Genomic DNA, 55316 nt, shown 5'->3' with positions numbered 1-55316 from the left:
GCGACAGTCCCGGTCTCACCTTCCTCAAGGCCCTGCGCGCCTGCCCGCTCCCGGTCGTGGCCGCCGTGGAGGGCCACGCGGTCGGCATCGGCACGACGCTGCTGCTCCACTGCGACCTCGCCTACGCGGGGGACGGGGCGCGATTCCGCCTGCCCTTCACGGCCCTGGGCCTCAGCCCGGAGGGCGGGTCGAGCTACCTGCTGCCCCTGGTGGCGGGATCGAAGCGCGCCGCCGAGCTGCTGATGCTCGGCGAGCCCTTCACGGCCGCGGACGCCGCCGCGGCCGGCCTGATCAACGCCGCCGTCCCGGCCGGGACGGCCCTGGAGACCGCGCTCGCCAAGGCGCGCGCGCTCGCCGCCCTGCCCCGGGTCTCGATCGCCGCCACCAAGCAGGCGCTGCGGCGCGGCCACGACGACAGCGTCGCCCGCGCGCTCGACGCCGAGGCGGAGGTCTTCCACGCTCTCCGCCGCGGTCCGGCGGCGCAGGCGGCCTTCGCGGCGTTCCTGCGCCGATGAGCGGGCGGATGGAGGTGGAGGCCGGCCCGCGCGCCGGATCCGACATCGGGCTCGACACGGCCGAGCCCGACACGGCCGAGCCCGACGCGGCCGGCGCCGGCGCGAAGGAGGACCGGCACTTCGTCACGGCCCTGGCCCGGGGGCTGTCGGTGCTCGCCTGCTTCGGCCCGGGGCGCACGAGCCTCGCCAACCACGACATCGCGGAGGCCTGCGGCCTGCCGCGCTCCACCGTGTCGCGGCTGACCTACACGCTGACCAAGCTCGGCTACCTGCAGCACATGCCCGAACTCGGCCGCTACCGGCTCGGCACCGCCACCATCGCGCTGAGCTCGGCCGCCCTGGGCGGCCTCGACGTCCGCGCCATCGCCCGGCCGGTGCTGCGCGCGGTCGCGGAGGCGGCCAACGCCTCGGTCGGCCTCGGGGTGCGGGACCGGCTCAGCATGCGCTACGTCGACTGCCAGCGCGGCCCGGCGGCGATCTCGCTCAACCTCGACACCGGCTCGCGCATCTCGCTGGCCCGCAGCGCCATGGGCCGCGCCTACGTGGCGGTCTGCCCGGACCGGGAGCGCGCGGGCATCTACGAGGACCTGAAGGCGCTGGATCCCGTGGCCTGGCCGGTGCTGCGCGCCGGCCTCGACCGCGCGGTGGAGGAGCACCGGGAACTCGGCTGCTGCACCTCGTTCGGCGAGTGGCAGGAGACGGTCTGCGCCATCGCGGTGGGGTTCCATCCCGGCGGCGGACTGCCGCCCATGTCGGTCAATTGCGGTGCCCCCACCGTCATCACCGACGCGCGCTTCCTCCTGGAGGTGGCGCGCCCGAGACTGATCGACGCCGTGCGCAGCCTCGACGGCGTCATGGGAGCCTGAGGACCATCGCGATGGATGCCGTTGCCGACCTGCCGCTCGCCGGAATCCGCGTCCTCGACCTGTCCCGGGTCCTGGCGGGACCCTGGTGCGCGCAGGTGCTGGGCGATCTCGGCGCCGACGTGATCAAGGTGGAGCACCCGGAGCGCGGCGACGACACCCGCGACTGGGGCGTGCCGACGAGCCCCGGCAACACCTCGTATTTCGACAGCGTGAACCGCAACAAGCGCTCGATCGGTGTCGACCTCGCCACGCCGGAGGGGCTGGCGATCGTCAAGGCGCTCGCCCGCGAGAGCGACGTGCTCGTCCAGAACTTCAAGACCGGCGGGGCCGAGAAGCTCGGCCTCGGCTACGCGGACCTGTCGGCGGAGAATTCCGGCCTGATCTACTGCTCGATCGCCGGCTACAGCTCCGACGGCTCCGAGGCCGGCCGGCCCGGCTACGACCTCGTGGTCCAGGGCGAATCCGGCGTGATGGCGCTCAACGGCGAGGCCGGGGGACCGCCCCTCAAGTTCGGGGTCGCGGCGGTCGACCTGTTCACCGGCCAGTTCGCCGCCCAGGCGGTGCTGGCGGCCCTGTACCAGCGGGAGCGGACCGGGCGCGGCCGGACCGTCGACCTCGCCCTGTTCGACTGCGGCGTGGCGCTGACCTCCTATTACGGCCTGGAGGCGCTCGCCCGGGGGATCGATCCGCCCCGCTACGGCAACGCCCACCCGTCGATCGTGCCCTACGGGGTGTTCGAGGCCGGCGACGGGCCGGTGGTGATCACGGTCGGCAACAACGGGCAGTACCGCCGCTTCTGCGAGCAGGTGCTGGAGCGGCCGGACTGGGTCGCGGACCCGCGCTTCGCCACCAACCTCGACCGGTCGCGCAACCGCGCCGCCTTCATCCCCGTGCTCGAGGCCGAGCTCGCCAAGTGGGAGCGCGCGCCGCTGATCGCGCGGCTGAGGGCGGCGGGCATCCCCTGCGGCGAGGTGATGGGCCTGCGCGAGGCGCTCACCTGCGACCGCGCCCGAGAGGCCGGGCTGGTGGTCGCGGCACCGGAGGCGGCCTCCGCGAACGCCCACGTCATCGCCCCGCCCTACCGGCTCGACGGCCGCCGGCTGCCGGTGCGGCGCATGCCGCCCGGCCTCGGGGATTCGAGCGCCGAGATCCTGGCCGAGCACCTGGACTACCCCGAGGCCGCGCGCGACGCCCTGCGGGCCAAGGGCGTGGTCCGCTAGGCGGCCGCCGCCCGCCGGCGCGCGCCCCGGGCTAGCGCAGCACGCCCTCGGCGAGGGCCCGCTGGATGCCCCGGACATCCGCGCCCTTCTTCAGGGTGCGCTGGATCGGCTCCGCCGCCCCCGAGACCCAGATCTTCAACTCGGCGTCGAGGTCGAACGTGCCGGCGGTCTCGACCGAGAAGCGCACGATCGCGCGGTACGGCACCGACAGGAACTCGACCTTGCTGCCGGTCACGCCCTGGACGTCGATCAGGATGACGCGGCGCTCGGTGAACACGAACACGTCCCGGATGATCTTGAAGGCGAGCCGCGCCGTCTCGCCCTCGATCAGGATGCCGTCGAGCCGGCGCTCCAGGGAGGCCGCGTCGACGGCCGAGCCGTGTCCGAGCAATCCGTCCAGTAGGCCCATGGCCGCTCATCTCGTGCTGGTCCGCGTCGATGCCGAGGATGGCGCCTGAGCGTCGCCGCGGCAACCGCCCGCCGTCAGGCGCAGGTCGAGGCGTCCGACGGCCTGTCGGGCCGGCACCGGGCGTCGAAGCTTCGCGCGAGCTCGGCGAGGCTGACGGAACCGAGCCGCGCGACCAGGAGCGCCTCGGCCTCGCGCAGCGTGTCCTCGACCGCCGCGTTGACGACCTGCTCGACCGCGCAGGCCGGGTTCGCGCGATCGCTGCCGATCGCGAAGATGCGGGGGCCGCCGACCGCGCGGTGGACGTCGAGCAGCGAAACCGCGTTCAGGTCCGCCGCGATGGACCATCCGCCGCCGTGCCCCTTCTCGGATTTCACGTAGCCCGCGTTCCGGAGCCCGGCCATCGTCCGCCGGACGACCACCGGGTTCGTCCCGAGCATCCGCCCGATCGCCTCGGACGTCATCGGTCCGTCGTGGCGGGCCATGTGAAGCAGCACATGGAGCGTCCGGGAGAGGCGGCTGTCGGTGCGCACCCGCCGATCCATCACACCGGGCCCGGGATTGGCAACCGTGCCCGATCACGATACTTATCAAGTTACGTGATGGAGCGGAGCCCGAGCGGTGCGCGAGTTCGAGAACCCCGATCGGTGGGACAAGGTCGCCGAGCACTACGCGACGACCGCCCACCCGTTCACCGCGCGCTTCGCGGAGGCGGCGCTCGCGCGGGTGCCGCTGACCGGGCGCAGCCGCGTCCTCGACGTCGCGGCCGGCACCGGTGCCCTGGCGCTGGCCGCGGCGCGGACGGGGGCGCAGGTCCTCGCGGTCGACTTCGCGCCCGGCATGGTCGCGCGCGTCGCCGGGGCGGCCCTGCCCAACGTCGACGCGCGGGTCATGGACGGCCAAGCCCTCGACCTGCCCGACGGCGGCTTCGACGCGGTGTTCTCGATCTTCGGGGTGATCATGTTCCCCGACTGGCGGAAGGGCCTCGCCGAGATGGCGCGCGTGACGCGACCCGGGGGGCGGGGCGTCGTGGCGACCTGGCAGGACCAGGGCGCGGCGACGTTCCTGCTGCTCGGCGAGATCCGCCGCCGGCTGTTCCCCGAACGCGAGAGCCGGGCGATGCCCGACGGGGTGCGGGCGCTCGGCGATCCGGCCGGGTTCACCCGGGAACTGGTCGCGGCCGGGTACGCGGCCCCGCGGATCGACCGGGTGACCTTCGACTACGCGCTCGACGTCGCCCTGCTCGACGACCCCGACACGGTGTTCGGCCTGTCGCCGGACTGGGTCGACCTGAGCGCGGACGACCGGGCCGCGGTGATCGCGGAGGCGCGGCGCATGGCGGCCGGACGACCCGTCCTGCCGATCCCCTCCACTGCCCTGATCGGCGTCGCGGAGCGCTGAGCGCCGCTTCGCGCGGGGCCCGGCGCCTCAGCGGGTCTCGCGCGCGTCCGCGAGCCGCGCCCGCGCGTCGTCCAGAACCCGGGTCAGGGCCGCGTCCCACGAGACCCGCGGCTGCCAGCCGGTGGCGGCGTGGAGGCGGCCGGCATCGCCCGCGGCCAGGGGGATCTCGGTCGGCCGCACCCGCTCCGGGGCGATGCGGATCTCGAACGGCACCCGGGCCCGCGCGCGCAGGTCCTCGAGGACGCTGGCGATCGTCCGCGGTTGGCCCGAGCTGATGTTGAACACGCTCCCGTCTGCGAGGGAGTCCGCGCGGCCGATCAGGTCGGCGTAGGCGCTCGCCACGTCGGCGACGTCGAGGAAGTCGCGGTAGGACGAGAGGTTGCCGACCTCCAGGCAGGGCGGCACGAGGCCGGCCTCGATCCGGGCGATCTGTCCCGCGAAGGAGGCCACGACGAAGCGCTCGTCCTGGCCGGGACCGATATGGTTGAACGGCCGCAGCACGACGAGCTTCACGCCGATGCGGGGCAGCAGGTCGCGGAGCAGCTGCTCGCCGACCCATTTCGACCGGGCGTAGGTGTTGCGCGGCAGCGGCTCGACCGCCTCGCTGAGGGTGTGGCCGGCGAGGAACGCGCTGCCGTAGACCTCGCCGGAACTTACGAAGAAGAAGGTGCAGCCCGGCACCGCCTCCACCGCGGCCACGAGGTTCATCAGGCCGTTGACGTTGACCCGCCACGTTTGGCCCGGGCCGCTCGCGGAATCCGCCACCGAGGCGAGGCCCGCCAGGTGCAGGATCGCGGTCGGCCGGAACCGCGCCACGAAGCCGCCGAGCGCGGCTTCGTCGAGGAGGTCGATCGCCGCGTAAGTGACGCCCTCCGGCAGGCGCGGCGACCGCCCCCGCCCGATCCCGGCCACGCAGTCGCCCGCCCTCGCCGTCGACCCCGCCGTCGCCCCCGCCAGGAGCGGCAGGACGTGGCCGCCCACGAAACCGGCCGCCCCGGTGACGAGGACGCGCCGCGGGGCCGGGCCGCCGGACCCGTGGGGAGAGGGCGCGCTCACGGCGCGATCCGGGCGGGGAGCGTCACCTAGCCCGGGTTCCGGGTTCCCCAGCGCACGCCCATGCTGCCCTGCCCGGCCCCCGGCGAGCTGCCGGCATCGGCGCCGATCGCCGGGCCGGAGGCGGTCTTCGGCCGGTGCTGCGAGCCGGCCGCCAGGGGCTGCGACGCCAGCGTGTCGGGCACCTCGGACAGGACTTCCTCGTCGCGATCGGTGGCGAACTGGCCCGCCTTGCGGAAGGTCCAGAGATAGCCCGGCACCACCGCCTCCGCGGCGGTCGGCGTGATCCCGATCCCCTCGAAGGTCCGGCCCTCGGCCTTGGCGGCCTCCGAGACGACGTTGTCGTTCTGGAGCAGCGTGACCTGATCGCGGGTCAGCTTCAGCGAGTCCGGCAGCAGGCCGAAGGTCAGCGTGTCGGCGATCTCCAGCATGCGGGCCTGGAGCTTGGCCGCCGGCACGGGCAGGTCCACGACGACCCGCTTCCGCCGGATCGTCTTCAGCATGTAGCGCACGAAATGCTCCAGCGTGCCCACCTCCGGGCCGCCGAGCTCGTAGACCTTGCCGGGCGCCAGGGTGCCGTCGACCGCGCGGGCGATCGCCTCGGCGACGTCGCCCACGAAGGCCGGCTGGAAGCGGGACTGGCCGCCGGCCAGCGGCAGGACCGGGAGCGCCCGGGCGAGGCCGGCGAAGCGGTTGAAGAAGCTGTCACCCGGCCCGAAGATCAGCGAGGGCCGGAACACGACCGCGTCCGGGCAGGCGGCGAAGACCCGCGCCTCGCCCTCCGCCTTGGTGCGCGCGTAGAGCGACGGCGAGGCCGGATCGGCGCCGATCGCCGAGACCTGGATCATCCGGGCGCCCTGGCGCGCCGCGGCGCGGGCGATCGCCTCGGCCCCGTCGACCTGCAGCCGCGCGAAGCTCTGGGAGCCGGTCTCCTGCAGGATGCCGACGAGGTTGATCAGCACGTCCGACCGCTCGGCGGCCCGGGCCACCGAGTCCGGGTAGCGCAGGTTCGCCTGGACGGCGACGATCTGGTTGACCTTCCCGAGCGGCTGCAGGAACAGCGCGAGGTCCGGCCGGCGCACCGCGACGCGGATCCGGTAGCCGCGCTTGGCCAGAGCCCGCACCACGTGCCGGCCCAGGAAGCCGGAGCCGCCATAGATGGTCACGAGCTGGTCCTGCGGGCGCAGGGGGCCCGGCGCGGCGGCGGAATGCGTCTGCTCGCTGGTGTGCGCCGTCGCGGACGCCGTCGTGTTGTCTTGGCCGCTCATCGCCGTGGTCTCGAGCTCCTCGCGCGCCTCGGGGCGCCGTCAGGCGGCCTACTTAGCCTAACTTCGGCGCGATGGGAGCCGCCGAATGCGCCGCCGCGCCATTCCGGTGAACAGCGCGGGGCGGATGATCGCGGCCGAGGGACCGCGCGCCGGCTCGCGGGAGGCTGATCACGGGGCTGGAACGGGTGCCGCCGCCGTGCATTCTTCCCCACCATACGGCCCTGCCGAATCGCGCGGATGGGACGCGCCGGGGACTTCGATGATTGTAGGGATGCTCGTTTCCGCGGCGATCGCGGTGCTCGGTCTGCTGGTGGCGCTCGGGTACGTCGGCCACCCGATCGACGCGCAGCTCGTCAGCAACTACGGCTGGAGCATCCTGATTATCGGCGTCGCGCTGTTCGTGCTGTTCACCTGGGCCCGGTACAGCCGGACGCGCCGGCGGCGCTCCGTCTGACGCCCGGCCTCAGGCGACCTTGATCCTGCGGCGCATCTCCCGCGCCACGGCCGGGCGCGCGCTCGGCCGGCCGCTCACCGCCCGTGGGGCGCCGACGATCAGGCTCTGGCGCTCGCGCGCGATGAACGCCGTCGGCATCTCGGCCTGGAGGTCGGCCTCCATGTCGCGCAGCGCCGTGTCGGAATGGGCCGGGTGCAGGTGGATGATCCCGAGCGCCTTGACGCCGGCGTTCCGGGCGAGCTCCACGCCCTTCTGCCAGGTCGAGTGCCCCCAGCCCCGGCAGGTCGGATATTCCCCGTCGGTGAACATGCCGTCGTAGACCATCAGGTCGGCGTCGGCGACGAAGGCGGCGAGCTCCGGATCCGGCCACGGGTCGCTGTGCTCGATGTCGCTGATCAGGCACAGGCGTCGGCCGCCGTGCTCGAACCGATAGCCGACCGATCCCTGCGGATGGTTCAGCAGGATCGTGGCGACGCGCGTGCCATCCGGGAAGGCCAGGGTCTGACCCGCCTCGAAGCCGTGGTGGTGGAAGGTGCAGCACAGCTTGTCGAGCGTAACCGGGAAGAGCGGCGGCGCGAACAGGCGGTCGAGGGTCGGCCCGGCCGATTCGCCGCCGAGGTTGCCGCAATAGGTGTTGATCACCCGGTCGGGATCGAGGACCGCCGGCTTGAAGAAGGGCAGACCCGCGGTGTGGTCGAGATGCAGGTGGCTGAACAGCAGGTCGACTTCCTGGGGCAGATCGGTCCGGTGACCCTGCCCGAGGTTGTAGATGCCCGAGCCCGCGTCGACGATGAACATGCGCTGGCCGCACCGCACCTCGATGCAGGGCGTGCTGCCGCCGAACTCGGCGTATTGCGGGCCGCTGACGGGCGTCGAGCCGCGGACGCCCCAGAAGCGCAGTGCGAGGTCCTGGTCGGCCGCCAGGATGGTCGGCTCGGAACTGTTCGACATGGCGATCACGAATCCGCGGACAGTCGGTCCCGATCACTTATGATCGAAACCCCGTCGCCGTTCCGGGAAGGTAGCTTTGAATACGGCAGGCCGACGGAGCAGGTGTACCGCTCATCCCCTGCCGTATCATGAATTGGTGTGCCGCACGCGGTCGTGATGTGCGTCCGCGCACACGCACGGGCCGCCGCGAAGGGCCTTCGCATGCTCAGAGGGGCTCCGCGGCGGCCAGGAGACCGGCCGGCGACCCGGCCAGAATCGGGCGGCCGGTCGCCGATCCGGCGAGTCCCGCGGCCAGCCAGGACGGGAGTGCGTCGCTGTACCGCGTCGGGAGCGGCGCGACCAGAGCCCCGAGCGGGTCAGGCGCCCGCTCGTAGACCGGCACGAACCCCGCCATCTGCCGCGGCGACAGGCCCGATCCGGGCGCGGCCCAGCCGGCCCAGACCGTCTCGGGCACCGGGCGATGGACGCGATGGCCGGGCACGACCACCACCTCCTGCCCGGCGAAGGCCAGGGCCTCCGGCCGGCTGATGTCCCCTACCGCGCCGCCCCGGGCCGTGTAGGCCGCCCAGAAGGCGTTCTGCCCGCCGTCGGAATAGGTGGTGCGCACGGCCGGCTCGCCCGCCTCGGCGAGCGCGGCCATCCGCGCCTCCTCGACCGCCCGGCGGGTGGTGACGGCCGCCTCGACGGCGGGATCCCGGGCGGGCGCGAAGGCGTACCGGCCCGCGACGACCGAGACCTGCAGCTCCTCCCGGCTGGCCTCGAACCGGTCGGAGCCGGCCTTGAGCTCCCGCCAGAAGGCGATGTTGGGATCGGTCCGGTGGCGGGCCATGTTCTCGGCCGTCATCCGGAACGGGTAGGACTGGAACTGGAAGGCCGCCTGCCCGCCGTTCAGCGCGTCCCGGGCGATGGCGTAGATCTCGCCGACCGTGCCGTTGGTCATGGCGAAGCAGCCCATGGACGAGCAGATCCCGTGCACCATCACGGCGGAGCCGGTGCCGCCATGGGCCCGGTCGTAGGCGTTGGGGTAGCCGACGTCGAAGGACAGATAGTAGTGCGAGTTCGGGTTCATCTGGCGCCGGGGCACGGCGTAGAACCCCTCCGGGGTCTGACGGTCGCCGGTCTTGCGCTTGGGCCCGAGCTGACCGGACCAGCGGCAGATCGGGAAGGTCTTGATGTAGACGTAGCCCGCGGCGCCCTTCTTCCAGACCTCGATCTCCGATTCCTTCTTGTAGGCCCGGAACAGGACCGGCGAGGCGGCCGTCACGCCCTTCTGCGCCATCAGCGCGAGGGTCGCGGCCGGAATCGGCGCCTCGGCCTTGCCCGCCTGCGCGGCGGCCGGGCCTGCGAGGGCCAGCAGAACGAGGCCGGCGGCGAGGGGAAGCGAGGTCGACAGGGGCATGAACCGTCCGCGCTGGATCGGCCGGGATGGCTGCCGGACGGGCGCGGCCTCGCGACCTGACGGAGTATTGCGGCGGCCGTGAGGCTGCGCGTCCGGTCCGCCCGTCGCCCCGCCCGTCGCTCCGCGGAGGCGCCGCCTCCCCCGCGGACGGGCACCGCCGCCGGTTCCCCTCAGGCCGCGGGTTCTGGCTCCCGCTCGGCATCCGCCGGCACGGGCGCGACGACCGCGCTGTTCTCCACGGCGATCACCGCGTCGAACGGCGCGGCGCACTCGGCGAGGCCCGTCTCGGACAGGAAGACGATGAGGCCGCGCCCGGCCCGCGCCTGCCGCAGTTGGGCGAGACGCTCGCGCGCGCCCTCGGCCTTCCGCTCGTCCATCGCGACCGCCACCACGAGGATGTCGGGGTCGCGGGCGAGGCACCGGCTCAGCTCGATCGCCACCCGCTCGCGGGCGTTGATCGCGCCGTCCGCCAGCGCCCCGGTGCTGGGCTGGATCTCGACCTTGCTGTCGAGGCCGAGGCCGTAGACCGAGGCCTCGAGGCCCTCGTCGGCCAGAACCCGGCGCACCAGTTCGCGCACCCGCGGCTCGGCATTGGCCTCGCCGAGGCTGATCCGGCCGAACAGCAGGTTCTCCTCCAGGCTCGCGGCCGGATTGACCCGCGAGGGATCGTGGAACACCACCGCGCCGGCGAGGTGGGCCGGCAGCATCCGGGCGAAGGACCGGCGCGCCTGCACGAGGCGCTCCTCGAACGGGCCGTCGATCAGGCCGAAGCGGTGGCGGGACTCGTTGTAGCGCAGCGCGAGGCCGATCAGCCGCGCGCGGTCGCGCTGGCCCGCCGGTCCCCGCCGCAGGCTCGCCGCTCCGGGCAGGCGCGCCACGAGATCCTCGAAATAGCCCCGCTCGGCCGCCTGGAACAGCGAGTAGGCGTCGAACAGGGGGTGGTCGTTGGGCAGGTCGGCGAAGATCTCCACCGTGCTGCGGGCCACCGACAGGCCGATCTCGGTGAGCGGCCGGACCAGCCCCTCGGCCTCCAGGACCGCCCGCAGGTAGGGGTGGCGGGCGAAGCGCAGGGGCGCGAAGGTGCCGCCCACCGGCTCGCCGAACAGGATGTTCTCGCCGATGCTCGCCTGGTTGTTGTAGCGGTCGGGGTCGAAGGGCTCGACGAGGCGCTCGGCGCCCTTGGCGGCCAGCGCCACCCGCATGGTGCGGCGCGCGGCGACGATCGCGGCGGCGAGCCGCGGCTGGGCGGCCGGGTCGAGCCGCCCGGTCAGCCCGCGGGCGTACACGAAGCCGTCGAGGCCGGTGAGCCGGCTGATCCCGATCAGCGCGATGTCGTCGGGCGCGGTCGCCGGATCGGTGCCGTAGAGCAGGTTCTGCCGGAGGGAGCCCTCCATCAGGATCGCCTCGCCGGACGTGAAGGCGATCCGCCGGGCGCGCTCGGCGGCGTCGAAGTCGCGCAGGTCCGTGCCCGCGTAGGTGACGGCGCCGGCCGTCGGCTCGACCTGGCCGGCCAGCACCGCCGCCAGCGCGCGGGCGCCGCTGCCGCGGCTGCCCGTGATCGCCACGTGCCCCGGCATCGACACGGCCACGTCGACGCCGGTCAGGCGCTCGCCCGTGGCCGGATCGAAGGCGCCGACGCCCTCGGTGGCCAGGATCCCGGACCGGGGCAGCGGCAGGGCGGCGGCGCCGCTGCGGGCGGCCCGGGCCCGCCGCCCCTCGAGGGCCGCGATGGTGCGGGCGAGGTCGCGCAGGCGCGGGCGCACGGACCTGCGGACCATCCAGAGCCGCGCGCAGATCGCCGCGAGCCAGCCGGCGAGGCCGAAGGCGCCCACGGCCGCCACGAGGGCGGCCGGATCCACCGGGGCCGCGGGCGGCTGGCCCGGTCCCGAGCGCCACAGCGCGGTGCCGGCGGCGATCGCCGGAAGGATCACCGCCAGGGCCAGGGCCGGCGCCCGGGCATAGGCCAGCCGCGCCTCGGCCCGCCCGACATTGGCCCGCATCGCGGCGACGCGGGCGGCGATCCGGCGGCGCTCGATGGCCGCCGCGCCGTGGTTGCGCACGGCGGGCAGCCGCCGAACGAGGTCGTTCAGGCTCTCCTCGGCGCGCGCGCTCGAGCGCAGGCGCAGATCGTGCCGGTCGCGCGCGCGCTCGAGCACCAGCCCGTAGGCGAGGCCGATCGCCGCGAGGCCGATCACCGCCGCGGGGACCAGCCTGGGCGCGGCGAGCGCCGCGAAGCCGAGGGCCAGGATCAGGGCCGCGATGGTCATCGCCGGCAGCACGATGCCGGCGGCCAGCAGGCGGTCGGCCCGGGCCAGCACCTCGCCGACGATCCGGGTGAGGCCGCGCGCCTCGTCCCGCGCGCCCGCGGGCGCGTCGAGGATCGCCTGCAGCACGCCCTCGCGGACGGCGTCCCCGGCCCTGTTCTGCGCCTTGAAGCACAGGCGCGCCACGAACCAGCCGACCCCCGCCAGCGCCAGCGCGCAGACCGCGATGCACAGGAAGGCCGTGAGTTCGAGTTCGGCGGGGCGCATCGGGATGCCGGGGACGAGCACCAGTTCCCGGCCCGGGAGCTCCGCCGCCACGCGCAGGAACGGGAGGACCGGCGCCTCGTCGCGCGGCAGGACCGCGATCAGGTCGCGCAGGCACAGGAGCGCGAGCGCGCAGAGCGGCGCGCCGACCCCGACCGCGAGGGCCGCCGCGACGGTGTGCTGAGGCCGCGCGGCGCGCCACGTCAGGAGGAGAGGATCGGATTCCATGCGTCTCCGGACAGCATCGGGCGGGTCCGCCGCGGTCCGCCGCCGTCCGCGGCATAGGCCTTCGGGGCCGCGGCGGAAAGGGCGGCCGGCGCGGCCCGGCCCCATGCGACATGTCGGCCGGACTGATCCAAGTTCTAGCCCTGGTCTGGAAGCGCTCTAGGTTCGATTCCCTGCACGCGGCGCGATCCGGAGCGTGCCGCGAGGTCCGCTCGCCGCGTCCGCCCGGACCGCATCGCGTGGGCGTGCCGGCGCAGCCGATCTCGGGCGGGACCAGAGGATGGGGTGACGCGTGCGGCGAGGGGCTGAGCAGACCGAAGGGCACGGCACGGCCGGCTCGACGTCCGGGACGGCCTGATGGCGCAGCTGTTCACCCCCGGCGCCGACGCGCTCTACCGCCTCGCGCTGATGACCGGCGTGGCCTGCCTAGTGGGCGTCCCGGTCCTGGCGGCCGGGATCGTGCGCTCGAACTACGTCACGGGCGTCGGGATCGCGCCGGCCCAGCCGCTGCCGTTCAGCCACAAGCACCATTCCGGCGAGCTCGGCATCCAGTGCCGCTACTGCCACACCACGGTCGACCGGGAGGCCACCGCCGGCATCCCGCCGACGCACACCTGCATGACCTGCCACTCGCAGATCTGGACCGGCTCCGAGATGCTCAAGCCGGTGCGCGACAGCTACGCGCAGGACAAGCCACTGGAATGGAAGCGGCTGAACAAGCTGCCGCAATACGTCTACTACAACCACTCCGTCCACGTGACGAAGGGGATCGGCTGCTCGACCTGCCACGGCGACGTCACGTCGATGCAGATGACCTACCGGGCCAACGCCTTCGAGATGCAGTTCTGCCTCGATTGCCACCGGGCCCCGGAGAAGTACGTCCGCACGCCGGATCAGGTCTGGAACATGTCCTGGAAGCCGCCGGCCGACCAGGCGAGTCTGGGCCCCAAGCTCGTGGCCCAGTACCACATCCGCGGCGGGGAGCGGCTGACCGAATGCGGGATCTGCCACCGATGACCGGCGCCCCCGACATCGCGGCCCTGCGCGAAAAACTCGCCGGCGGCGACGGACCGCGCTTCTGGCGCAGCCTCGACGCCGTGGCCGACAGCCCCGAGTTCCGCGCCTATCTGGCGGCCGAGTTCCCGTCGGCGTCCCGGCTCGCCGCCGCCCCGGAGCGGCGCGGCTTCCTGAAGCTCATGGCCGCCTCCTTCGCGCTGGGCGGCCTCACCGCCTGCGGTGGGGGCAACGGCCGCGACTACGAGGTGCCCTACGTCAACCAGCCCGAGCGGATCGTGCCCGGCACGGACCTGTCCTACGCCTCCTCGGCGGTGTTCGACGGCTTCGGCAACGGCATCCTGGTCACCACCCGCAACGGCCGCCCCCTGAAGATCGAGGGCAACCCCGAGCATCCCTGGAGCCGCGGCGGCACCGACGTGCTGGCCCAGGCCTCGGTCCTCGGGCTCTACGACCCGTTCCGCTCCCAGGCGGTGCAGCATCTCGGCCGGCCGAGCTCCTGGCCGGCGTTCCGGGCGGATCTCCAGGCGCGGATGCCGGGCTGGCGCGAGAGCCGGGGCGAGGGTCTCGCCCTGCTCACCGGCCCGGTGACGTCGCCCGGCGTGGCGGCCCAGATCGCGCGGCTGCGGGCTGCCTACCCGGCTCTGCGCTGGTACACCGGCGCCGGGGCCGGCCGCGGCGGGATCTACGAGGGCGCCCGCCAGGCCTACGGCCGGCCGCTGGAGACCATCCCGGATTTCGGCCGCGCCCGCACCATCGTGGCGCTGGACGGCGATTTCCTGGACCTCGGGCCGGGCCAGGTCGGCCTGGCGCGGCGCTGGAGCGAGGCGCGGCGCGCGGCCTACGCGGAGGGGCGCCTCCTCACCCTCCACGCGGCGGCGCCGACGCCGACGCTGACCAGCGCCAAGGCGGATTACGGTCTCGCGGTCCCGGCCGGCCGGCTGGAGGACCTCGCCCGGGACCTCCTCGCCCTGGCCGCGGGCGGCGCGGCGCCGATGGGCGACGACCCCGTCGCGCGCTGGACGCGGGGCGCCGGCACGGCGCTCACCGAGGCCCGGGGAAGCGGCATCGTCACCGCCGGCCTGACCGCGAGCCCGGAACTGCACGCGCTGGTCCACCGCCTCAACGGCGTCCTCGGCAACACCGGGGCGACCCTGGTCCACACGGCGCCCGCGGAGGAGACGGGCGCCGGGACCCTGGCAGAGCTCGCGGAGGCCATGGATCAGGGTGCCGTCAAGGCGCTCGTCGTGCTCGGCGCCAACCCGGTCTACGAGGCGCCGGGCGCCCTCGACTTTGCCGCCCGGATGGCGCGCGTCCCGCTCAAGATCCACGCGGGACTCTACTACGACGAGACCGGCGCGCACGCCGACTGGCACCTGCCCGCCGCCCACCCGCTGGAATCCTGGGGCGACATCCGGTCCCTCGACGGGACCGTGGGGCTGATCCAGCCGACCGTCGCGCCCCTCTACAACGGTCGGACGCCCTCGGAGATGCTGGCCTTCCTGGCCGGCGGCGAGGGCGGGGAGAGCGGCCAGGACGCCCTCGACCTCCTCAAGGCGGGCGCGCGCAGCGCCGGCGAGGACGACGCGGCCTTCGAGGCCCGCTTCACCGAGGCCCTGCGCCTCGGCTTCTGGGCGGGCAGCGCGCGCCCGGCCGAGACCGTCGCGCTGACGCAGGCGGCGGCCCCCGCGGCCGCCCCATCCTCCGCGTCCGCCGGCGAGGTCGAAGTGCTGTTCCGGCCCGATCCGACGATCTGGGACGGCACCCACGCCGACCTCGCGTGGCTGCAGGAACTCCCGAAGCCGCTGACCAAGGTGGTCTGGGAGAACGTGGTCGCGGTGAGCCCGCGCCTCGCCGAGCGCTCGGGGATCGCGACCGGCGACATCCTGCGGGTCGAGGCCGGCGGCCGCGCGGTCGAGGGGCCGGCCTGGATCCTGCCCGGCCAGGCCGACGACACCGTCACCCTCACCCTGGGCTACGGCCGCGACGTGCCGGACCACCTCGCCCGCGGCCTCGGCTACGATTCCGCGCCCCTGCGCCCGGCCGGTTCGACCTGGCGCCTCGTCGGCGCACGGCTGACGAAGACCGGCCGCGTGCGCAAGCCGGTGACCACCCAGCACCTCGGCACGATGGAGGGGCAGGACCTCGTGCGCGTCCAGGCGCTCGGCGCCGCGCCCGCGGGCGACCCGAAGGGTGCGCCGACCCCCGCCTCGTTCTACCCGCCCCCGGAGAGCCAGGACCGCTGGGTCGCCGCGCAGTGGGGCATGGCCATCGACCTCGACGCCTGCATCGGCTGCAACGCCTGCGTCACCGCCTGCCAGGCGGAGAACAACATCCCCGTCGTCGGGCGCGAGGAGGTCGCGCTCGGCCGCTGGATGGGCTGGCTGCGGGTCGACCGCTACTACGCGGGCGGCCTCGACGCCCCGACCACGCATTTCCAGCCGGTGCCCTGCATGCATTGCGAGCAGGCGCCCTGCGAGCTCGGCTGCCCCGTCGAGGCGACGCTCCACGACAGCGAGGGCCTGAACCTGCAGGTCTACAACCGCTGCGTCGGCACCCGGACCTGCCAGAGCTACTGCCCCTACAAGGTCCGGCGCTTCAACTACCGCGACTATACCGGCGGCACGACCCCGGTGGAGCAGCAGCAGCGCAACTCCGAGGTCACGGTCCGGTCCCGCGGCGTGATGGAGAAGTGCACATACTGCATCCAGCGGATCACGGCGGCGCGGATCACCTCGGCCAAGGACGCCCACGCGCCGATCCCCGACGGCAGCGTCGAGACCGCCTGCCAGGGCGCCTGCCCGACCCGGGCGATCACCTTCGGCAACGTTGCCGACCCGGGGAGCCAGGTCTCGGCCGCCCGCCGGGACACGCGGGAATACGCGCTCCTCGGGCATCTCAACACGCGGCCGCGCACCACTTACCTCGCCGGGCTCGCCCCGGCCGCCGATCCCAACGGACGGGAGGGCTGAGCATGTCCGGCGCCCTGATCCGGCCCGACGCGACCCTCGAGGACATCGGCGGCGCGGTCGCGGAGATCCCGCTGACGCATCCCGGTAACCGCCGCTGGTGGATCGCCTTCGCGGGGGCGGCCTCGCTCCTCGGCCTGTTCGTCCTCACCCTCGGCTACCTGCTCTACGCCGGCCCCGGCATCTGGGCGAACAACAACGCCGTCGTCTGGGCGCTGGACATCGCGAGCTACGACTGGTGGATCGGCGTCGCCTCCGGCAGCCTGCTGGTCTCGGCGATCCTGCTCCTGCTCGGCGCGGAGTGGCGCGGGGCGGTGAACCGAGTCGCCGAGACCCTGGCGCTGCTCGCCACCGCGGCCGCCGGCCTCTACCCGATCATCCATCTCGGGCGGCCCTGGTTCTTCTTCTGGAACCTGCCCTACCCCAACACCTACGATCTCTGGCCGCAGTTCCGCTCGCCGCTCCTGTGGGACGCGATCGACATCGTGTCGTTCCTGGTGATCTGCGTCAGCCTCTGGTTCATCGGCCTGCTGCCGGACCTCGCGACGCTGCGCGACCGGGCCCACGTCGAGGCGCTCCGCCAGTTCGACGCGAAGGCGCCGACCCGCAAGCTCGCCCTCCTGCGCGCGCAGGTCTACGGCATCCTCGCCTCGGGCTGGCGCGGCTCGGCGGCCCACTGGCAGATCTGGGTCCAGGCCTACCGGACGGTGGCGCTCCTCGGCGTGCTGCTGGTGGTCTCGGTCCAGACCGGGGCCTCGGTCATGCTGGCGGGCTCGCTGATGCCCGGCTGGCACAGCACGCTGCTGCCGGTGAGCTTCCTGGTCAACGCGGTCTATTCGGGCGTCGGCGTCACGGCGGTGACCGTGATGCTGATCCGCCTCGTCTACGGCCTCGACGCCTTGGTGACGGACCGCCATCTCGACGTGCTCGGGCGGCTGCTGCTCTGCCTCGGCTGCGCCAGCGCCTACTGCTACGCGGCCGAGTACTTCGACACCTTCCTCAACGGCGACGCCGAGGGGCGCGGCGTCCTGGTCCGGCGCATGACCGGCGACCACGCCCTGGTGTCCTGGACGGCGGTCCTGTGCCTCGTCCTGCCCGCGCAGATCCTGTGGTCCGCCCGCGCCCGCACGGCGCCGCCGGCGATCGCGGCGGTGGGGCTCCTCGTGGCGATCGGTGCCTACGCCGACCACGTCATGGTCCTGGTCGTCACCCTGACGCAGGACTTCCTGCCCTCCTCGAGGCTGCCCTACACGACCGACATCTGGGGCATTGCCACCTTCGCGGGCTCGATCGGGCTCTTCCTGACCCTGCTGCTCCTGTTCCTGCGCTACCTGCCGGCCGTCTCGATCGTCGAGAGCCGCCGCCTCGCCCTGACGGCGTCGCCGGCCGCGCAGGAGGCCGCCCGCGCGGCCGCGTCCGGGGCCACGGGTCGCCCCGAGGAGAACCCGGTCACCGCGCCCCTGTGGGGCGTGTCCGCGACCTTCGCGAGCCAGGGCGACCTCGCCGCCGCCCTCCAGGCGGTGTCCGGGATCGGCCCGGACCACGTCCATCTCGACGGGCACGGACCGGTGCCGATGCCCCGCACCCTGCGGCCCCTGGGCCTGGAGGGGCGCTCGATCCTGCCCTACGCCCTGGCGGGCGCCCTGCTCGGCGGCTTCGGCTTCTTCGCGCTGTGCATCTACGCCACGGCCTACGACTACGTGTTCCTGATCGGCGGCCGCCCGCGCCTGTCCTGGCCGTCCTTCGTGGTCCCGAGCGTCTCCTTCGCGATGATGGCCGGCTGCGTGGCGATCCACCTCGCGCTCCTCGTGCTCAACCGCCTGCCGCGCCTGAACCATCCGGCCTTCAACATCCCGGGCTTCCTGCGCGCCTCGGAGGACCGGTTCTTCCTCTCCGCGGAGGCGCGGGGCGACCGGTTCGACGCGGCGCGGATCGAGCGGCGGCTCGCCTCCCTGCCGGCCGAGGCCGGGCGCCCCCTCGAGATCCGGCGGATCCCGCGATGAGGCGCGCCGTCCGCCGCACCGCCCGCCGCGCCGGGCCACGCGCCCTCCTCGCCTGCCTGGCCCTCGCGCCGCTCGCCGCCTGCGGCGAGGCCGACATGGCCGATCAGGCCCGGGCCAAGACCAAGACCTGGGACAAGAATCCGTTCTTCCCCCGCGAGATCACGATGCGCCAGCCGGTGGCCGGCACCGTGCCGCGGATCGATCCGGCCCGCGCGGCGCCGCAGCCGCAGGCGATCAGCCGGGCGCTGCTCGACCAGGGCCGCGAGCGCTACGGCGTGTTCTGCACCCCCTGCCACGGGCAGGACGGCCGCGGCGCCGGGATGATCGTGGCCCGGGGCTTCCCGTCCGCCGGCGACCTCACCGCCGGGCCGGTGCGCGCGGCCTCCGCGTCCGACCTCTACGACGCCATCTCGAACGGCCGGAAGGCGATGTTCGGCATGGCCCAGATGATCCCCTCCGCCGACCGCTGGGCGATCGTCGCCTACGTCCGCGCCCTCCAGCTCAGCCAGGACGCCCCGGTGGCGAGCCTGCCCGAGGCGGATCGCGCGCGGCTGGAGGCGGCGCGGTGAGGCGCCCCGCCCTTCTCGGCCTCGCCGGCCTCGTCCTCCTGGCCGTCTGCCTGATCGCGGGCGGCTGGCGCGGAGCCGCGGCCTCGTATCTCGCGGCGTGGCTGGTCCTCCTCGCCCTGCCGGTCGGCGCCCTGCCGGTGGTCATCGTGGCCGAGCGCTTCGGCAAGCGGGTCCGCGAGCGCGGCGGCATCGAGATGCTGGCGGGCCTGCGCCGGCTGACGGCGCTGATGCCGGTCGCGGCCGTGCTGGCGCTGCCGCTGCTGGCCGCCGCGCCCCTGCTCTATCCGTGGGTGAGCGCCCCGGCGCGCACGCCGCTGGCCGCCCTGTGGTTCACGGTGCCGTTCTTCGCGGTCCGGGTCATCGCCTACCTCGCGGCCTGGACCTGGCTGGCGCTGCGCTTCGCCAGACCGTTCGACGCGCCCGGCGAGGGGCGGACCGTGCCGGCGGTGGGGCTGCACGCGGTCATCGGCACGCTGTTCGTCACCGACGTCGTCGCCTCCCTGGATCCGCGGCTCGACTCCACCCTCCTGGGTCTCCTGGTGATGACGGCGTGGAGCGGCCTCGCCTTCGCGGCGGCGATCCTGCTGGCCTGGGAGGAGCCGGAGCCCGTGGGGCGCGGCCGCACGGCCCCCGGCCGGGGCCGGCTCGTCCCCCTCGTCGTGCTGCTCGGCCTCTGGGCCTACATGCACTTCGTGCAGTTCCTGATCGTCTGGTCGGCCAACCTGCCGCCCGAGGTGGCGTGGTACCTCGCCCGCGGCGGCTGGGTCGGGCGGGCGCTGGCGATCGTGGCCGGCGCGGTCGTGGTCCTGGCCGGGCTCGCGACCCTGCGGCCGGGCCGCCCGACCACCCGGATCCTGGCCGGCGCGGCGCTCGCCGTCCACGCCCTGGAGATGTTCTGGCTGGTCACCCCGGCGGTGCGCGACCGCTTCGTCCTCCGGCCGAGCGACGTGCTGGCCGCCGGCGCCGTGGCCTGCCTCGCGGCCGCTTTGCGCCCGCTGATGCGTCCGCGCGCCGACCGCGCGGCCGCGACCGCCCGCCGCGCCGGGAGGCCGGCATGAGCGCGGACGGACCCACCGGCCTGATCCCGGCGATCCTCGCGGGGCTGACCCTGCGCGGCAGCGGCCTCCTGAACGGGCGGCCGCCGCGCCCGGCGGCCAACACCCAGCGCCATCCCGACGATCCCGGGCACGAGACGCGCGACGTCAACGTCCGCAACACCGTGCTGGTGATGGCGGGCCTCGCGCTCGCGGCGCTGGCGGTCGTCGGCGCGATGGTCTGGCTGATGGGCACCTTCGCGGCGAGCCAGCGCCGGGCGCTGCCCGCCCTGACGCCGCAGCAGACGACGCGGCTGGCGCCGCCGCCGCCGAACCTGCAGGCCGACCCCTACGCCGACCTGGACCGCGAGCGGGCCGAGGCCGCGGCGCGCCTCTCCGGCTACGGCTACCGGGACGAGGCCCACACTCGCGCCCGCATCCCGATCGGGCGCGCGATGGACCTGACCGTCGGCCGCTCCCTCGAACCGTCGGAGCCCGCCGCGCGATGACGCCGAGCCACGAATCCCTCCAGCTCTGGCCCGCCGCGGTCTCCGCCACCGCGACCGAGACCGACCTGCTGATCCTGGCCTTCACGGTGCTGACGCTGCTGCTGACCGTGCCGGTCTTCGTGGCGATCACCTACTTCGCCCTGCGCTACCGCGAGGGCTCCGAGGCGGACCGGAGCCCCTCGGGCATCCGGTCGAACCTCATCGAGATCAGCTGGATGCTGATTCCGTTCCTGCTGACGCTGATCTTCTTCGTCTGGGGTGCCCGACTGTTCGTCGAGTCGAAGAACCCGCCCCCCGACGCCATGGTGGTCGAGGTGATCGGCCGGCAGTGGATGTGGAAGTTCCAGCACCCGACGGGCCAGTCCGAGATCAACAACCTGCACCTGCCGATCGGCCAGCCGATCCGGCTGCATATCATCAGCCAGGACGTGATCCACGCCCTCTACCTGCCGGCCGTGCGGATGCAGGTGGCGGCCCTGCCCGACCGCTACACCGACCTGTGGTTCAAGGCCGAGAAGACCGGCACCTACCATCTCTACTGCTCGGAATATTGCGGCACCGACCATTCCGTGATGGGCGGCGAGGTCACCTTCATGAATCCCGGCGACTACCAGGACTGGCTGACCCACGCCGGCGCGCAGCAGGGCAAGGTCGCGGCGGGCCGGGCGCTCTACGAGGCCTATGGCTGCGCCGGCTGCCACGACCCCGGTTCGTCCGTGAAGGCGCCGAGCCTCGCGGGCCTCTACGGCAGCCAAGTCAAGCTCGCGGACGGGCGCACCGTCACCGCCGACGACGCGTGGCTGCGCGAGAAGATCCTGAACCCGAACGGTGACCGGCTCGCCGGCGGTGGCAAGCAGGTGATGCCGAGCTTCGCCGGCCGGATCCCGGCGGACGAGCTCGGCACGCTGATCGATTTCCTGAAATCCTACGCGGGTCCGGCCTCCGGCAAGGCCGCGGACGCGACGCTGCCGGGAGCGACACGATGAGCGCATCGGGCAGCGTCGGCGGCACCGCCCGCCGGGAACCCCACGCCCCCGAATCCACGATCGGGCGAAAATCCGACTACCTGCACGCGGAATCGACCCTGCGCTCGTGGTTCCTCACCACCGATCACAAGCGCATCGCGATCCTCTACCTCGCCTCGATCACCGGCTTCTTCGTGATCGGCGCCCTGGCGGCGGGCGTGGTGCGCCTCGCGCTGATCGTGCCGAACGGCGCGATCATGACCAACGACACCTACAACAAGGCCTTCACCATCCACGGGGTGGTGATGGTCTGGTTCTTCCTGATCCCGTCGATCCCCGCGACCTTCGGCAACTTCCTGATCCCCTTGATGATCGGGGCCAGGGACCTCGCCTTCCCGAAGCTCAATTTGACGAGCTGGTACGTGTTCATGGCTGGTGCCCTGTTCACCCTGGTCTCGGTGGTGCTGGGCGGGGTCGATACCGGCTGGACCTTCTACGCTCCGCTCTCCACCGCCTTCTCGAACACCTGGGTGCTGCCGGCGTTGATCGGCGTCACGATCGTGGGCTTCTCGTCGATCCTGACCGGGCTCAACTTCGTGGTCACGATCCACACCATGCGGGCGCCCGGCATGACGTGGTTCAAGCTGCCGATCTTCGTCTGGGCGCACTACGCCACGAGCCTGATCTTCCTGCTGGCGACGCCCGTGATCACCACCGCGCTGATCCTGCTGATCGCGGAGCGCGCCTTCCATATCGGCGTGTTCGATCCGGCCTATGGCGGCGACCCGGTGCTGTTCCAGCACCTGTTCTGGTTCTACTCGCACCCGGCCGTGTACATCATGGTCCTGCCCGGCATGGGGGTGATCTCCGAGATCGTCCCGGCCTTCGCGCAGAAGAAGCTGTTCGGCTACCGCTTCGTCGCCTACGCGTCGATCGGGCTGGCCTCGGTGACCTTCTTCGTCTGGGGTCACCACATGTTCGTCAACGGCCAGAGCGACCTGGCCTCGCTGGTATTCTCCGCCCTGTCCTTCGCGGTGGCGGTGCCCTCGGCCGTGAAGGTCTACAACTGGACCGCGACGATCCATAAGGGGGCGCTGCGCCTCGACACGCCGATGCTCTACGCGATGGGCTATATCGGCCTGTTCGTGCTCGGCGGGCTCACCGGGCTCTACCTCGCGACGCTCGCCATCAACCAGCACATCCACGCGACCTACTTCGTGGTCGCGCACTTCCACTACATCATGGTCGGCGGCACGGTGCTGGCCTTCCTCGGCGGCCTGCACTTCTGGTGGCCGAAATTCACCGGCCGCATGTACAGCGAGCCCTGGGGGCGGGTCTCGGCGCTGCTGATCTTCCTCGGCTTCAACGTGACCTTCTTCCCGCAGTTCATCCTCGGCTATCTGGGGATGCCGCGGCGCTACGCGACCTACCCGGCCGAGTTCCAGCTCCTGAACGTCCTGTCCTCGGCCGGCGCCACGATCCTGGCGGCGGGCTACCTCTTCCCGATGCTCTACCTCGTCTACTCCCTCTGGTTCGGGCGGAAGGCGCCCGCCAACCCGTGGAACGCGAAGGGGCTCGAGTGGGAGACGTCGTCCCCGCCGCCGACGCACAATTTCCTGTCCCCGCCGGAGGTGCCGCGCATCCCCTACGATTACCCGATCCAGGCCCAGGAAGCCCGGGACCAGCACGGATGAGCGAGCCCCTCGCCGACGGCGTCGGGGTCGCCCGCGCCCACCATTTCGAGAGCGTGGCGCAGCAGCGCGAAGCGGCGACGCTCGGCATCTGGGCGTGGCTGATCACCGAGCTCCTGCTGTTCGCGGCCCTGTTCCTGGTGGCGCTGATCACCCGGATCCAGCACCCCGAGGCGACGGTCGCGGCGGCCAAGCACCTGAAGTTCTGGATCGGGGCCACCAACACCGTGGTGCTGATCTGCTCCAGCCTGACCATGTCGATGGCGATCGAGTTCTCGCGCATGGGCTGGCAGCGCGCCATGGTCCGGGCGATGCTGGCGACCGCGGCTTTGGGCGGCCTGTTCCTCGTGCTCAAGGGCTACGAGTACTACGCCGACTGGGCCGAGCACATGATGCCGTTCCTCAGCGACAGGCCCTTCGCCCTCGCCGAGACGCCGGCGGCGCGGCTGTTCGTGAACCTCTACTACGTCGCCACGCTGCTCCACGCGCTGCACCTGTTCACCGGCATCGCGCTCCTGCTCGGCATGACGTGGATGGCCGCCAGGGCCGGGTTCCTCGCCCGGCACCAGAACTGGATCGAGGTCTACGGCCTGTACTGGCACTTCATCGATCTGGTCTGGATCCTCGCCTTCCCGATCCTCTACGTGGTGAACCGGTAGGATGCGGAACCCCCTCGCGACCCTGAGCGCCGACGACCGCGCCCTGCTCCGGAAGCGCCTGCGCACGCCCGTCCTCACCTTCCTGGCGCTGCTCGCCCTGCTCGCCGTCAACGTGACGCTGGGCGCCACCCTCCCCTTCGCGCAGGTCTGGATCGTGGAGCTCGCGGTCGTCGCCGTGATGGTGGCGCTGATCCTCCTCGTCTCCATGGAGGTGATCCACGAGCCGCCGCTGATCCGGCTGTTCTCGGGGCTCGGCTTCTTCTGGGTCGCCATCATGGTCGGCATGACGCTGACCGACTATCTCGCCCGCTGACCCGCGCGAAAGCCGTTGTCGGGACGGCCGAACGCTCCTAAACGGGGCCGCTTCCCCGCATGGCCCGGCTGAAAGACGATGTGCGAACTGCTCGGCATGAGCGCCAACGTGCCGACCGACATCCGCTTCTCCTTCGCGGGCCTCGCCCGGCGCGGCGGCGAGACCGGGCCGCACGCCGACGGCTGGGGTATCAGCTTCTACGACGGCCGCACCTGCCGCAGCTTCCACGAGCCGGAGCCCAGCGCCCGCTCGCAGCTCGCCCGGCTCCTGCGCGACATGCCGATCAAGAGCCGGATCGTGGTCGCCCATGTCCGCAAGGCCAATCGCGGCCGGGTCAGCCTGGAGAACACCCACCCGTTCTCCCGGGAATTGTGGGGCCGCCGCTGGACCTTCGCGCATAACGGTCAGCTCAAGGGCGTGAAGCGGCTGCCGCTGGGCGGCTTCATGCCGATCGGCTCCACCGACAGCGAGCACGCCTTCTGCTGGATGCTCGGCCGGCTCCAGGCCCGGTTCCGCGCGCTGCCCCGCCCCGAGACCCTCGACCGGGCGGTGGCCGACCTCGCGGGCGAGCTGCACGCGCTCGGCGTGTTCAACATGCTGCTCACCGACAGCCGCACCCTCTACGCCCATTGCGGCAAGCGCCTCTGCTATCTCACCCGCTGCGCGCCCTTCGGGAAGGCCACCCTGATCGACGAGGACTGGCAGGTGGATTTCGCCAAGGAGACCACCGAGCACGACGTGGTGACGGTCATCGCCACGCAGGCGCTGACCCGGGACGAGTGCTGGACCGATCTCGCCCGCGGCGACGTCCTGACCCTGCGCGACGGGGCGATCCGGCTGTTGAGACCGGCCAACTTAGCTTAAGTGTGTTTTGCCCGAGGGTGCATGGCCGCGGCCGATGCGCTAGAATCCCGGTAACAGGAGCGCATCGGCCGGACCTCACCACCGGTTCGAGCCGGCAAGCGCTCCGCCTCGACCCGCTCGGGACCACAGGTCGAGCCACGATGAGTTGACGAGCGCGATACGCATGACCCGCGACGACACCGACACCGTCCTGTCCCAGGAGGACGGGACTCGGGATGGCCGCCCGAACCTGGCGCCCGGCATCCGCACGCATCTCGGGGAGCACCTGCGCACGGTCTACGACCGGATCGGCGAGGAGACGCTGCCGTCCCGCTTCGCCGAGCTGATCGAGAAGCTCGAGGCGGCGCTGCGCGCCCGGGGCGAGGCGATCGAGCCGGAATTCCGCAACGGCCTGCTCGCGGCCGTGCCGTCGCTGCGCGCCTTCGCGCTGTCGCTGACCTCGAACCCGGCCCGCTCGGACGACCTCGTCCAGGACACCCTGCTGAAGGGTTGGCAGCACCGCGCCCGGTTCCAGCCGGGGACGAACCTGAACGCGTGGCTGTTCACGATCCTGCGCAACATCTTCTACTCGGACCACCGCAAGCGTGTCCGCGAGGTCGAGGACCAGGACGGGTCCTACGCGGCCCGGCTCGCCACCGCGCCGCACCAGGGCGACAGGCTCGACGTCGAGGACCTGCAGTCGGCGCTCGCCAAGCTGCCGCCGGACCAGCGCGAGGCGCTGGTGCTGGTCGGCGCCGAGGGCGTCTCCTACGAAGAGGCCGCGACGATCATGGGCTGCAAGGTCGGCACCGTGAAGAGCCGCGTCAGCCGCGCCCGCGGCCGCCTCGCGGAGCTCCTGGGCTACGACGAGGAGGATCTCGGCTCCGACCGGTTCATCCAGTCGGCGATGCCCAAGGACGCGTAGGCGCCCGGGCCGCCGCGGGCCGGCGCTCCACAAAAAAAGATGCATCCGATTCCGGGGATCGGGCGTTACCGGCCCGAGCTTCGCTGCGCCCGCGCGGCGAAACACCACGGAACGGAGACGCACCGCATGACCTTCAAGACCCTCATCGCCGCCTCGGCCCTCGCCCTGTCGCTGCCGCTGGCCGCGCAGGCCCAGGGCACCATCCCGGGCGCCGAGCGCGGCGCCGCCGCGGGTGCCGACGCGGCCGGCCCGATCGGCGGCATCGTCGGCGGCGCGGTCGGCGCGGCCACCGGCACGGTGGGCGGCATCCTCGGCGTCGACATGGCCCCGCGCTTCCGGAGCTACGTCCGCGAGCGCAACGTCCGCTCGTACGACTACGACGGCCGCGTCGCCGTCGGCACGACCCTGCCGAACTCGGGCGTGACCTACTACGACGTCCCGAGCGAGTACCGCGTGCAGCCGGGCTACCGCTACACCGTGGTGAACGACCGCCCGGTGCTGGTCGACCGCGGTCACCGCATCGTCGAAGTCATCGACTAAGACCCTGGGCCGGTCTCGTGCCGGCCCGAACGCCCCCGGAGCTTGGCTCCGGGGGCATTCCCGCAGACGCGGCCGCCGGCGCAACGCTTCATCCGTCCGGCCGTTGACGACGGTTCGACCCGTGAGGCGACCATGAGCGACACTCCCACCGATCCGAAATCCACCCTGCCGGAACCGGTGCGCGACCATCTCGGCCAGCAGCTGCGCAGCGTCCTGCCGGTCGGGACCGACAAGCCGCGCTTCCTGGGCGACGACCCGGTGCCCGACGCGTTCGAGCCGCAGATCCGCAGGCTCGAGACCCGCCTGAAGACCCACGAGGAGGGCACCGGCGCCGTCGGGCAGGCCCTCGACCAGATCCTCGACGCCTTCGGGGTGAAGCCGTCGGACGACGACACGCGCGCGGGCTGAGCCGTCAGACGCGCGGCTTCGTCGCCAGCAGGTCGCGGATCTCGGAGAGCAGCTTCACGTCGGCCGGAACCTCGTCGGGCTTCTTGACCTCGGCGTGCTGCAGACGATTCATCGCGCGGATCACCAGGAACAGCACGAAGGCGACGATGGCGAAGTTGAGCGTCAGCGTCAGGAACTGGCCGTAGCCGAGGACGGCGCCCTGCTTCTTCGCGTCCACGTAGGGCAAGCCGGCCTGCACCTTGGACGAGAGCGGGATGTAGTAGTTCGAGAAATCGAGCCCGCCGGTGATCGCGCCGATCACCGGCATGAAGATGTCCTGCACGGCTGAATTGACGATGGCCCCGAAGGCCGCGCCGATGATCACGCCGACCGCGAGATCGACCACGTTCCCGCGCAGCGCGAATTTCTTGAATTCCTCGAGCATCTCCGGAACCCCCTCCACGAACGCTGCCAAGGTAGGGGAGAATCCCGCGGCGGCCAGCGCCCGGTCCGGCTAGACGGCCGGCGGCCGCGCCTCCGCACCGCTCTCGGGCTGCGCATCCGCCCCGGCCGCGGGCCGCTCCCCGGCCGGGAGCGCCGGCTCCGCCTTGAGCCGCCGGCGATACTGGGCGGCGACGACCGGGATGGTCAGCAGGTAGCCGCCGCTCACCGCCACCAGGGCCTCGAACGGGTAGCTGATCAGGATGCCGAAAGCCGCCACGCCGAACAGGAAGATCGGCAGGACGAGGCTGCGCGGTACCCGCTTGCCCATGGTCTTGCCCGAGTAGGTCGGGACCGTGGAGACCACCAAGAGGGCGATGCACAGCACGTAGATCAGGACCGCCGGCGCCGCCCAGGTCTCGATGCCGAAGCCCAGGAAGTGCAGGTAGAGCGGCAGCATCGCGGTGAGCGCCCCCGCCGGCGCCGGCATGCCGACGAAGAAGTCCTTCTTCCATTCCGGCCGGTTCGGGTCGTCCAGCATCGCGTTGAAGCGGGCGAGGCGCAGCGCCATGGCGATGGCGAAGATCAGCGCCACGATCCAGCCGACCGACTTCAGGTGGAACAGCACGAAGCCGTAGAGGATCAGGGCCGGGGCGCAGCCGAAATTCACGAAGTCGGCGAGCGAGTCGAGCTCCGCGCCGAAGCGCGACGTGCCCTTGAGCAGCCGCGCCACCCGCCCGTCGATGCCGTCGAGCACGCCGGCCACCACCACGGCGATGACGGCGGGCTCGAACTTGCCCTCGAAGGCGAGCCGGATCGCCGTCAGCCCGAGGCAGAGCGCCATCAGGGTGATCATGTTGGGCGCGATCATCCGGAACGGCACCGGCTTGAACCGGCGCGGCCGCGGCTCGTTCGGGTCGGGCGCGAAGGGCGGGAAGAGATCGTCCATGGCCGCCTCAGATCCGCTTGAACAGCCGCTCCGGGCCGCCGCCGAGATCGGCCAGCACCGTCTCGCCGGCCACCGCCTTCTGGCCGAGGCCGACCAGCACGGTCGAGCCGGCCGGCAGGTACACGTCCACCCGCGAGCCGAAGCGGATCAGGCCGAACCGCTCGCCGACGCCGAGCACGTCGCCCGCCGCGACGAAGCCGACGATGCGCCGGGCCACGAGGCCGGCGATCTGCACCACGCCGACCCGCTTCGGCTGGCCGGCATGGGTCGTCTCGATGACCATGCCGTTGCGCTCGTTGTCGTCGCTGGCCTTGTCGAGCTCGGCGTTGAGGAACAGGCCCGGCGTGTAGTGGATCTGGCCGATCCGGCCCGCCACCGGCACCCGGTTCACGTGGCAGTCGAACACGTTCATGAACACGGAGACCCGCAGGGTCGGCACCTGCGGCAGGTCGAGCTCGGGCGGCGGCAGGACGGTGGCGATGAGGTTCACGCGCCCGTCGGCGGGCGAGATCACGAGCCCGTCCGCCACCGGGGTGACGCGCTCCGGATCGCGGAAGAAGTAGCAGACCCAGAGGGTGAGGATCAGGAAGATCCAGCCGAAGAACTGGGAGAAGTAGCCGGCCAGCACCGTCAGCACGATGCCGATCAGGATGAAGGGATAGCCCTCCTTGTGGATCGGCACGAGCGTCCGGCGGATCGTCTCGATCAGGTCGGTCATGGGCTCTTCGGACTCGAGGATGTCGCGGGCGGGCGGACGTGTCGGACGGGCGGATGGCAGTCCGCCGGGCCGCCGTCAACTTTCCAGGGGTCGCGGGTCGCCGCGGGCCTGGGCGCCCGCTCCGGCCGGGGGGCGCTCCTGCGCCGATTCGGGCGCGAAACGCCGAGGCTCGCGGACACGCGTGATCGTCCCCGCGCGCGCGTGGCGCCGGGGGCATGGCCCGGGAGGCGAGCACGAGGGACGCGGGACGCCGCGGGAACCCAGGTGTCGGCCAAGTACGCGCGGGATCCGATCCCCGCGGCGCCCCGCGGCATCGGCCGGGCATGGTCCCCGGCCGGTGCCGTCTGTCTCGTCGCGGCGTCTCCGACGTCCCGGTCCTGCGACTCCCCGTGAGCGGTCTCTGTCGAGGTGCAGGCACGCCGTGCCCGCAACCCCCGGAACCCGCATCGGCGCCGTGGCCTTCCAGCCGTCCCCCGCCTCGTAGTGGGCGGGTCCGCAGGTCGCTCAGGGTCGGCCCAGAGGCGGGTCGGCGCGGGGGCATTTCCTCACCCCGCCGGGCAGAGTGCCGCCCGGTCTCACGCCCGCGTCCGAGGCACGCCCCGCACCGGTCCGCCGCCCGGGGCGATGGCGGCTGAGAGCCACCGACGCGGGCGCCGCCCCGTCCCCGGACCCGGCCGGTCAGCCACCGGGCGGGCCCCCGAAGGACGCCCCGGGATCGCTCCCGGGCCGCCGCGGACAGGTGCGGTCAGGAAGCACAAAATAGGAACATTGTCAAGGGAAACTGAGCCGCGCGCCGCCGACGACGACGCTTCTCCGTCATCGCGAGCGCAGCGAAGCGACCCAGGGTCGCGCAACATCGGCAGGCGGAGCGCCGCTGGCTCGGTTCGCTCCGCTCGCGAGGACGGCGGAATCGATCTCATGACCCGGAAACGATGTGAGAGTCGGGCGCGGGTCCCTCTCCCGTGCGGGAGAGGGATCGCGTCGCGGCGCGGCTGTGCCGACCCGCAGACGCCTGTCTTCCGGACCTTTGCAACACGATCGGGAATGCACCGTCGGCAGGTCCGGGTTCCGGGCTCGCCTGCGGCACCCCACGAAATGATGGGGCCGGGGCGGACCGCCGGCCCGCCTCTAGACAACCCGGTCCGCGTGCCCGGTCAGTCCGCCCGCCGGAGGCGGCTCGCGAAGAAGCCGTCGAGGCCGCCGCGGGCGCCCTCCAACTCCGGCAGGTGGCACGGCAGCGTGCGCAGGTCGCCGCGGTCGTCGATCAGCGCCGCGGCGCCGCCGACCTCCTCGGGCCGGACCGGCACCCGCGCGTAGCGGGGATCGCGGGCCAGGAACGCCGCCACCTGCGCTTCGCCCTCTTCCGGCTCCAGCGAGCAGGTGCAGTAGACGAGGAGGCCGCCCGGCCGCACCAGCCCGGCCGCGTGGTCGAGGAGCTTCGCCTGGAGCGCGGCGAGCCGCCCGATATCGGCCTCGGCCTTCGTCCAGGCCACGTCCGGATGGCGCCGGATCGTCCCGGTGGCCGAGCACGGCGCGTCGAGCAGCACGGCGTCGTGGTCCTGCGGCTCCAGCGCGAGTGCGTCGGCGACCACGACGTCGACGGCGAAGCCGAGCCGCGCGACGTTCTCGCGCAGGCGCTCCAGCCGCGGTGCGGACCGATCGACCGCCGTGACTCGGGCGCCGGTGGCGGCGAGCTGCAGGGTCTTGCCGCCGGGCGCCGCGCAGAGGTCGAGGACGCGGGTGCCGTCCCGCGGCGCCAGGAGCCGGGCCGGCAGCGCCGCGGCGGCGTCCTGGACCCACCACGCTCCCTCCTGGAAGCCCGGCAGCTCGGGAATAGCCGGGCCGTTCTCGGGCAGGCGCAGGGAGCCGGTCGGCAGGGTCACGGCGTCGAGCCGCGCGGCCCAGTCGGCGGGCTCGCCCCGCGGGGTCAGGTCGATGGCGGCCCCCGCGAGGTGGGCGCGAGCGATCGCGGCCGCGCGCTCGGGCCCGTAGGCCGCGACCCAGCGGCGGGCGAGCCAGTCCGGGGTGTTGACCGCCAGGGCGTCGGCGTCCGCGGCCAGGATCGCGTCGCGCTCGCGGGCGACCCGGCGCAGCACCGCGTTGACGAGCCCGGCGAGATGGGCCGTGCGGGTATCCGCCTTGGCGAGCCGCACGGCGAGGTCGACCGCGGCGTGGTCGGGGACCGCGAGGTCGAGGATCTGGGCGGTCGCGGTGGCCAGCAGGGCCGTGAGCTGCGGCTTGGCCGCCGGGAGCCCGCGCTCGAGCCGCGCGGCCAGGGCGGCGCGGATCAGCCCGTAGCGGCGGAAGGTCGCCACCGCGATGGCCCGCGCCAGCCCGGCATCGGCCGGCGCCAGCGCCTCGGCGCGGATCGCCTGGGCGAGGGCGTCGTCTAGGGCGGGGGGGCGCTCCTGGCCGATCAGGGCCGCGACCGCCTGCATCGCCGCGCGGCGCGCCCCCAGTCCCGCAATGTCCGGACCGGTCCCGCCCGGTGCCGCTGCGTTCCGCGTGTTGCGGCCTGTGTCCCGCGATGCCACTTCTGCTCCAGATCCGACGTCTTCCGGACCCACGCCCTCACACCCGAGCGAGCGCGATGCAAGAGCCGACCGCAAGAGACCTGCACCGACAGGACCCGCACCGACAGGACCCGGCCGAGGAGGCCGGAGACGGCGCCGCCCCGCCCCGCATCCTCAGCCCGGCGGCGCAGCGCGCCCTCGCCGAGGCCGCCGAGCGCCGCGCGGCGATCGACGCCCGGGCCGCCGAGATCAGCGTCAAGCCGGAGCGCCAGGGGCGCGGCGGCCTGGAGCCGGTCCGCTACGACGACTGGGAGGTGAAGGGCCTCGCGGTCGACTTCTGAGAGATCCGCCGCGGGGCGCCTACTCGGCCGGGACCGCCAGCGGCGTGCCGGCCTCTTCCTCGGCCCGGGCCTCCGCCACGCCCGCCCCGAAGCGCCGGTACCAGAGCCCGGTCAGGATCGGCACGAGGATCGAGGTGACGATGATGCAGATCGTCACCAGCACGGTGGCGGTCTGCGCCGAGGGGGCGAATTGCGGGGCGACGGCGGCGATCGCCAGCGGGTTGGCGGCCGCCGCCCCGGCGGTGGAGGAGGCGGCCAAGCCGGCCGTGCCGGTCCCGCCCCCGATCGCCCGGTCGGCCAGGATCAGCGGGATGCCGGTCAGGACGATCACCGCGAGCGCCAGCACGATGCCGAGCCCCGCGAGCGGCGAGAGCAGGTTGTTGAGGTCGACCGTGTTCCCCAGCGCGAAGGCGAAGAACGGGATCATCAGCTGGCCGCCGGGCGCGAACAGGGCCCGGAGCTTCGGGTCGAGGTTGCCGAGGGCGAAGCCGACCAGGAAGGGCAGCACCGCGCCCACGAAGATCTGCGGCTCGAAATGCGCCGCCCCGGAGGCGCCGAGGATGATCATGCTCATCAGCGGGCCGGACTCGATCGAGGTCAGGATGAAGGCGCCGGCCTCCTCGCGGCTGCCGTAGGTCTGCATCAGCGAGGCGTAGAGGCCGCCATTGGTCATATCCATCGCGCAGACGATCGCCAGGATCGACAGGCCGGCGAAGAAGCCGGTCTGGATGCCCTCGGGCGGGATGAACAGCCCGGCCACCAGCACGATCGCCCAGGCGGCGACGAGCTTGGTCGCCACCAGCGTCCCGGACTTGCGCAGCACCGTGCCGGTCGCCTTCAGGCTGACCGAGGCGCCCATGCAGAAGAACCAGACCGCCAGGATCGGGATCACGCCGGTCATGATCCCCTGCGTGAAGCCCTTGAAATAGGCCGGGGCGCCCGGCGCGAAGGTCTTGCACAGGGCCCCGAGCAGGAGCGGCACCAGCATCAGGCCGCCGGGAATCCTGTCGATCGCCGCCTTGATCTGCATGGCGCGTCCCTCCCGATCCGGGTCGTCCGCCGACGCGCCGGACCCGGGCGGGATCGCGGACGCCGCGCCGGCCCGCGCCTCTGTCGGGCGCCTCTCGGACCGGTGCGTCATCCTGTCGGGGCGCGGCGCGGGCCGTCAAGCGGCGCGCCGGCGCGGGGCTTGCCGAACGTGTCGCGCTGTCGGGCGCGGAACGTCGGGCGCCGGGCCCCGTTGGCGAGGTTCACCGGAGGGAGGCGACGATGGCGACGACAGTATCGGCCCGGAGCGCGGCCGCGGGCCCGCACGGCGAGATCCACCTCGCCCGCGGCGAGCGGCTCGGCATGCGGATGTGGCGGGCCGAGGAGCCCAACGCCGACAAGCCGATGACCACCTCGGCGCACGAGACGGTCGGCTACGTCATCAGCGGCCGGGCCGAGCTCGTGCTGGAGGGCGAGACCGTGGCGCTCGCGCCGGGCGATTCCTACTGCGTGCCGGCCGGCGCGGCGCACACCTACCGGATCCTGGAGACCTTCACGGCCGTCGAGGCGACCGCCCCGCCGGCCGGGTGAGGCCGGCGGGCCTCAGTGGGTTCAGTGGGTCATGTAGACCTGCGTGCCGACATCGACCCGCGCGTAGAGGTCGACCACGTCCTGATTGTACATCCGGATGCAGCCGTAGGACGCGTAGGTGCCCACCGAGTTCGGCCGGTTGGTGCCGTGGATGGCGTACTCGCCGCCCGCGAGCGTCATCGCCGCCGCCCCCATGGGATTGTGCGGCGAGCCGCCCGCGATGAGGTTCGGCAACCGCGGGTTGTCGCGCTTCACCTCCGCGGGGGGCGACCAGGCGGGGGCGACGTACTTGCCGTCGATCGGCTTGATGCCGAACCACTGCTTGCCGGGACGGCCCACCGCCACGGGATAGCGGATCGCCGTGCCGTCGCCGTTCACCAGGTAGAGCTTGCGCTGCGACACGCTGATCACCACCGAGCCCGGCGCGACGCCGTTGGCGAAGGGGACGATCTCGCGCGCCTGCGCCGCCTGGAAACAACCGGCCAGCATCGCGCCGGCCAAACCGAATAGAGCCGCCACCCGACCCGACATCACCGCGATCCTCGCAAAGCTAGACTAGACGCGGGCAAGTAATCCCCGGCCGAGCTTACCGTTCCGAGAAAAGCTATGGTTGACGCGGGGTCATTCTGCGGATCCGCGGGGCACGGTAAAAGAGCAACCACGAACCAGAGTGTACGGGCCGTTGCCCCGCGGCGGGTCCGCCGCTCCGCGCGCGTCTCAGCGCTCGTGGAGTTCGCTCCCGCGCCGGTCCTCCGACTGCCAGCCGTGGCGCTCCAGTTCCGGGTCGAGATGCTCCTCCACCGGGTAGCCGACGCAGAGATAGGCCACGAGCCGCCACGTCTCCGGCACGGCCAGGATCGCCGTGACCGCCTCCGGCTCCAGGATCGAGACCCAGCCGACGCCGAGGCCGCGGGCCCGGGCGGCGAGCCAGAAACACTGCACCGCCCCCACGACCGAGTAGGCCAGGGTCTCCGGCATGCTGGCCCGGCCGAGGCCGAGGCCGGTCTCGGTGGCCGCGTCGCAGAAGGCGGCCAGATGGACCGGCGCCTCCCGCAGGCCGGCGAGCTTCAGGCCGCGGTACTGCGCGGCCCGATCGGTCGCGTAGCCCGCGGCCGCGGCTTCGTTGCAGCCGGCGAAGTTCTCCGCGACCGCGCGGCGGCGTCCCGGATCCGCGACCCGCACGAAGCGCCAGGGCCGGCTGTTGCCGACCGAGGGGGCCCGGTGGGCCGCCGCGAGGCAGGCGCGCAGGGCGTCCTCGTCGATCGGATCCGTCCGGAAGCGGCGCACGTCGCGGCGCCACGCGAACAGCGCGTCGAGGTCGTGCAGGAAGGCGGCGTCGAAGGCGGGCGGGCCCATGATGCGGCTGGCATAGCCGCAACCCCGGCCCGACGGGAAACGGAAAAAAGGCCGCCCGAGGGGCGGCCTGAAGTCTTGGGTCTCGAAACCTCGGAGTGCCGGATCCTGGGATCCCGAGCGGCGACCGATGGCTGGGGAGCTGGGTGTCGGTCGCCGACCGGGCAGAACCCGGCGAGGTTCGACGCCTGTTGTCGCGCCGCAACGCGGCCTGCAAAAGGCGTGAATCGGGCCAAACCGTGTTTTTTGTCGCTTGGGCGTGTCTCGCGGGACACGGCGTGCGCGACCCTTGCGGGCCGCGGCGGCGAGGCCCATCATCCGGCAAAGCATCGATGCACGGGAGCCGTGATGACCGAGAGGACGAGCGCCGGGTCGAGGCCCGACGAGGCGGCGGGCCATGTCATCCCCTTCCCCGCCCGCGCGGCCCCTCCGCAGATCGCCTTCAACCGGGACGAGCTCCGCACGATCTTCAACCTCTACGGCCGGCAGGTCGCCGCGGGCGAGTGGCGCGACTACGCCCTCGATTTCCGCCGCGACAAGGCGGTGTTCTCGATCTACCGGCGCTCCTCCGAGATGCCGCTCTACCGCATCGAGAAGGATCCCAAGCTCGCCCGGCGCCAGGGGGCCTACGCCGTCGTCGCCGCGAGCGGCCAGATCCTGAAGCGCGGTACCGAGCTCGCCCGGGTGATCGCCGTGCTGGAACCGGCACCGGCGGCGGTCTGACCGCGCCCGCTCAGGACAGGGACAGGCGCCGGACGGTCGCGGCGATCTCGGCCACCGCCTCCGGCGCCAGGGGCCGGATCGGCCGCGGCGGCTCGACGCGGCACAGGCCCGTGAGATCGGCCAGGGCGTAGACCACCCGCAGGCTGGAATGCGTCCGGAACAGCCTCCAGAGGGGCTCCAGCTCGGCGTTGAGGGCGCGGGCCCGCTCGGTCTCGCCCGCCGCCACGGCCCGGACGATCGCCAGGCAGGTCCGGGGAAACAGGCCGCCCGCCACGCTGAACCACGCCGCGCCGCCGGCGATCAGCGCCTCGGTGACGTTCCAGTCGCCGCTGAAGCCGATGGGGAAGCCCGCTGGGACAACCTCCCGCAGGGCCGCGATCCCGGCGGCGGCCCGCGTCGGCTCCGGCGCGGCGCACTTGGCGGCCACGATCCCGGGCTGGCGGGCGATCCGGCCGATCAGCGCCGGCGTGAAGTGGAAATGCGTGGTCGCGGGGTTGTCGTAGAGGACGAGGGGCAGGCCGCCCGCCTCCCCTACGGTCGCGAAATGCGCCTCGACCTCCGCCTCGGTGAGCGGCGTGTACGAGACGGGGGCGAGGAGCCCGGCATCCGCGCCGGCCGCCCGCGCGTCCTGCGCGAGGCGGACGGCCTCGTCGGTGCGCAGGGCGCCGATGCCGACGAGGAGCGGGACCCGTCCGGCCACGGCCTCGGCGGCGATCGCCACCGCCCGGCGCCGCTCCTCGCGGCTCAGGTACGCGTAGGTCCCGGTGCTGCCGAGGAGGCCGATCGAGTCGACCCCGGCGGCCGCCAGGGGCTCCAGCAACCGGCGCAGCGCTTCCGCGTCGACGCGGCCGTCTGCGTCGCTCGGGGTGATCGGGAAAGCGGAGAGGCCGGAGAGCGCGGGCATGGCCCGAGCCTAGCGCATCCGCGCGCGGCGGCCAGGCAAAAAGAAACCCCGGCGGTGTCCCGCCGGGGTTCCCTCGTCCCGTCTTGTTCGGGCTGGCTTATCGGCGGTCGCCGATCAGGCTCAGCAGGAACTGGAACATGTTGATGAAGTCGAGATAGAGCGTCAGGGCGCCGTTCACCGACATCTTGGCCGCCATCTCGCCGTCGAAGCCGCCGTAGAGATACATCTCCTTGAGCTTCTGGGTGTCGTAGGCGGTCAGGCCCGCGAAGATCAGCACGCCCAGCACCGAGATGGCGAACTGGAGGGCCGACGAGGCGAAGAAGATGTTCACCAGCGACGCGAGGATGATGCCGATCAGGCCCATCATCAGGAACGAGCCCATGCCGGAGAGGCTGCGCCGGGTGGTGTAGCCCCACAGGCTGAGCGAGCCGAAGGCCGCCGCCGTGATGAAGAACACCTGCACCACGCTGCCCCCGGTGAACACCAGGAGGAGCGAGGACATCGAGGCGCCCATCACCGCCGCGAAGGCCCAGAACATCGTCCGGGCGGACGAGGCCGACATCCGGTCCATCCGCATGGAGAAGACGAAGATGAACGCCAGCGGGGCGAGCATCAGGACCCACTTCAGCGGGCTGAGGTAGAGGGTCTGACCGAACGGGGTCAGGATCGGGCGGGTGCCCTGGTAGGCCGCCACGGAGGCCATGTTCAGGCCGAGCGCGACGAGACCCGAGATGCCGAGCCCGACGATCATGTTGTTGTAGACGCCGAGCATGAAGGTGCGCAGGCCCTGATCGACCTCGACCTGGGTGCCGGCGTAGCCGGTCGGCTGCTGGGCGCCGTACCGGAAGGGGCTGTTCTCGAATGCCATGGGAGTTTCCTTGCGGAGGCTCTCTCAGCGTGGTGTTCGGTCGAGGCCCACGCAGGACCTCTGGCGCCGGGCTGGCGCCTCGGTTGGGAATATGTTGCGCCCGAAGCCGCGACACAAGTCCCCGGCCACGGTTCCGGGGCCGCTTTTCCGTGTCCGGCGGATGTATTTTTGTCCATCTGGGCCGGGATTAAAATGCATTCCGCTCCGTCGTCGGGTTGTTCGACTGACGGTTGCCGCCGTCCAGGCGTTTCGATGCGCCCGCGCGAAGTCTTAACGGCTTCCTTATGCCACGTGCGTCCGCGTGCGCCCCGGTTTCTCCGGTCCGGACCGCCAAGTCCCGGCGGGTTCGTGCCTGCAAGGCGGGTCCGCAGCCTCGAAGATCCGCTCTCCGGCGCGCGGGATCTGGGCGGCCCGGGAGGGGCGGTTCAGTGCGTCATCCGGCGGGCCAGGGCGCGGCCCAGACCCAGCAGCATCAGGTCGGCGGCCGCCCGCACCTCCGCGGGCATGTCGTCGGTGAGCGTCTCCTTGAGCGCGACGGCGAGGTCGGCCGCCCGCTCCAGCGGGTCGCCGCCCGCCATGGGCCTGCCGACCACGTAGCGGTCGCCGCCGTCGCGGATCTCAGTGATGTCCATCAGGATGCCGTGCGAGCGCTGCGGCTCGCCGTCCTCGTTCCGATGGGTCCGCCCCCGGCTGAGGAGCCAGCGCACGGTGCCGTCCGCCTTGAACACGCGGTACTCGGCAAGGACCAGCCCGCTCGACCGGACGGCCCGGAGCATGTGGTCCATCAACCACGTCATGTCCTCGGGATGCACCGCGGCCAGCGCCGTCGGCCCGTTGATCGGACGGTCGGCGAGGTCGGGATTGCCGGTCAGCAGCCGGGCCGCGCCCGCGTCGTAGACGACCACGCCGCGGACGTGGTCCCACTCCCAGGCTCCCACAACGCACGAGGCTTCGAGAGCCGCCCGGAGACGGTCGGCGTTGTCCGCGTAGCCATCGATGACGTTGATGCGCATGGTGGACGGTCCCCCCGGGCCGCTCGAAGCTCGAATGTCTAGCTCCGTACCAATCTTCCGGCGAAATGACAAAGAGTTCACTTGCGAATACCCCTTCACGGGGGCACCTCTTGTCATGGTTGGGAAATTTTCCCCCGTCGCGAGTGATTCGAGGGGCCGCCATGGATGAGAACGGACTCGAATTCCTGCGGACGATTGCTGACCGGAAGGTGGAATCCTCCGCCGCGCGCGCGCTGAACAGGATTGCGCAGTCCCTCGATTTGCCGATCGAGGCGTTCTACGGTTCCGATCACTGCGGATCTGTGGACCGTCCGGCCATCGAGCGGGAGACGGAGCGGCTGCTGATGCTGGTCGGGGTCCACCTGCGCCGACTCGATCCTGCGGCGCGGAGGCGATTCGGTGAGGCGGTCCAAGCTCTGGTCGGCCCCGAATCGACCGAGGCATGCGCGCGCACCGCGGAGAATGCGGAGCGCGGCGACCCGTGAGCGCGGGGTCCGACGGTTGGAAGCCCCTCCCCCACGGACCGAGGGCTTCGATATCCTGCCGGACCGTCTCCGGCCGGGCGCGGTCCGCCGCTCTCGACGGCCTCGATCGCGGCCTCCGCCGGGGCTGAACCGGATACGGAGCCTGCGGGATCGGCCTCCGTCAGGCCTGCCGGAGATACGGCGCCGGCTTCTGCCCCAGGATCCGCCACGTGCCGACGAGCCCGAGGAGGATCGCCAGCGCCACCGCGGCCACGGCCGCGACCAGCGCGCCCGACAGGTCGAGGCGGAAGTCGAGGTGCATGACCTTGGCGACGATCACCCAGCCGGCGAGCGTCCCGGCCAGGAGGCCGAACAGCGCCGTGGCGAGGCCCAGCGCCGCGTATTCGAGGGCGTAGGCGGTGAGCAGGCGCGCCCGGCTCGCGCCCAGCACCTTGAGCACGACGGCGTCGTAGAGCCGCGCCCGGTGCCCGGCCGCGATGGCGCCGGCCAGCACGAACAGGCTCGCCAGCACCGCCACGGCGCTCGCCCCCCGGATCGCCAGGACCAGCCGGCCGACGAGGTCGCCGATGGCGTCCAGGGCGTCCTTCACCCGCACGGCGCTCACCGACGGGAAGGTCTTGGCGACGTCGCGCAGGATGCGGTTCTCGGCGGAAGCGTCGGTGCCGCCGGGCAGGGTCAGCGTCGCGAGGTCGGAATGCGGCGCCCCCCGGAAGGTGCCCGGCGAGAACACCATCACGAAGTTGATGCCGAGGTTGCGCCACTCCACCCGGCGCAGGTTGAAGATCGTCGCGGTTAGGTCGCGCCCGAGCACGTTCACCGTCACGGTGTCGCCGAGCTTCAGGCCGAGCTGGCGGGCGAGGTCGGCCTCGAAGGAGACCAGCGGCTTCGCGCCCTGCTCCGGGCTCCACCACGCGCCCTCGGTGAGGCTGGAGCCGTCCGGCACCGTGTCGGCGTAGGTGATGCCCCGGTCGCCGTCGAGCACCCAGGCGGCGTCCTCCGGGGGGCGGATCTTGCTCGCCGGCACGCCGTTCAGGGCGACGATCCGGCCGCGCATCATCGGCACATCCTCGATCTTCCCGCTCGGGGCCGAGCGTGCCAGGAACTCGCGGAACTGGGCGGCGTCCCGGGAGGGAATGTCCAGGAAGAAGAGATTCGGCGCCCGGGCCGGCAGGGTCGCGCTGATCGTGCGGCGGACATTGGCGTCGATCAGGCTGAGCGTCACGAGGAGCGTCACGCCGAGGCCGAGCGACAGGACGATGGCGGGCGTCAGGGCGCCGGGCCGGTGCAGGTTGGCGAGCGCCATCCGGGGCGCCGGCCAGCGCGGGTGCGGCAGGCGGCGGGCGAGCGCCATCAGGCCGAGCGCCACCAGATGCAGCAGGCCGAACGCGATGGCTGCGGCCGCGATGAAGATCAGCGCGACGCGCCGGTCGAAGGCGGTCGCCACCGACAGGCCGACCAGGGCCGCGAGGCTGACGGCGAGCCAGATCCGGTAGCGCCAGCGCGGGCTGACGCGGGCCGGGTCGACCGTGTCGCGGAACAGCCCGGAGACCGGCACGTCGTGGGCGCGGCCGAGCGGCGTGATCGCGAAGGCGAAGGCCGTGATCAGCCCGTAGGCGGCCGCGAGCGCCAGCTCCCCGGGGGCGAGCGTCGGGTTCAGCGGCAGCGGCAGGTCGGCGGAGAACAGGGCGTCGAGGAGGAAGGGCAGGCTCGCGCCGATCGCGAGGCCGATCAGGGTGCCGAGGCCGGCGATCAGCATCACCTGCGTCAGGTACAGGGCGACCACCTGCGAGCCCGGCGCGCCGACGCTCTTGAGCGTCGCGATCGAGGGCCGCTTGCGCTCCACGAAGGCGTGGACGGCGTTGCCGACCCCGACGCCGCCGACGATCAGCGCGGTGAGTCCCACCAGGGTCAGGAACTGCGTGAAGCGCTCGATGCTCTTGGCGAAGCGCGGGTCGGCGTTGGTGCGCGAGCGGATCTCCCAGCCGGCCTCGGGGGTGGCGGCGCGGATCCGGGCCTGCGCCGCGTCGAGGTCGGCGTCCGGCGTGCCGGGCGGCAGGACCAGACGGTAGCTCCAGCGGTTGAGGCTGCCGGGCTGGACGAGGCCGGTGGCGCGGAGCGTCGGCTCGGAGACCATCAGCCGCGGACCGAAGCCGATGCCGCCGGCGATCTTGTCGGGCTCGGACACGATGGTGCCGCGGATCGCCACGTCGTGCCCGGCGAGCGCGATCCGGTCGCCGACCTTGACGTCGAGGCGGGTGAGCAGGGCCGGGTCGGCGAGCGCCCCCGGCACCCCGTCGCGCTCCGCCAGCAGGTCGGCGAGGCGGCCCGGCGGGTCGGTCGCGAGGTCGCCGGCGGCCGGATAGGTGGCGGGGTCGACAGCCTTCAGCTCGATCAGGGCCGCGTCGCCGCTGCCCGCCACCGCCATGGCCCGCAGGGAGGCGACGATGTCGAGGCGGCCTTCGCGCGCCAGCGCCTGCCTCTCCGCGTCGGTCGCCTCGCGGTTGATGAGGTTGAAGGCGAGGTCGCCGCCGAGGATGCGCCGGCCTTCCCGGCCCAGCCCGTCGGACAGCGAGCGCGAGATCGACGCCACGCCCGCGATGGCCATGACGCCCAGCGCGATGCAGGCGAGGAACACCGCGAAGCCGTTGAGCCCGGCCCGCAACTCGCGCAGCGCGAGGCGCAGGGTGAGCGGGATCCGGCGGGGGGCGGGGTCGGGGCGGGTGATCGTGCCGTGCATCAGGCGGTCACCGCCTCCTCGATCCGCCCCGAGCGCAGGCGCACGGTGCGGTCGCACAGGCGGGCGAGGCCGTTGTCGTGGGTGACGAGGACCAGCGTCGCGCCGCGGTCCCGTTTCAGCCGGAACAGCAGGTCGACGATCTGGCGGCCGGTGGCCTCGTCGAGGTTGCCGGTGGGCTCGTCGGCGACCAGGATCGCCGGGTCGGGGGCGACCGCCCGGGCGATGGCGACGCGCTGCTGCTCGCCGCCGGAGAGCTGCGCCGGGTAATGGTGCAGCCGGTGCCCGAGGCCGACCGCCTCCAGCTCGGCGCGTGCCCGCTCCAGGGCGCCGGGCCGGTCGGCGAGTTCGAGCGGAAGGGCCACGTTCTCGAGCGCCGTCATGGTCGGCACGAGGTGGAAGGCCTGGAACACGATGCCGATCCGGCGCCCGCGGAACCGCGCCAGCGCGTCCTCGTCGAGGCGGACGAGGTCGGTGTCCTCGATGACGACGCCGCCGGAATCGGGCCGCTCCAGCCCGGCCATCACCATCAGCAGCGTCGACTTGCCGGAGCCGGACGGGCCGACGAGGCCGACCGCCTCGCCGCGGTCGACATTCAGCGAGATGCCGCGCAGGACGTGGACGCGGGCGGCGCCGCGGCCGAGGCTGAGATCGATGTCCGACAGCGCGATCGCGGGCTCGCGCAGCACCTTGCCTTGGCTCACCGGTGAGCCGATCTGTGGGCGATGACGAGCATGGCGCGCGAGGTCCTCACGTGGGGTCGATCCCTTCGGCTTCGATCTTGGCTCTACGGGCCGCGGGTGCACCGCGATATGGGTTCGGCATTGGGGCCGCGCCATGACGCGCGCGCTGTGTTCCGGCGCACGGCCCTGTATGCCGCAGCGCTAGCGCTCCTGATGGTCCCTTTCATGACAGCCGTCGCGCCGGGAGCGCGGGCCGCGCCCGGCGGGCCGGTCAAGCTCGTCGCCCTCGGCGACAGCCTGACCGCGGGCTACAAGCTCCCGGCCGACGCCGCCTTCCCGACCGTGCTGGAGCGCCTGCTCAAGGCCAGGGGCGCGGACGTGACGGTCGCCAATGCCGGCGTCTCCGGCGACACCGCCACGGGCGGCCTCGACCGGGTCGACTGGTCGGTGCCGGACGGGACCGCGGGCGTGATCCTCGAACTCGGCGCCAACGACATGCTGCGCGGCACCGACCCGAAGGTCACCGAGGGCGCGCTGTCGGCGATCATCGAGCGGCTGAAGGCCCGGGGCATCCCGGTCCTGCTCGCCGGCATGCAGGCCGCGCCCAACCTCGGGCCGGACTACAAGGCGCGGTTCGACGCGATCTACCCGGCGCTCGCCAAGCGCTACGGCCTGACCCTCTACCCGTTCTTCCTCGACGGGATCATCGGCGACCGGGCGCAGCACCTCGACGACATGATCCACCCGAACCGGCAGGGCGTGGAGACCATCGCTTCCCGCATGCTGCCGACGGTGGAGGGTTTCCTGGGGGGCCTCCGGCAGGGGGCGTCGCGGTAGTGCCGCGCCTGTTCACCGGCCTCGCCGTGCCGCCCGCGATCGCCGACGCGCTCAGGGCCTGGCAGGGCGGCCTGCCCGGCGCCCGCTGGATCGAGCCCGGCGACTTCCACGTGACCCTGCGGTTCATCGGCGCCGTCGACGCGACCACGGCCGACGACGTGGTGGAGGCGCTGTCCGAGATGCGGGTCCGCCCGGCCCTGACGGTGACGCTCGACGGCCTCGGCATCTTCGGCGGCGACAGGCCGCGGGCGCTCTACGCCTCGGTGGTGCCGGAGGCGGAGCTGACGGATCTCCAGGCCGAGCAGGAGCGGCTCGTGCGCCGGGCCGGGGTCGAGCCGGAGCGGCGGAAATTCACCCCGCACGTGACCCTGGCGCGCCTCCGGCGCGACGCCACGCCGGAGGCGGCGGCGATGTACCTGTCGCAGGCGCCGGTCTTCGCGCCGCTGACTTACACGTCGGACCGGGTGACGCTGTTCTCGGCGCGGGACTCGACCGGCGGCGGTCCGTACGTGGCGGAGGCGGAGTTCCCGTTCGCGTGATGCGCCTGGGCTCGGTCGTTCACGTCCTTGCGAGCGAAGCGAAGCAATCCAGAGCCGGCGACATCGCCCCGAACGTCGCGCTGCCCTGGGTCACTTCGCGTCGCTCGTGATGACGGAGGTTCGGTCTTCATGCGGGCCGATCGCGCGATCGGCCCGAACCGGCCTACAGCCGCCGCAGCGCCACGCTCTCGATCCGGTGGCTCGCGCCCTTGGTGAGGATCAGGCTCGCCCGCTGGCGGGTCGGCACGATGTTCTCGCGCAGGTTCGGCAGGTTGATCGTCGTCCAGAGCCGGTCGGCGATGTCGAGGGCCTCGGTCTCGGCAATCTCGGCGTATTTCCGGAAGTACGAGCGCGGGTCGCGGAACGCCGTCTGCCGCAGCTTCATGAAGCGCGTGACGTACCAGCGGTGCAGGTCGTCCTCGTGGCCGTCGAGATAGATCGAGAAGTCGAAGAAGTCGGACACGAACGGGATCGCGGTCCCGTCCCGCGGCAGGCGGGCGGGCTGGAGCACGTTCAGGCCCTCGACGATCAGGATGTCGGGACTCTCCACCACCCGCTCCTCGCCGGGCACCCGGTCGTAGACGAGGTGCGAGTAGAGCGGCGCGGTCACGCGCTTGTGGCCGGCCTTGACGTCGTGGAGGAAGCGCAGCAGCGCGGCGGTGTCGTAGCTCTCCGGGAAACCCTTGCGCTCCATCAGCCCGTTGGCGGCGAGCTCGGCGTTGGGCAGCAGGAACCCGTCGGTGGTGACGAGGTCGACCTTGGGGGTGTTGGGCCAGCGCGCCAGCAGGGCGGTCAGGATGCGGGCGGTCGTGGACTTGCCCACCGCCACCGACCCGGCGAGCCCGATGATGTAGGGCGCCTTGGTCTCGCGCTCGGCGAGCAGGAAGCGCTGCGTCGCCTTGAACAGGCCCTGCGTCGCCGCGACGTACAGGGCGAGCAGACGGGACAGCGGCAGGTAGATCGCCACCACCTCCTCGACCGAGATCGGGTCGTTGATCGATTGCAGCCGCTCCAGGTCTTCCTGGTTGAGGGTGAGCGGCGTGTCGGCGCGCAGCTGCGCCCATTCCTCGCGGCTGAAGCGGCGATACGGCGAGAGCCGGTCGGACGCTTCGAGGATCGCCTCGACCGAGCCCGGCAGCGCGGCCGCGTTCACGCGTGGCGCCTCGCGGCCTTCTCGGCGATGCCGCTCTGGGCCGTGCGACGCTCCAGCTCGGCCATCACGGCGTCGAGCTCGACCCCGCCCGCCCGGAGCAGCACGACGAGGTGGTAGAGCACGTCGGCGGCCTCGTTCCGCAGGCCGGTCTTGTCGCCCTGCACGGCCGCGATCGCCGCCTCCACCGCCTCCTCGCCGAGCTTCTTGGCCGCCTTGGCGGGGCCCTCGGACAGGAGCTTGGCCGTGTAGGAGGTGGCCGGATCGGTCCCGGCACGGCTCGCCACGAGGGCGGCGAGGTCGGCGAGCGTGTAGGCGGTCATGAAGCGATCTGCATGTTGCGACGGCCCCTTATACAGATCAGGGCCGGATTTCGGCAGGAAACTGCGCCACGGCCGCTCGGCGGGCAAGCGGAGCGGGTGAAGGCCGCCCGGCTTTGTCTGGGGATCACCCGTTGTCTTGGGTTCACCCGTTCGGCAGGTGCCGCGCCAGCGCCTCCAGCACGGCCATGCGGACGGCCACGCCCATCTCGACCTGCTCGCGGATCAGCGACTGCGCCCCGTCGGCGATCTCGGAGGAGATCTCGACGCCGCGGTTCATCGGCCCCGGATGCATCACCAGCGCGTCGGGCTTGGCGAGCGCCAGCTTCTCGCCGTCGAGGCCGAAGTAGCGGAAATACTCCTTCACGGACGGGACGAACGAGCCGTTCATGCGCTCCCGCTGGAGGCGCAGCATCATCACGATGTCGCAGCCGACGAGGCCCTTGCGCATGTCCGTGAAGGTCTCGACGCCGAAGCGCTCGATCCCGGAGGGCAGCAGCGTCGAGGGCGCGATCAGGCGGACCCGCGCGCCCATGGCCTGGAGCAGGATGATGTTGGAGCGCGCCACCCGCGAGTGCAGGACGTCGCCGCAGATCGCCACCTGCAGGCCCTCGATCCGGCCCTTGTTGCGGCGGATGGTGAGCGCGTCGAGGAGGGCCTGGGTCGGGTGCTCGTGGGCGCCGTCGCCGGCATTGACCACCGCGCAGTCGACCTTGCGGGCGAGCAGGTGAACGGCGCCCGCCGATTCGTGACGGACCACGATGATGTCGGGCCGCATGGCATTGAGCGTCGCGGCGGTGTCGATCAGGGTCTCGCCCTTCTTCACCGAGGACGAGGCCACCGACATGTTCATCACGTCGGCGCCGAGCCGCTTGCCGGCGAGCTCGAAGGACGATTGCGTCCGCGTCGAGGGCTCGAAGAACAGGTTGATCTGCGTGCGGCCCCGCAGGGTCGTGCGCTTCTTCTCCACCTGCCGCGAGATGTCGACGGCGGATTCGGCGGCGTCGAGCAGCCCCTCGATGTCGGGCCGGGTCAGGCCCTCGATGCCGAGGAGGTGCCGGTGCGGGAAGGCCGGGGTCGGAGGCGTCGTCATGATGAGGCCCGGGTGTAGGTGCGGCGCGCCCGGGGGGCAAGGCTGTTCGGCGCTCATCCCGGTTCAGTCATGACGCTCGCTCCGTCAGGGGCTGCCGGCGTCACGGGTTCGAGGCCCAGGCTGTCCGTCCGGCGGCAGGAGGGGGCGCGTCGCGCTCCGTCATCGACGGCGCGCGCCCATCGGCGCAGTCGCACTTCGAGAGGCGGCTGCGGCCTTTTTCCCGGCGGATGGTAACCGCCCGCCACCGCGCCACGTATCTGCCCGAACGGTCGGGATTCGTACGCTCCCGACCCCGCGCCGCTTGCCCGGGATCCAGACGCTTGGCCGCCTCCCCTGCCCTCGAAGCCCCCGAGACCGTCGACCGGCAGGGGCGCCGCTGGTTCTACCGCCACCCGCTGGTCATCCGGCTGGCGCACTGGATCAACGCCGCGGTGCTGCTGGTGCTGCTGATGAGCGGCCTGCAGATCTTCAACGCCCACCCGGCGCTCTACTGGGGTTCGGTCTCGACCTTCGACAATCCGTCGCTCGCCATCACCAGCGAGCCCGGCCGCGACGGCACGACCCGCGGCGTCGTGACGGTCGGTTCCCACACCCTCGACACGACCGGCGTGCTCGGCCTGTCGAGGGAGGGCGGCACCGAGGTGGAGCGCGCCTTCCCGTCCTGGGCGACGCTGCCGGCCAACCAGGACCTCGCGACCGGGCGGCGCTGGCACTTCCTGTTCGCGTGGCTCCTCGTGATCAACGGGGCGGTCTACCTGCTCTACGGCCTGGTCTCGGGCCAGCTCCGCCGCCGCCTGATCCCCGACGGCGACCAGATCCGCGACCTCGGCGGCTCCGTGAAGGAGCACCTGCTCCTGCGCTTCCCCGAGGGCACCGAGGCCAAGCGCTACAACGTCATCCAGAAGCTCACCTACCTCGTCCTCGTGCTCGGCCTGCTGCCCGCGATGGTGCTCGCCGGCCTCGCCATGTCGCCCGGGATGGACGCCGCGTGGCCCTGGCTGACCGAGCTGTTCGGCGGCCGGCAATCGGCGCGCAGCGTCCACTTCATCGCCGCCGGGCTGATCGTGCTGTTCGTGGTGGTCCACGTGCTGCTCGTGGTCGTCTCCGGGCTCGTCAACAACATGCGCGGCATGATCACCGGCTGGTTCAGCCTCGGCCGCGACCGGGAGACCGCGCGATGATCCTCCACCGCCGCAAGCTCCTCACCGCGGGCGCCGGCCTGATGGGCACCGCGCTGCTGGCCGGCTGCGACAAGTTCGCCGGGACCGAGACGGGGCAGCGCACCCTCAAGGTCGGCGAGGACGCCAATGAATACGTCCAGCGCCTGCTGATGTCGCCGACGACCCTGGCCCGGGAATTCCCGGCCTCGATGATCTCGCCCTGGTTCAAGCCGAACGGCACGATCGACCCGCCGGACCGCGCCTACCGGGCGCTGGCGGCGCGGAACTTCTCGGACTTCAAGCTCTCCGTCGACGGGCTGGTCCAGACGCCGCTGTCGCTGAGCCTCGCGGACCTGCGCGCCCTACCCGCCCGCACCCAGATCACGCGGCACGATTGCGTGGAGGGCTGGAGCTGCATCGGGCAATGGGGCGGCGTGCCGCTCGCCGAGGTGCTCAAGAAGGCCGGGCTGAAGCCGCAGGCGCGCTACGCGGTATTCCACTGCGCCGACACGCTGGAGTTCGAGGCCGGTCCCAAGGGCGGTGGCAGAGGGCGCTACCAGGGCGCGTCCCTCTGGCGCCCGACCCATCCGGGCGCGGTGCGCGAGGCTTACGTGCAGCTCGCCGCCGCCGACGATTGGGGCGGCCCAGCCACCGCTACCGACGCGCCCAAGGACGATTGGGGCCAGGGCAGCCCGGCTCCGGAGCCCGAGCCGGCGGGGATCCCGATCCGCTACTACGAGAGCATCGACCTCTACGACGCCTTCAACCCGCAGACGATCCTGGCCTACGACCTCAACGGCAAGCCGCTGCCCGTCTCGAACGGCGCGCCCCTGCGGCTGCGGGTCGAGCGCCAGCTCGGCTACAAGCAGGCCAAGTACGTGATGCGGGTCGAGATGGTGGAGTCGCTCGCCGGGATCGGCCAGGGCAGCGGCGGCTACTGGGAAGACCGCGGCTACGAGTGGTACGCGGGGATCTGACCGCTCAGCGCGGTGTCTCTCCGCGCTCGCGTTCGACCGCCTCCAACAGCAGGGCATTGACGCGCGCCTGCCAGCCGGGCCCCTGCGCGCGGAAATGCGCGGCCACGTCCGGAAGGAGACGGATCGTGTCCGGTCCGTCAGTCATTCCAGGGGCCATGTCGGGTGGCCCGCGCCGCACGAACCGGTCGCCGGAATAGAAGTCGACGCGCTCGAGCATCGAATCCGTTAGCTCGGGGATCTCGTCGTACTCCTCCGACGTGATCGCGTGCGCGTCCATCTTGACGAGGTCGCTCTTCACCGGGGCCTCAGCGGATGAGCGGTGCGTAGCGCTTCTGCTCCCTGGCATTGGCCTTCCTCCTCGAGAAAACATGGTGGTCCTGGTCCCGAGGCGTCCAGATCACGATGACCATGCGGCCGGCCAGGACGCCGACCGTGACGAGACGGATCTCGCCGTAATCCTGACGGACATCCTCGAAGTCGAGCCCGCGTTCCGCGCGGGTCCGACTGCGCTTGGCCGGATCGTCGGTGACCGCCATCGCGCACCGTTCATATAAGCCGCTCGCGCGGCTTACGACGGGTCCCTCGGGCGAGGCTTGCGCGGATTCGCGATTTGACAACCCGCCGCCCGTGACCCACTTGTGCCCGGCGCGCGGCCCCGGCCCGACGGCGGGCATACGTCCCACGCGAATCTCGAACAGAATTCGTCCGTCGCGCCCAGGCTCCGTCAGGGGCAGAGGTCTGAATGAAAGTCGTCGTCGTCGAGTCGCCGGCCAAAGCCAAGACGATCAATAAGTATCTCGGCCGCGACTATGAAGTCATCGCCTCCTTCGGGCATATCCGCGACCTGCCGCCCAAGGACGGCTCGGTGGATCCCGAGCAGGACTTCCACATGGTCTGGGAGCTGGCCGACCGCGGGGCGAGCCGGGTCTCGGAGATCGCCAAGGCGGTCAAGGGCGCCGACAAGCTGATCCTCGCCACCGACCCGGATCGCGAGGGCGAGGCGATCTCCTGGCACGTGCTGGAGGCGCTCACCGCCCGCAAGGCGCTCAAGGGCATCCCGGTCGAGCGCGTGACCTTCAACGCCATCACCAAGGCGTCGGTCGAGCAGGCGATGCGCAAGCCGCGGGAGATCGACCAGGCGCTGGTCGACGCCTACCTGGCGCGCCGGGCGCTCGATTACCTTGTCGGCTTCAACCTCTCGCCGGTCCTGTGGCGCAAGCTGCCGGGCGCCCGCTCGGCCGGGCGCGTGCAGTCCGTGGCGCTCCGGCTCGTGGTCGAGCGCGAGATGGAGATCGAGCGGTTCAAGCCGCGCGAGTACTGGACGCTCATCGCGACGCTGACGACCGCCGACGGCGCGACCTTCGAGGCCCGCCTCGTCGGCGCCGACGGCAAGCGGATCCAGCGCCTCGACGTCGGCACGGGCGAGGAGGCGGCCGCCTTCAAGCGCGACCTCGAGCTCGCGACCTTCCAGGTGGCGAGCGTCGAGGCGAAGCCCGCCAAGCGCCACCCGCAGCCGCCCTTCACCACCTCGACCCTCCAGCAGGAGGCCTCCCGCAAGCTCGGGATGGCGCCGGCCCAGACCATGCGGGTCGCCCAGCGGCTCTACGAGGGCGTCGATATCGGCGGCGAGACGGTCGGCATCATCACCTACATGCGGACCGACGGCGTCGACATGGCGCCGGAGGCGATCCAGGACGCCCGCCGGGTGATCGGCAAGGAGTTCGGCGACCGCTACGTGCCGGACGTTCCGCGCAAGTACAGCGTCAAGGCCAAGAACGCCCAGGAGGCCCACGAGGCGGTGCGCCCCACCGACATGGGCCGCCTGCCCAAGTCGGTGGCGCGCCACCTCGAGCCCGAGCAGGCCCGGCTCTACGAGCTGATCTGGACCCGCACCATGGCCAGCCAGATGGAATCGGCCGAGCTGGAGCGGACCACCGTCGACGTCACCGCCAAGGTCGGACCGCGGACCATCGACCTGCGCGCCACCGGCCAGGTGGTGAAGTTCGACGGCTTCCTGACCCTCTACCAGGAGGGCAAGGACGACGAGGAGGACGAGGAGAGCCGCCGCCTGCCGCCCATGAAGGCCGGCGACCCGCTCGCCCGCGAGCGGATCAGCTCGACCCAGCACTTCACCGAGCCGCCGCCGCGCTACTCCGAGGCGAGCCTCGTGAAGCGCATGGAGGAGCTCGGCATCGGCCGCCCGTCGACCTATGCCGCGGTTCTCCAGACCTTGCGGGATCGCGAATACGTCAAGATCGAGAAGAAGCGGCTGCAGCCGGAGGACAAGGGGCGGCTCGTCACGGGCTTCCTCGAGAGCTTCTTCCGGCGCTACGTCGAGTACGACTTCACCGCCGGCCTCGAGGAGCAGCTCGACCGGGTCTCCAACGCCGAGATCGACTGGCGGGCGGTGCTGCGCGACTTCTGGCGCGACTTCTCCGCGGCGATCGGTGAGACCAAGGAGCTGCGCGTCGCCGACGTGCTGGAGGCGCTGAACGGCCTCCTCGGCCCGCACATCTTCCCCGACAAGGGCGACGGCTCGAACCCGCGCACCTGCCCGACCTGCGGCTCGGGCCAGCTGTCGCTGAAGCTCGGCAAGTTCGGCGCCTTCATCGGCTGCTCGAACTACCCGGAGTGCAAGTACACCCGGCAGCTCTCGGCCTCGGGCGTCGACGGCGACGGTGACGGCTCCTCGGCCGAGGGCGGCCAGCCGGGCGTGCGGGTGCTGGGCGACGATCCCGCGACCGGCCTGCCAGTGACGCTGCGCGACGGCCGCTTCGGGCCGTTCCTCCAGCTCGGCGAGGCCTCCGCCGAGAAGGGCGCCGAGAAGCCGAAGCGCTCGTCGCTGCCCAAGGGGCTCAGCCCCTCGGACGTGGATCTCAACAAGGCGCTGGCCCTGCTGGCGCTGCCGCGCGAGGTGGCCCGCCACCCCGAGACCGGCGAGCCGATCCTGGCCAATCTCGGCCGGTTCGGACCCTACGTGCAGCACGGGAAAACCTACGCCAATCTCGGCAAGGACGACGACGTGCTGGAGATCGGGGCTAACCGCGCCATCGACCTGATCGTCGCCAAGGAGCAGGGCGGCGGACGCGGCCGCCCGGCCGCCGATCCGGGCCGGCCGCTCGGCAAGGACGAGGCCAGCGGCCGCGATCTCGTGGTCAAGGCCGGCAAGTACGGGCCCTACGTCACGGACGGCGAGGTCAACGCCACGCTGCCGAAGACGATGAGCGCCGAGGCGCTGACCCTCGACGAGGCGATCGCCCTGGTGAACGCCAAGCGCGCCGCGGGCGGCGGCAAGCCGGCGAAGCGCGGGGCGGTCCGGAAAGGGTCGGCGCGGGCCGCGAGCGGCGACAAGCCGGCGGCGAAGAAGACCGCCGCGAAGAAGCCTGCGGCCAAGAAGGCGGCGGCGAAGACGTCGAGCGCGGGCTGAAGCGTTCGTGGACGAGGCTGAGGCGGGCCGGCAAGCCCGCCCGTCCTTGCGAGCGGAGCGAAGCAATCCAGTGCAGCGCGAGGCGTTCGAACGTGGCGCCGACTGGGTTGATTCGCTCCGCTCGCAAGGACGTGGCAGAGGCAGCGTTGCCGCCCCTCACCGCGGGTTGCGGTCAGCGATCGGGTTCAGACCAAGTAGGTGATCGTCGCCGCCACGGCCGTCGCGAAGGTCGCGAGCGCGAGGGTGGTGGAGTTCATCAGCGCCCGGGCCGGCGGCACTGCGGCCGCGTCATCGTCGCAGCCGAAGGCGGCGCCGGCCGCATGCTCGAAGCGGATCAACGTGAGGCGGCGGGCCTCGATCGCGGCGTCGCTCATGGACTGCGGCTCCCTGACCACGGTCAAGATTTATCTCCGCCACCAACGTCGATCGTCCCGTTCTGTTCCGGGCGTCGCCTGTGGAAGCCGGGCATGCGGGTCACGAGAAAGCCTTAACCCATTGTTGTGCAACGTCGTGATGACGGCCCGGCGCGCGGAACCGTGTGCCGGCACGGACGCGGCCCTCGCTCGCGGCGGCGCAGCATGCGATGATGCGACGGCCTCGCTGCAGGGCGAACGGCTTTGATGTTTATGGTTTGTTCCGCTATCATGCGGGGATGAAGGCGCATGCTCCACGACCCGAGACCCGTCCCAAGACCCGTCTGCGCGAAGCCGAGCCGGCCGACGCGCCGCGCGCCCGGAGGCCGCGCGTGAGCGATCCGGCGCGGGACCTGTTCGGGCCGGGCGGCAAGGGCGCGGCGGCCCGCCCGCCCGAGCCGCGGCGGCGGCTGGATTCGGCGGCCTCCGTGGCGACGCTCGCGGCCGCCGAGCCCGAGGGCGGCTACACCGCCTCCGACATCGAGGTGCTGGAGGGGCTGGAGCCCGTCCGGCGCCGGCCCGGCATGTATATCGGCGGCACCGACGAGCGGGCGCTGCACCACCTGTTCGCCGAGGTGATCGACAACTCGATGGACGAGGCGGTCGCCGGCCATGCCAGCTTCATCGAGGTGGAGCTGGAGGAATCCGGCGCCCTCGTGGTGACCGACAACGGCCGCGGCATCCCGGTCGACCCGCACCCGAAATTTCCCGGCAAGTCGGCGCTCGAGGTCATCATGACCACGCTGCACGCCGGCGGTAAGTTCGACTCGAAGGTCTACGAGACCTCGGGCGGACTGCACGGCGTCGGCATCTCGGTGGTGAACGCGCTCTCCGACCTGCTCGAGGTCGAGGTGGCGCGCAACCAGACCCTCTACCGCCAGACCTTCTCGCGCGGTCATGCCCAAGGGGCCTTGGAACTGGTCGGCCGGGTGCAGAACCGCCGCGGCACCCGCGTGCGCTTCCACCCGGACGCCCAGATCTTCGGCTCGCTGAAGTTCGACCCGCGCCGCCTGTTCAAGATGGCGCGCTCCAAGGCCTACCTGTTCGGCGGCGTCGAGATCCGCTGGCGCTGCGCCCCGGCCCTCCTCGAGGGGCTGGAGGACGTGCCGGCCGAGGCGGTGCACCGCTTCCCCGACGGGCTGCGCGACTACCTCGCCCGCGACATCGACGGGAAGGAACTCGTCACCGACGCCATGTTCTCCGGCAAGATCACCAAGCCGGGCTCGCACGGGTCGCTCGAATGGGCGGTGGCCTGGATGGTCGCCGAGGACGGGATCTCGCACTCCTACTGCAACACGATCCCGACGCCCGAGGGCGGCACCCACGAGGCGGGCCTGCGCGTCGCCCTGCTGCGCGGCCTGCGCGAGCACGCCGAGCGGGTGAACCAGGCCAAGCGCATGACGGCGGTGACCACCGACGACGTCATGGCGACCTGCGCGTCGATGCTCTCGGTGTTCATCCGCGAGCCCGAGTTCCAGGGCCAGACCAAGGACAAGCTCGCCACCGTGGAGGCCCAGCGCATCGTCGAGACGGCGGTGCGCGACGCCTTCGACCATTGGCTGGCCGCCTCCCCGGCCCAGGCCAACAAGCTGCTCGACTGGGTGATCGACCGGGCCGAGGAGCGCCTGCGCCGCCGCCAGGAGAAGGAGGTCGCCCGCAAGAGCGCGACCCGCAAGCTCCGCCTGCCCGGCAAGCTCGCCGACTGCTCGGCGGCCGGCACCGCGGGCTCGGAGATCTTCATCGTTGAGGGCGACTCGGCCGGCGGCTCGGCCAAGCAGGCCCGGGACCGGGCGACCCAGGCGATCCTGCCGCTGCGCGGCAAGATCCTGAACGTCGCCTCGGCCTCGCGCGACAAGCTCGGCGCCAACCAGCTGATCTCGGATCTCACCCTGGCGCTCGGCTGCGGCACCGGTTCGGCCTTCCGCGAGGCGGACCTGCGCTACGAGAAGGTGATCATCATGACGGACGCCGACGTCGACGGCGCCCACATCGCCTCGCTGCTGATCACCTTCTTCTACCGCCAGATGCCGAGGCTGATCGACCGCGGCCACCTCTACCTCGCGATCCCGCCGCTCTATCGGCTGCAGCAGGGCTCGAAGGTGGCCTATGCCCGGGACGACGCGGATCGGGAGCGGATCGTCAAGACGGTGTTCAAGGGCGGCAAGGTCGAGATCGGGCGCTTCAAGGGTCTCGGCGAGATGATGCCGGCCCAGCTCAAGGAGACCACCATGGATCCGAAGAAGCGCACATTGCTGCGCGTCGCGGTCCTGGATGAGGCCCGGGAATCGACCGGCGACACGGTCGAGCGCCTGATGGGCAACAAGCCCGAGGCGCGCTTCGCTTTCATCAGCGAGCGCGCGGCCTTCGCAGAGGGCGCCGACCTCGACATCTGATGCCGGAGCGCCGGCGCGGCCGCGCCGCGTCGGTCGATGGCGCCGCGCCGTCATTGCGAGCGGAGCGAAGCAACCCAGCAGCGCCACGTTCACCGAAGTCGCGCTGCCCTGGATCGCTTCGTTGCGCTCGCAAAGACGGGTGACGGGTTTCGGTCGCGCCTTATCGGGGCGGCGCGATCACCTTGACCGGGTCGAAGGGCTGGGCCGCCGCCACCGTGTCCTTGCCCATGTTGAGGACTGCCGAGAAGCGGTCGCCGCCGGGACGCAGCACGAGGGCGCCCGGCTCGACCGCGATGAGCTTGCTGCCGAGGCCGAGGAAGCCGCCGACGTCGATCACGACGGCCTTGAGCGTCCCGCCGTCGGCGATGAGCAGATCCTCGATCTTGCCGACGCTGTCGCCGGCGGCGTTGCGCACCGTCACGCCGATCATCTTCGTGGTCAGGAAGGTGACGGGCTTGAGCCCCTGACGCTTGGCCGCGTCCTCGGCGCTCGCCGCCTCCGTCAGCCGCCCGCCCCCCTTGCCGTCCGTCGAGGTTCCCGGTCCCGTGGCCGGCAGGATCGTGTCCTTGCCGATCACGCTGGCGTCCTGCGCGGAGGCCGGCGCGTTCGCGAGGCCGAGGGCCGCGAGCGACAGGAGAAGGATTCGGCTTCGCATGGCTGATCGCTCCGCGCGCCCGGTCCCTGCGTGGAAGGCCCTGTCCGGGTCACTGAGGGGCGCCGCGGTCTCAATCGCGGGCGGCCCGCGCGGTTCCGGCTCTCCCTGTCGCACCCGCCGAGGTCGGTTCGCTGTCCCGAAACGCGAAAGGGCCCGGCCTTGCGGCCGGGCCCTTCGGGAGCGCGGAGCCGGCAGAGCCGGCTCCGGCATCCGGTCTCAGTAGGAGCCGAACTTGTAGTTCAGGCCGGCGCGGACGACGGCGAACTCGGTCTTGGCGGCGGCGCCGTTGAGGTAGGCGGTGCCGTTCGGGGGCAGGAGGTTGCCGTAGAACACGCCGCCGGC

Annotated in this window: 55 protein-coding genes and 1 pseudogene (1 of these 56 running past the window's edge); 29 read left to right on the top strand and 27 right to left on the bottom strand. The window is 72.4% G+C overall.

Annotation, left to right across the window (positions count from 1 at the left end; translation table 11 throughout):
- The 3 genes in view from BM419_RS18085 to BM419_RS18075 are tightly spaced (at most 11 nt apart) and all read left to right on the top strand, a layout consistent with a single transcriptional unit that may run on beyond the window.
- On the top strand, nt 1-515 hold the 3' portion of the coding sequence (locus tag BM419_RS18085; protein WP_091927245.1) for an enoyl-CoA hydratase-related protein. It extends 223 nt beyond the left edge of the window; only the last 515 of its 738 coding nucleotides appear in the window; its start codon lies off the left edge, out of view; the stop codon is at nt 513-515.
- Nucleotides 512-1381, top strand: a complete 870-nt coding sequence (locus tag BM419_RS18080) for an IclR family transcriptional regulator (RefSeq protein ID WP_244491829.1) — start codon at nt 512-514, stop codon at nt 1379-1381. The genes BM419_RS18085 and BM419_RS18080 overlap by 4 nt, the downstream gene beginning before the upstream one ends.
- An 11-nt stretch (nt 1382-1392) precedes the next feature.
- Nucleotides 1393-2601, top strand: coding sequence for a CaiB/BaiF CoA transferase family protein (locus BM419_RS18075; RefSeq protein WP_056523439.1), 1209 nt, complete (start codon nt 1393-1395; stop codon nt 2599-2601).
- Between the two features lie 31 nt (nt 2602-2632).
- Here the strand turns inward: BM419_RS18075 and BM419_RS18070 are convergent, their stop codons facing one another.
- Together BM419_RS18070 and BM419_RS18065 are read right to left on the bottom strand one after the other, a co-directional pair.
- Nucleotides 2633-3010 (bottom strand): PH domain-containing protein, encoded by a 378-nt coding sequence (locus BM419_RS18070; RefSeq protein WP_020092393.1) that lies wholly within the window; start codon nt 3008-3010, stop codon nt 2633-2635.
- Nucleotides 3011-3084: 74 nt separating this feature from the next.
- Nucleotides 3085-3540: an Rrf2 family transcriptional regulator gene (locus BM419_RS18065; RefSeq protein ID WP_056523560.1), complete on the bottom strand. Its 456-nt coding sequence runs from the start codon at nt 3538-3540 to the stop codon at nt 3085-3087.
- An 88-nt stretch (nt 3541-3628) separates the two neighbouring features.
- Here BM419_RS18065 and BM419_RS18060 point away from each other — a divergent pair, with 88 nt between their 5' ends.
- Nucleotides 3629-4408: a class I SAM-dependent methyltransferase gene (locus BM419_RS18060; RefSeq protein ID WP_056523437.1), complete on the top strand. Its 780-nt coding sequence runs from the start codon at nt 3629-3631 to the stop codon at nt 4406-4408.
- A gap of 27 nt (nt 4409-4435) precedes the next feature.
- Here BM419_RS18060 and BM419_RS18055 read toward each other — a convergent pair whose 3' ends face one another.
- Together BM419_RS18055 and BM419_RS18050 are read right to left on the bottom strand one after the other, a co-directional pair.
- A complete protein-coding gene (locus BM419_RS18055; RefSeq protein WP_091927244.1) occupies nt 4436-5464 on the bottom strand; it encodes an NAD-dependent epimerase/dehydratase family protein in 1029 nt (342 codons plus the stop codon).
- A 26-nt stretch (nt 5465-5490) separates the two neighbouring features.
- Entirely contained in the window at nt 5491-6729 is a 1239-nt protein-coding gene (locus BM419_RS18050) for a complex I NDUFA9 subunit family protein (protein WP_020092389.1), read from the bottom strand.
- A gap of 271 nt (nt 6730-7000) precedes the next feature.
- On the opposite strand from BM419_RS18050, the gene BM419_RS18045 reads away from it, so the two are divergent.
- Nucleotides 7001-7183, top strand: a complete 183-nt coding sequence (locus tag BM419_RS18045) for a hypothetical protein (RefSeq protein WP_020092388.1) — start codon at nt 7001-7003, stop codon at nt 7181-7183.
- Between the two features lie 9 nt (nt 7184-7192).
- On the opposite strand, the gene BM419_RS18040 is transcribed toward BM419_RS18045, so the two are convergent.
- The 3 genes from BM419_RS18040 to BM419_RS18030 form a co-directional block, all read right to left on the bottom strand.
- Nucleotides 7193-8134 carry an MBL fold metallo-hydrolase gene (locus BM419_RS18040; protein ID WP_020092387.1) on the bottom strand — a complete coding sequence of 314 codons (942 nt, stop codon included), beginning with the start codon at nt 8132-8134 and terminating at the stop codon, nt 7193-7195.
- A gap of 205 nt (nt 8135-8339) precedes the next feature.
- Nucleotides 8340-9533 carry a L,D-transpeptidase family protein gene (locus BM419_RS18035; RefSeq protein ID WP_091927243.1) on the bottom strand — a complete coding sequence of 398 codons (1194 nt, stop codon included), beginning with the start codon at nt 9531-9533 and terminating at the stop codon, nt 8340-8342.
- 170 nt (nt 9534-9703) lie between these two features.
- Nucleotides 9704-12289: a P-loop NTPase family protein gene (locus BM419_RS18030; protein WP_091927242.1), complete on the bottom strand. Its 2586-nt coding sequence runs from the start codon at nt 12287-12289 to the stop codon at nt 9704-9706.
- 354 nt (nt 12290-12643) lie between these two features.
- On the opposite strand from BM419_RS18030, the gene BM419_RS18025 reads away from it, so the two are divergent.
- The 14 genes from BM419_RS18025 to BM419_RS17960 all read left to right on the top strand — a co-directional run bounded on the left by BM419_RS18025 (nt 12644) and on the right by BM419_RS17960 (nt 26728).
- On the top strand, nt 12644-13303 hold the full coding sequence (locus BM419_RS18025; protein WP_091927241.1) for a cytochrome c3 family protein: 660 nt from the start codon (nt 12644-12646) through the stop codon (nt 13301-13303).
- Complete coding sequence (locus BM419_RS18020; protein ID WP_091927240.1) at nt 13300-16272, top strand: TAT-variant-translocated molybdopterin oxidoreductase; 2973 nt, start codon at nt 13300-13302, stop codon at nt 16270-16272. The genes BM419_RS18025 and BM419_RS18020 overlap by 4 nt, the downstream gene beginning before the upstream one ends.
- Before the next feature lie 2 nt (nt 16273-16274).
- Nucleotides 16275-18272 carry a DUF3341 domain-containing protein gene (locus BM419_RS18015; protein ID WP_091927239.1) on the top strand — a complete coding sequence of 666 codons (1998 nt, stop codon included), beginning with the start codon at nt 16275-16277 and terminating at the stop codon, nt 18270-18272.
- A complete protein-coding gene (locus BM419_RS18010; protein WP_091927238.1) occupies nt 18269-18841 on the top strand; it encodes a c-type cytochrome in 573 nt (190 codons plus the stop codon). The genes BM419_RS18015 and BM419_RS18010 overlap by 4 nt, the downstream gene beginning before the upstream one ends.
- Nucleotides 18838-19899, top strand: a complete 1062-nt coding sequence (locus BM419_RS18005) for a hypothetical protein (RefSeq protein WP_091927237.1) — start codon at nt 18838-18840, stop codon at nt 19897-19899. Before BM419_RS18010 ends, BM419_RS18005 begins: the two co-directional genes overlap by 4 nt.
- Entirely contained in the window at nt 19896-20384 is a 489-nt protein-coding gene (locus BM419_RS18000) for a hypothetical protein (protein WP_091927236.1), read from the top strand. The genes BM419_RS18005 and BM419_RS18000 overlap by 4 nt, the downstream gene beginning before the upstream one ends.
- On the top strand, nt 20381-21370 hold the full coding sequence (gene coxB / locus BM419_RS17995; RefSeq protein ID WP_091927235.1) for a cytochrome c oxidase subunit II: 990 nt from the start codon (nt 20381-20383) through the stop codon (nt 21368-21370). Before BM419_RS18000 ends, coxB begins: the two co-directional genes overlap by 4 nt.
- Nucleotides 21367-23043, top strand: coding sequence for a cytochrome c oxidase subunit I (locus BM419_RS17990; RefSeq protein WP_020092377.1), 1677 nt, complete (start codon nt 21367-21369; stop codon nt 23041-23043). The genes coxB and BM419_RS17990 overlap by 4 nt, the downstream gene beginning before the upstream one ends.
- The gene (locus BM419_RS17985; RefSeq protein ID WP_056523414.1) at nt 23040-23699 is read left to right on the top strand and encodes a cytochrome c oxidase subunit 3; all 660 of its coding nucleotides are present in this window, start codon (nt 23040-23042) and stop codon (nt 23697-23699) included. Before BM419_RS17990 ends, BM419_RS17985 begins: the two co-directional genes overlap by 4 nt.
- Nucleotide 23700: 1 nt before the next feature.
- Nucleotides 23701-24012 carry a hypothetical protein gene (locus BM419_RS17980; protein WP_020092375.1) on the top strand — a complete coding sequence of 104 codons (312 nt, stop codon included), beginning with the start codon at nt 23701-23703 and terminating at the stop codon, nt 24010-24012.
- A 78-nt stretch (nt 24013-24090) separates the two neighbouring features.
- Nucleotides 24091-24876: a class II glutamine amidotransferase gene (locus tag BM419_RS17975; protein WP_091927234.1), complete on the top strand. Its 786-nt coding sequence runs from the start codon at nt 24091-24093 to the stop codon at nt 24874-24876.
- Nucleotides 24877-25039: 163 nt separating this feature from the next.
- Complete coding sequence (locus tag BM419_RS17970; protein WP_020092373.1) at nt 25040-25780, top strand: NepR family anti-sigma factor; 741 nt, start codon at nt 25040-25042, stop codon at nt 25778-25780.
- 126 nt (nt 25781-25906) lie between these two features.
- Nucleotides 25907-26320, top strand: coding sequence for a DUF1236 domain-containing protein (locus tag BM419_RS17965; RefSeq protein ID WP_020092372.1), 414 nt, complete (start codon nt 25907-25909; stop codon nt 26318-26320).
- Between the two features lie 132 nt (nt 26321-26452).
- Nucleotides 26453-26728, top strand: a complete 276-nt coding sequence (locus BM419_RS17960) for a hypothetical protein (RefSeq protein ID WP_020092371.1) — start codon at nt 26453-26455, stop codon at nt 26726-26728.
- A 4-nt stretch (nt 26729-26732) separates the two neighbouring features.
- Here BM419_RS17960 and mscL read toward each other — a convergent pair whose 3' ends face one another.
- The 4 genes from mscL to BM419_RS17935 all read right to left on the bottom strand — a co-directional run bounded on the left by mscL (nt 26733) and on the right by BM419_RS17935 (nt 31349).
- Nucleotides 26733-27152, bottom strand: coding sequence for a large conductance mechanosensitive channel protein MscL (gene mscL, locus BM419_RS17955; RefSeq protein ID WP_020092370.1), 420 nt, complete (start codon nt 27150-27152; stop codon nt 26733-26735).
- 69 nt (nt 27153-27221) lie between these two features.
- The gene (locus BM419_RS17950; protein ID WP_020092369.1) at nt 27222-28097 is read right to left on the bottom strand and encodes a CDP-alcohol phosphatidyltransferase family protein; all 876 of its coding nucleotides are present in this window, start codon (nt 28095-28097) and stop codon (nt 27222-27224) included.
- Nucleotides 28098-28104: 7 nt separating this feature from the next.
- Nucleotides 28105-28815, bottom strand: coding sequence for a phosphatidylserine decarboxylase (locus tag BM419_RS17945; protein ID WP_020092368.1), 711 nt, complete (start codon nt 28813-28815; stop codon nt 28105-28107).
- A gap of 1154 nt (nt 28816-29969) precedes the next feature.
- Nucleotides 29970-31349, bottom strand: a complete 1380-nt coding sequence (locus BM419_RS17935) for an RsmB/NOP family class I SAM-dependent RNA methyltransferase (protein ID WP_175556326.1) — start codon at nt 31347-31349, stop codon at nt 29970-29972.
- Between the two features lie 56 nt (nt 31350-31405).
- Between BM419_RS17935 and BM419_RS32910 the strand changes: the two genes are divergently transcribed.
- A complete protein-coding gene (locus BM419_RS32910) occupies nt 31406-31669 on the top strand; it encodes a DUF1674 domain-containing protein (RefSeq protein ID WP_244540799.1) in 264 nt (87 codons plus the stop codon).
- A 19-nt stretch (nt 31670-31688) separates the two neighbouring features.
- Here the strand turns inward: BM419_RS32910 and BM419_RS17925 are convergent, their stop codons facing one another.
- The gene (locus BM419_RS17925; RefSeq protein WP_091927232.1) at nt 31689-32699 is read right to left on the bottom strand and encodes a 2-keto-3-deoxygluconate permease; all 1011 of its coding nucleotides are present in this window, start codon (nt 32697-32699) and stop codon (nt 31689-31691) included.
- Nucleotides 32700-32938: 239 nt separating this feature from the next.
- Here BM419_RS17925 and BM419_RS17920 point away from each other — a divergent pair, with 239 nt between their 5' ends.
- Complete coding sequence (locus BM419_RS17920; protein ID WP_042669659.1) at nt 32939-33247, top strand: cupin domain-containing protein; 309 nt, start codon at nt 32939-32941, stop codon at nt 33245-33247.
- Nucleotides 33248-33268: 21 nt separating this feature from the next.
- Here BM419_RS17920 and BM419_RS17915 read toward each other — a convergent pair whose 3' ends face one another.
- Nucleotides 33269-33736, bottom strand: coding sequence for a L,D-transpeptidase (locus BM419_RS17915; protein ID WP_234080996.1), 468 nt, complete (start codon nt 33734-33736; stop codon nt 33269-33271).
- Nucleotides 33737-33964: 228 nt separating this feature from the next.
- A complete protein-coding gene (gene bluB / locus BM419_RS17910) occupies nt 33965-34603 on the bottom strand; it encodes a 5,6-dimethylbenzimidazole synthase (protein ID WP_175556325.1) in 639 nt (212 codons plus the stop codon).
- 345 nt (nt 34604-34948) lie between these two features.
- On the opposite strand from bluB, the gene BM419_RS17905 reads away from it, so the two are divergent.
- Nucleotides 34949-35323, top strand: coding sequence for a DUF2794 domain-containing protein (locus BM419_RS17905; RefSeq protein ID WP_020095348.1), 375 nt, complete (start codon nt 34949-34951; stop codon nt 35321-35323).
- Between the two features lie 10 nt (nt 35324-35333).
- On the opposite strand, the gene BM419_RS17900 is transcribed toward BM419_RS17905, so the two are convergent.
- The 3 genes from BM419_RS17900 to BM419_RS17890 all read right to left on the bottom strand — a co-directional run bounded on the left by BM419_RS17900 (nt 35334) and on the right by BM419_RS17890 (nt 38108).
- Nucleotides 35334-36227, bottom strand: a complete 894-nt coding sequence (locus BM419_RS17900; RefSeq protein ID WP_091927231.1) for a dihydrodipicolinate synthase family protein — start codon at nt 36225-36227, stop codon at nt 35334-35336.
- Nucleotides 36228-36324: 97 nt separating this feature from the next.
- Nucleotides 36325-37095 carry a Bax inhibitor-1/YccA family protein gene (locus BM419_RS17895; protein ID WP_020095346.1) on the bottom strand — a complete coding sequence of 257 codons (771 nt, stop codon included), beginning with the start codon at nt 37093-37095 and terminating at the stop codon, nt 36325-36327.
- 425 nt (nt 37096-37520) lie between these two features.
- Nucleotides 37521-38108: a PAS domain-containing protein gene (locus tag BM419_RS17890; RefSeq protein WP_091927230.1), complete on the bottom strand. Its 588-nt coding sequence runs from the start codon at nt 38106-38108 to the stop codon at nt 37521-37523.
- Between the two features lie 161 nt (nt 38109-38269).
- Here BM419_RS17890 and BM419_RS17885 point away from each other — a divergent pair, with 161 nt between their 5' ends.
- Nucleotides 38270-38593: a hypothetical protein gene (locus BM419_RS17885; RefSeq protein WP_091927229.1), complete on the top strand. Its 324-nt coding sequence runs from the start codon at nt 38270-38272 to the stop codon at nt 38591-38593.
- 160 nt (nt 38594-38753) lie between these two features.
- On the opposite strand, the gene BM419_RS17880 is transcribed toward BM419_RS17885, so the two are convergent.
- Complete coding sequence (locus BM419_RS17880; RefSeq protein WP_091927228.1) at nt 38754-41330, bottom strand: ABC transporter permease; 2577 nt, start codon at nt 41328-41330, stop codon at nt 38754-38756.
- Nucleotides 41330-42013, bottom strand: a complete 684-nt coding sequence (locus tag BM419_RS17875; RefSeq protein ID WP_085986741.1) for an ABC transporter ATP-binding protein — start codon at nt 42011-42013, stop codon at nt 41330-41332. Before BM419_RS17875 ends, BM419_RS17880 begins: the two co-directional genes overlap by 1 nt.
- 222 nt (nt 42014-42235) lie before the next feature.
- On the opposite strand from BM419_RS17875, the gene BM419_RS17870 reads away from it, so the two are divergent.
- Both BM419_RS17870 and thpR read left to right on the top strand, forming a co-directional pair.
- Nucleotides 42236-42847: an arylesterase gene (locus BM419_RS17870; protein WP_091683632.1), complete on the top strand. Its 612-nt coding sequence runs from the start codon at nt 42236-42238 to the stop codon at nt 42845-42847.
- On the top strand, nt 42847-43386 hold the full coding sequence (gene thpR, locus BM419_RS17865; protein ID WP_091927227.1) for an RNA 2',3'-cyclic phosphodiesterase: 540 nt from the start codon (nt 42847-42849) through the stop codon (nt 43384-43386). The genes BM419_RS17870 and thpR overlap by 1 nt, the downstream gene beginning before the upstream one ends.
- 163 nt (nt 43387-43549) lie before the next feature.
- Here thpR and coaA read toward each other — a convergent pair whose 3' ends face one another.
- The 3 genes from coaA to BM419_RS17850 form a co-directional block, all read right to left on the bottom strand.
- The gene (coaA, locus tag BM419_RS17860) at nt 43550-44539 is read right to left on the bottom strand and encodes a type I pantothenate kinase (protein WP_091683634.1); all 990 of its coding nucleotides are present in this window, start codon (nt 44537-44539) and stop codon (nt 43550-43552) included.
- On the bottom strand, nt 44536-44859 hold the full coding sequence (locus BM419_RS17855; protein ID WP_020095338.1) for a phosphoribosyl-ATP diphosphatase: 324 nt from the start codon (nt 44857-44859) through the stop codon (nt 44536-44538). Before BM419_RS17855 ends, coaA begins: the two co-directional genes overlap by 4 nt.
- A gap of 142 nt (nt 44860-45001) precedes the next feature.
- Complete coding sequence (locus BM419_RS17850; protein ID WP_026605274.1) at nt 45002-45949, bottom strand: aspartate carbamoyltransferase catalytic subunit; 948 nt, start codon at nt 45947-45949, stop codon at nt 45002-45004.
- Nucleotides 45950-46269: 320 nt separating this feature from the next.
- On the opposite strand from BM419_RS17850, the gene BM419_RS17845 reads away from it, so the two are divergent.
- The gene (locus BM419_RS17845; protein WP_091927226.1) at nt 46270-47130 is read left to right on the top strand and encodes a cytochrome b/b6 domain-containing protein; all 861 of its coding nucleotides are present in this window, start codon (nt 46270-46272) and stop codon (nt 47128-47130) included.
- Nucleotides 47127-48086, top strand: coding sequence for a molybdopterin-dependent oxidoreductase (locus tag BM419_RS17840; protein ID WP_091927225.1), 960 nt, complete (start codon nt 47127-47129; stop codon nt 48084-48086). The genes BM419_RS17845 and BM419_RS17840 overlap by 4 nt, the downstream gene beginning before the upstream one ends.
- Nucleotides 48087-48090: 4 nt before the next feature.
- Here BM419_RS17840 and BM419_RS17835 read toward each other — a convergent pair whose 3' ends face one another.
- Entirely contained in the window at nt 48091-48384 is a 294-nt protein-coding gene (locus tag BM419_RS17835; RefSeq protein WP_244540798.1) for a BrnA antitoxin family protein, read from the bottom strand.
- A 7-nt stretch (nt 48385-48391) separates the two neighbouring features.
- A complete protein-coding gene (locus BM419_RS17830) occupies nt 48392-48622 on the bottom strand; it encodes a BrnT family toxin (RefSeq protein WP_091927223.1) in 231 nt (76 codons plus the stop codon).
- A 206-nt stretch (nt 48623-48828) separates the two neighbouring features.
- Here BM419_RS17830 and topA point away from each other — a divergent pair, with 206 nt between their 5' ends.
- Nucleotides 48829-51513, top strand: coding sequence for a type I DNA topoisomerase (topA, locus tag BM419_RS17825; protein WP_091927222.1), 2685 nt, complete (start codon nt 48829-48831; stop codon nt 51511-51513).
- Nucleotides 51514-51698: 185 nt separating this feature from the next.
- Here the strand turns inward: topA and BM419_RS17820 are convergent, their stop codons facing one another.
- Nucleotides 51699-51887 (bottom strand): hypothetical protein, encoded by a 189-nt coding sequence (locus tag BM419_RS17820; protein WP_042669668.1) that lies wholly within the window; start codon nt 51885-51887, stop codon nt 51699-51701.
- 371 nt (nt 51888-52258) lie between these two features.
- Here BM419_RS17820 and parE point away from each other — a divergent pair, with 371 nt between their 5' ends.
- Nucleotides 52259-54319, top strand: a complete 2061-nt coding sequence (gene parE, locus BM419_RS17815) for a DNA topoisomerase IV subunit B (protein ID WP_056531212.1) — start codon at nt 52259-52261, stop codon at nt 54317-54319.
- Between the two features lie 160 nt (nt 54320-54479).
- On the opposite strand, the gene BM419_RS17810 is transcribed toward parE, so the two are convergent.
- On the bottom strand, nt 54480-54974 hold the full coding sequence (locus tag BM419_RS17810) for a PRC-barrel domain-containing protein (protein ID WP_091927221.1): 495 nt from the start codon (nt 54972-54974) through the stop codon (nt 54480-54482).
- Nucleotides 54975-55190: 216 nt separating this feature from the next.
- Nucleotides 55191-55316, bottom strand: a pseudogene (locus BM419_RS33390) (porin family protein); the annotation flags it as partial.

Source organism: Methylobacterium sp. yr668 (assembly GCF_900116245.1).
GTDB lineage: Bacteria > Pseudomonadota > Alphaproteobacteria > Rhizobiales > Beijerinckiaceae > Methylobacterium.
The sequence above is the reverse complement of the archived record's forward strand: the minus strand, read 5'-3'. Positions and strand labels throughout refer to the sequence as shown.

Bases quoted from the DNA above. Each gene is read 5' to 3' on its own strand.
- BM419_RS17915 (WP_234080996.1), bottom strand. From the start codon at position 33,736: ATGCTGGCCGGTTGTTTCCAGGCGGCGCAGGCGCGCGAGATCGTCCCC.
- BM419_RS17905 (WP_020095348.1), top strand. From the start codon at position 34,949: ATGACCGAGAGGACGAGCGCCGGGTCGAGGCCCGACGAGGCGGCGGGC.
- BM419_RS17920 (WP_042669659.1), top strand. From the start codon at position 32,939: ATGGCGACGACAGTATCGGCCCGGAGCGCGGCCGCGGGCCCGCACGGC.
- BM419_RS18075 (WP_056523439.1), top strand. From the start codon at position 1,393: ATGGATGCCGTTGCCGACCTGCCGCTCGCCGGAATCCGCGTCCTCGAC.
- BM419_RS18015 (WP_091927239.1), top strand. From the start codon at position 16,275: ATGTCCGGCGCCCTGATCCGGCCCGACGCGACCCTCGAGGACATCGGC.
- BM419_RS18050 (WP_020092389.1), bottom strand. From the start codon at position 6,729: ATGAGCGGCCAAGACAACACGACGGCGTCCGCGACGGCGCACACCAGC.
- BM419_RS17830 (WP_091927223.1), bottom strand. From the start codon at position 48,622: ATGGCGGTCACCGACGATCCGGCCAAGCGCAGTCGGACCCGCGCGGAA.
- BM419_RS18040 (WP_020092387.1), bottom strand. From the start codon at position 8,134: ATGTCGAACAGTTCCGAGCCGACCATCCTGGCGGCCGACCAGGACCTC.
- BM419_RS17945 (WP_020092368.1), bottom strand. From the start codon at position 28,815: ATGACCGACCTGATCGAGACGATCCGCCGGACGCTCGTGCCGATCCAC.
- BM419_RS17880 (WP_091927228.1), bottom strand. From the start codon at position 41,330: ATGCACGGCACGATCACCCGCCCCGACCCCGCCCCCCGCCGGATCCCG.
- BM419_RS17890 (WP_091927230.1), bottom strand. From the start codon at position 38,108: ATGCGCATCAACGTCATCGATGGCTACGCGGACAACGCCGACCGTCTC.
- BM419_RS17965 (WP_020092372.1), top strand. From the start codon at position 25,907: ATGACCTTCAAGACCCTCATCGCCGCCTCGGCCCTCGCCCTGTCGCTG.
- BM419_RS17985 (WP_056523414.1), top strand. From the start codon at position 23,040: ATGAGCGAGCCCCTCGCCGACGGCGTCGGGGTCGCCCGCGCCCACCAT.
- BM419_RS18035 (WP_091927243.1), bottom strand. From the start codon at position 9,533: ATGCCCCTGTCGACCTCGCTTCCCCTCGCCGCCGGCCTCGTTCTGCTG.
- BM419_RS17895 (WP_020095346.1), bottom strand. From the start codon at position 37,095: ATGGCATTCGAGAACAGCCCCTTCCGGTACGGCGCCCAGCAGCCGACC.
- BM419_RS17950 (WP_020092369.1), bottom strand. From the start codon at position 28,097: ATGGACGATCTCTTCCCGCCCTTCGCGCCCGACCCGAACGAGCCGCGG.
- BM419_RS17855 (WP_020095338.1), bottom strand. From the start codon at position 44,859: ATGACCGCCTACACGCTCGCCGACCTCGCCGCCCTCGTGGCGAGCCGT.
- BM419_RS17970 (WP_020092373.1), top strand. From the start codon at position 25,040: ATGACCCGCGACGACACCGACACCGTCCTGTCCCAGGAGGACGGGACT.
- BM419_RS17870 (WP_091683632.1), top strand. From the start codon at position 42,236: ATGACAGCCGTCGCGCCGGGAGCGCGGGCCGCGCCCGGCGGGCCGGTC.
- BM419_RS18025 (WP_091927241.1), top strand. From the start codon at position 12,644: ATGGCGCAGCTGTTCACCCCCGGCGCCGACGCGCTCTACCGCCTCGCG.
- BM419_RS17840 (WP_091927225.1), top strand. From the start codon at position 47,127: ATGATCCTCCACCGCCGCAAGCTCCTCACCGCGGGCGCCGGCCTGATG.
- topA (WP_091927222.1), top strand. From the start codon at position 48,829: ATGAAAGTCGTCGTCGTCGAGTCGCCGGCCAAAGCCAAGACGATCAAT.
- BM419_RS17975 (WP_091927234.1), top strand. From the start codon at position 24,091: ATGTGCGAACTGCTCGGCATGAGCGCCAACGTGCCGACCGACATCCGC.
- BM419_RS17925 (WP_091927232.1), bottom strand. From the start codon at position 32,699: ATGCAGATCAAGGCGGCGATCGACAGGATTCCCGGCGGCCTGATGCTG.
- BM419_RS17810 (WP_091927221.1), bottom strand. From the start codon at position 54,974: ATGCGAAGCCGAATCCTTCTCCTGTCGCTCGCGGCCCTCGGCCTCGCG.
- BM419_RS18000 (WP_091927236.1), top strand. From the start codon at position 19,896: ATGAGCGCGGACGGACCCACCGGCCTGATCCCGGCGATCCTCGCGGGG.
- coxB (WP_091927235.1), top strand. From the start codon at position 20,381: ATGACGCCGAGCCACGAATCCCTCCAGCTCTGGCCCGCCGCGGTCTCC.
- BM419_RS17900 (WP_091927231.1), bottom strand. From the start codon at position 36,227: ATGCCCGCGCTCTCCGGCCTCTCCGCTTTCCCGATCACCCCGAGCGAC.
- BM419_RS18070 (WP_020092393.1), bottom strand. From the start codon at position 3,010: ATGGGCCTACTGGACGGATTGCTCGGACACGGCTCGGCCGTCGACGCG.
- BM419_RS18045 (WP_020092388.1), top strand. From the start codon at position 7,001: ATGCTCGTTTCCGCGGCGATCGCGGTGCTCGGTCTGCTGGTGGCGCTC.
- BM419_RS17850 (WP_026605274.1), bottom strand. From the start codon at position 45,949: ATGACGACGCCTCCGACCCCGGCCTTCCCGCACCGGCACCTCCTCGGC.
- BM419_RS17960 (WP_020092371.1), top strand. From the start codon at position 26,453: ATGAGCGACACTCCCACCGATCCGAAATCCACCCTGCCGGAACCGGTG.
- BM419_RS18020 (WP_091927240.1), top strand. From the start codon at position 13,300: ATGACCGGCGCCCCCGACATCGCGGCCCTGCGCGAAAAACTCGCCGGC.
- BM419_RS17990 (WP_020092377.1), top strand. From the start codon at position 21,367: ATGAGCGCATCGGGCAGCGTCGGCGGCACCGCCCGCCGGGAACCCCAC.
- BM419_RS18030 (WP_091927242.1), bottom strand. From the start codon at position 12,289: ATGGAATCCGATCCTCTCCTCCTGACGTGGCGCGCCGCGCGGCCTCAG.
- mscL (WP_020092370.1), bottom strand. From the start codon at position 27,152: ATGCTCGAGGAATTCAAGAAATTCGCGCTGCGCGGGAACGTGGTCGAT.
- BM419_RS32910 (WP_244540799.1), top strand. From the start codon at position 31,406: ATGCAAGAGCCGACCGCAAGAGACCTGCACCGACAGGACCCGCACCGA.
- BM419_RS17885 (WP_091927229.1), top strand. From the start codon at position 38,270: ATGGATGAGAACGGACTCGAATTCCTGCGGACGATTGCTGACCGGAAG.
- BM419_RS18080 (WP_244491829.1), top strand. From the start codon at position 512: ATGAGCGGGCGGATGGAGGTGGAGGCCGGCCCGCGCGCCGGATCCGAC.
- bluB (WP_175556325.1), bottom strand. From the start codon at position 34,603: ATGGGCCCGCCCGCCTTCGACGCCGCCTTCCTGCACGACCTCGACGCG.
- BM419_RS18010 (WP_091927238.1), top strand. From the start codon at position 18,269: ATGAGGCGCGCCGTCCGCCGCACCGCCCGCCGCGCCGGGCCACGCGCC.
- BM419_RS17820 (WP_042669668.1), bottom strand. From the start codon at position 51,887: ATGAGCGACGCCGCGATCGAGGCCCGCCGCCTCACGTTGATCCGCTTC.
- BM419_RS17980 (WP_020092375.1), top strand. From the start codon at position 23,701: ATGCGGAACCCCCTCGCGACCCTGAGCGCCGACGACCGCGCCCTGCTC.